Origin of the sequence: Undibacterium sp. TJN25 (assembly GCF_049339885.1) — a bacterium.
In the GTDB taxonomy this organism is placed as follows: domain Bacteria; phylum Pseudomonadota; class Gammaproteobacteria; order Burkholderiales; family Burkholderiaceae_D; genus Undibacterium.
In genome coordinates, this window is sequence record NZ_JBMPPM010000006.1 from 167,466 (window position 1) to 225,136 (window position 57,671).

Genomic DNA, 57,671 nt, shown 5'->3' on the forward strand with positions numbered 1-57,671 from the left:
AAGAAGCCGTCTTCCACCTTTGTCGTCATCGACGAAGTGGAAATGGAAAACTGGGGCGTGGGCCTGGAAAACGTGCTCATGCTGCGAGAGCGGGAAGCCCGCGAAGCAGCAGGGGGTGGCAAATGAAGCTCGTCTTTGCAGGCGACCCCATGTGCTCGTGGTGCTACGGCTTTGGCAAGGAGCTGACTGCACTCAGCAAGCGCCATCCGGAACTGCAGCTGGAGATCATGCTGGGCGGCGTGCGTGCAGGCGCTACCGACATCCTCGACGATGCCGGCAAGCAGTTCAGGCTGCAGCACTGGGCGCGGGTCGAAGAAAGCAGCGGGCTGCCGTTTAACCGCCAGGCCTTCCAGGCACGCCAGAACTTCATCTACGACACCGAACCCATCTGCCGCGCCGTGGTGGCTGCGCGTATGCTGGCGCCGCAGGCGGACCTGCTGGTGGTCTTCCGGGCGCTGCAGCACGCGTTCTATGTAGACGGGCTGGACACCACCAGCGGCAAGGTTCTTTCGCAAGTTGCCGCCCAGGCATTGAGCGGGCTGGGGCATGCCGTCAGCGCCGAACAATTCCATGAAAAATGGAAATCCCCGGAAGTGATTGCGGCCACGCTGGCCGACTTCCGCAACGTGCGCGCGCTGGGCATCAGCAGCTTCCCCGCGCTGCTGCTGCAAGACGGCGATGACTATGCGATGATCAGCCCCGGCTATACGCATGTTGACCAGCTGGACGCCAAGCTCGCGGCGGCGCTCAAGCAACTGCAGGCGGCGTAGCAGATATTCAGCGTGGCGTACGATGTCGCAGGGGCCGGCAACACTCCGGTTTTGCCAGCCCCGCGATTTTTCCTTCTGCATTGCCTTGTCTGACCCTTATCTATTCCTTCGCTATTTCTTCGCTATTCCTTCGCTGATCCTTGATCGATATGCCGCCAAGGATCTTTGCAAGGTTTACAAAAGACCCGCTTCCCTGGCCAGATACCTGGTCAGCTCGCCGGCCGGCAGTTCCTTGCACAGACGGGCCGCCTGGCCCGACCACAGCGAACTGAAGTCGCCCGATCCCTGTTTTTCAACTACGCCTTTTAAAGGCAGCAGCGCGCCGCCGGCAAGCGGAAATTGCGGCGCCATTGGCGAGATCGGCCCGGCTTCCCTGATGATGCGGTTGATGATGCCGCGCGCCGGGCGCCCGGTGAACAGGTTGGTCAGCGTAGTCTGGTTGTCCCTGGTATTTCTGAGTGCCTGCCGGTAGGGGGCGGAAATCCGTGCCTCGGGAGTGAATAGGTAAGCCGTGCCCAGCTGCACTGCGGAAGCGCCGAGCGCGAAGGCCGCGCGTATCCCGCGTGCATCCGAGATGCCGCCGGAAGCGATGACAGGCACCTTCACTGCATCGGCGATTTGCGGCACGAGCGCGATGGTTCCCACCTGCGAATAAATATCGTCCGACAGGAAAATGCCCCGGTGGCCGCCAGCCTCGAAGCCTTGCGCAATAATGGCGTCGCAGCCGCGCTCTTCCAGCCACAGCGCTTCATCGACGGAGGTGGCGGAAGACAGCACCTTGGCCCCGGTTGCCTTGACGCGCGCCAGCAAGGCGGCAGAGGGCAGGCCGAAGTGGAAGCTGACGACCTCCGGCTTGAACTCTTCGACGATCTCGCAGCTCGCTTCGTCAAACGGGTTACGCGATGAGCTGGGGATAGGCCCGCTGGGGTCGATGCCGAATTCAACGTAATAGGCTTCCAGTTTTTTTCGCCAGGCCATTTCCTTCGCTTCATCAAACACCGCATTGGTATGGCAAAAGAAATTCAGGTTGAGCGGCTTGCCGGTTTTGCTGCGGATGCCGGTGATTTCGTCGCGGATCTGTTGCGCGTTCAGGCTCGCGCACGCCAGCGAACCCAGCCCGCCTGCATCGGACACCGCCGCTGCCATGTCGCCGAAAGCGGAGCCGGCCATCGGTGCCTGGATGATGGGGAGTTCAATGCCGAGCAGGGAAGTAATACGGTGATCGCTTGTCATGGTTATTCCTTTAGCGTTTGTCACCGTCATTGCTGCGGTGAACAGGTAGGTGAATAAATGGCCGAAGCAGGCCTCAGTGATCCTTGTTCTTTTCCAGCAGGCCGCGCAAGGCAGTGAATGCCGGGGTTTCATATCCGTCCCGCCTCACGAGCAGCGTATCGATGGCGGCAATCGGCAACTGGCACAGCGCAGGCGGTTTGCCCACCAGTTCAAGCACGCTCCTGGGCACGACGCTGATGCAGGCGCCTGATGCAACGCAGGCCAGCTTGGCGTGGTAGGAGCCGACTTCCTGTATGTCCAGGGTATCTGCGCCCTTTCCTTGCACTCCCGCAAACCAGTCTTCCGCGACGGTGCGGTAGGTGCATCCTTGCTGGAAGGCCGCCAGCGACCGGACTGTGACATCTTCCGGCTTGCGCACGGGCGGGTGGCCCGCCGGCAGTAGCAACAGCAGTTCCTCATGAAATACAGGGAGGCTGCGCAGGCCCAGCTCCCGCAGGCTGTCCGGGCTGTCAAACTCCGCACCAGGGGGCAGCGCCAGAAGTGCGCAATCGATGGAGCGGTTTATTACCGCCTCCATCAATTGCCTGGAGGGCGCGGTAGACAAACGCAATTTGACCTTGGGCCACGTTCGGTGATATTCCGCCAGCACATCCGGCAAACGGCTCGCGGCGGTGCTTTCCATGGAGCCCAGCCGCAACATGCCGGCAGGCTCTGTCGGATGTAGCACCTGGCGCGCTTCTTCGGCGAGGGCCAACAGGCTTTTGGCATACGACAGGAATTGTTCTCCCTGCGACGTCAGCCGCATGCGCTTGTTGTCGCGCAAAAAAAGCGCCACGCCCAGTTCTTCTTCCAGTTGCTGGATGCGGGTCGTGACATTCGATTGCGCACGCCCCAGCCGCTGCGCAGCGCGCGTGATGCTGAGCTCCGCCGCGACAGCGCAAAAGATATCCAGATTGAGATGATCCACGTATGTTCCCGTGTTGATTGTAGGATGCTACCCATAGCGACTATGGAGGCCTGGCGGCAGATTCGGGGTATAAGAGAAATGGTATTTCCAAACAAGATTTAAATCAATTTAAAAATCTTGAAATGAGAATGATTTTTGCACAATTCACTTTATACATGGTGTAATTAATTTCTTGCTGCGAACCATAGAGTAGCTAACTGCAAGTACAAATGACCGATAATTTGCACTTGCGATTCAGGGCAGGGGTGAAGCGCCTTTGCTTGCAGATGTGGATTGAATGTCAGCTTGAATAGCGGACGGCGGAGCAGTTCGATATAAATGAATTGGCTCGTTAAAAACTATTCTGCCTGCAGAGGAGGATGGATTTGCGGAATAGCTTTTTTTTGCGGAACAAAGACAAAAAGGCCCTCAAGATGAGAGCCTAATATGTTTGGTGCTAATTGTGGTGCCGAGAGCCGGAATCGAACCGGCACGCTGTCTCCAGCGCGGGATTTTGAGTCCCGTGCGTCTACCTATTCCGCCATCTCGGCAACGCAGACCGCGATTATGACTTAAACCAAATCATTTTGCAAGCCTGCACGCCGGTTGTTTGCGGGTGCATGTCGGTCTATCATTCAGTCTTATCATTTTTATCGCAGGCCCTGAGCCCCTGGTCCTTAGCACCGGCCCGCACCCCACATGAAAAAAACAAAAATAAAAGAACTGGTACTCGGCAAGGCACTGGATCCGATGAAAAGCGACACGCGCCATTCGATGGCGCTGGTGGCTTTCCTCGCCTGGGTAGGGCTGGGAGCGGACGGCCTGTCTTCCTCCGCCTACGGGCCGGAAGAGACCTTCCGCGCGCTGGGCGCGCATGCGCATCTCGGCCTGTATATGGCGCTGGCGACGGCGGTGACGGTGTTCATCATTGCGCTGGCCTATAACCAGGTGATCGAGCTGTTCCCCACCGGCGGCGGCGGCTATCGCGTGGCGACCAAGCTGGTCGGCCCGCACATGGGCCTGATCTCCGGCTGCGCGCTGATCCTCGATTATGTGCTGACGATTTCGATCTCGGTGGCGTCCGGGGTGGATGCGATTGCGTCGTTCCTGCCGCTGGCCTTCCAGGACTATAAATTATGGGCAGAGGCTTTTTTCATCGGTGTGCTGATCATCCTTAACCTGCGCGGCTTGAAGGAAGCGATCAAGATCCTGCTGCCCATTTTCCTCGGCTTTGTCTTCACCCATTTTATCCTCATCGCTTACGGTATTTTTGCGCATGCGTCGCATTTGCCGGAGCTGATTCCCGCGACCATGGCGGAAACCGCCGAGCTCGCAAAAAGCGTAGGCTGGACCGGCGTGGCGGCGATGCTGCTGCTGGCATATTCCCAGGGCGGCGGCACCTATACCGGGCTGGAGGCCGTGTCCAACAACGTCAACATCCTGGCCGAACCGCGCGTGCGCACCGGCAAGGTGACCATGTTCTACATGGCCTTGTCGCTGGCCTTTACGGCGGGCGGCATCATCCTGCTATACCTGCTGTGGAATGCGCAGCCGGTCGCGGGCGAAACCTTGAACGCCTCCACCTTCAAGAGCATCATCGCCCACATGGGCCTGGGCGGCCCGCTTATCAATAACAGCCTGCTGGTGATTGTGCTGGCCTTTGAGGCCGGCCTGCTGTTCGTGGCCGCCAATACCGGCTTCCTGGGCGGGCCTGCGGTGCTGTCGAACATGGCCGGCGATTCCTGGGTGCCGCATAAATTTCGCTACCTGTCCACACGGCTGGTGACGCAGAACGGCATCCTGGTGCTGGGCATTGCCGCGCTGGCGATCCTGTTCTGGACACACGGCAGCGTGACGTTGCTGGTGGTGCTGTATTCGATCTCGGTGTTCCTGACCTTTGCGATCTCGCTGTTCGGCCTGTGCCTGTACTGGTGGCGCAAGCGCAGGAAACTGCAGCACTGGCGCCGCCGTTTCCTGCTGTCGCTGACCGGGTTTGTAATCTGCTCCGGCATCCTGGCGATCCTGCTGGCGGAGCGTTTTGCCGATGGCGGCTGGGCCACCATCGCCATCATCGCCGTCATTGCCGGCGCCTGCATGTACGTGCGCAAGCACTATCGCGATACCAAGAAGGCGATCCGCTCGGTCGATGCCGTCTTCGCCAGCCAGCCCATGGGCCACCATAGCGGTCCCTTGCTGCCGGACCCGGCCAACCAGACCGCAGTCTTCATCGTTGGCAATTCGCGCGGCGGCGGCCTGCATGCGCTGCTGTGGGTGCTGCGCATGTTTCCCGACCACTTCAAGAATTTTATCTTCATCAACGCCCGCACCGTCGATTCGCATGCCTACGGCGGCGAAGGCGTTTTGGAGCAGATGCGCTCCGAGGCCGATGCCACGCTGAAGTATTTTGTCGATTTCTGCCACAGCCACAACATGGCGTCGGCCTCCTATGTCAGTTTCGGCACGGATGTCGTCAATGAAGTGACCGAGCTATGCGAAGAGGTTAGCGACGATTACCCAAATGCGATCTTCTTCACCAGCAAACTGATCTTCGAAACAGATAACTGGTTCACCCGCCTGCTGCACAACCAGGCCGCGCTGGCGATACAGCGGCGGCTGCACTTTGAGGGTTTGCAGATGGTGATTTTGCCGATGAAGGTGTAGCGGAAAATCATTGCCGTCCGCTGTCCGCTGCGTGAAGTCTCTTCGTAATATCGTAGGGTGTGGTAGCGCAGCGTATCGCACCGGGTAAAACTTCGAAAAGTGGGTGCCTGTAGCCTGCTGCCATCGTAGGCAATGGCGGACCGGTGGGATGGTGCGATACGCTGCGCTGCGCTATCACACCCTACCAATCAGGAGTTGCGCTTCAAGAGCGGTAGTGCCCACTCTTGCGCATCAGCTCCGTGATCTTTTCCTGCGCCTGTTCCAGCGCGGCGGCCGGCGTGATGGTTCCTGCTACTGCGTCGTGCAGCAGGCTTCCCAAAATCTGTTCGTCGATGAGCGGCCATTCGGGGATGATGGGGCGCCAGTTGGGGTTGGCGTATTCCAGCTGCTTGTTGAGGATGGCGTATTCGGGGTAGATGATCTGCAGTTCCACGTCGCGCATGGTGCTGATGCGCATGGGGATGCCGCCTTTGCGGGCGATGGCCTTGTCTTGCTGGCGCGAGGTCAGCCAGCCCAGCAACTGCATTGCCCTGGCCGCCGATGGCGCGTTCTTCGGCATGGCCAGTGAGAAGCCGCCGGTTTCGGCGGAATAGACGCTGCCCTTGGGGTGCAGTGCGTAGGCGACCTTGTCCTGCACCAGCGATTTGACGCTGTCGTTGGCCAGCGCGAAGATGTTGGTGGAGTCCAGGTACATGGCTGCATCGCCGGAGATGAAGGCGTTGCACATGTCCGAGTAGCTGTTGTTCAGGATGCCGCCTTTGCTGGTCGCGTGGATGGCTCTCAGCACTTCTATCGCCTTGATGCCGGCGGGGCTGTGCACCTTGCAGCGCCAGCGCGCGTCGAAGGCTTCGCCGCCGTAGGCGTTGAAGTGCAGCAGCCAGGCGTGCGAGATATGGTGGCCGCGCTGGCCGCGGCTGCACAGCGGCTGCATGCCGGGTTCTTTCTGTTTCAGCGTGTGCAGCAGCGGCAGCAGCTCGTCGTAGCTGGCGGGGGGCTTCAGGCCGTGCTGCTGGAAGATGTCCGTGCGGTAGGCCAGGATGCTGGTTTCCGATCCCACCGGCAGCGCAAACAGGTGGGCCGACGGGCCATCCAGGTAGCCGCGCGGGCCGCCCACCTTGCCGGCCACTGTCAGGTAGGCGGGCACGATGTCTTCCACATCTTCCAGGTTCAGGCGGCCTGCCAGCTGTTCCTTGTCCAGGTCTGCCAGCATGTTCCTGGACACGTATTCCGTCTTCCAGGCAGCCAGCATGACGACCAGGTCGTACTTGCCTTTGGCTTTCTGTAATTCCTTCAGCTGCGCGTCCCGCATGTCCAGATAGGGCATGACATCCACTTCTATGCGCACGCCGGTGCTGTCCGAATATTTTTTCAGCTGGTTTTTCAGCAGCTCGAAGTAGGGTAGTTCCGGGAACATCAGCCGCAGGGCAGGGGCGGGCGCAGTGGCTGGTTTTGGCAAGGCGGCCAGCGCGGCCGCAGGCATTGCCAGAGCGGCCAGCGTGGAGTGCAGCAGCCGGCGGCGGCGCGGGGAGGCGGGAGGGCGATTGCTGGACATGCGGTTTCCGTCGCCCGGCTAGGCTGCGGCGGTCTCAAACTGCGGCAGCAGTTCTTCTATCGCGGAAGCCGGCAGCGCAGTAGAGCGCAGCCAGCCCTGGTACATATCGCAACCTATGATGCCCAGCGACGTCAGCTGCTCATCCGTTTCCACCCCTTCGGCGATCACCTGCATGCCGAAATCGTGGCCCAGCGTGGAGATGGCCTTGACGATGGCCTGGTCCTTGCTGTTGTTGGTGTGGCCCTTGACGAAGCGCTGGTCGATCTTGATCCTCTGCACGGGGAAGTCGCGCAGGTAGGTCAGCGATGCATAACCTGTGCCGAAATCGTCGATGCTGATGCCTACGCCGTACGCATGCAGCTGCTCCAGGCAGGTCTTGGCGACATCGGTATCCTGCATGATCATGGTTTCGGTGACTTCGATCTCCAGCCGGTGCGGGTCGATGCCTGCCTCATTGATGGTATTGATGACGAAATCGACAAAGCCGGCCTGGAAGAACTGCAGGCTCGATACGTTGACGCCGACGACAAAATCTTCCGGCAAATTCCATTTGGCGATGGTCTTGCAGACATCGATCAGCACCTGGTTGCCGATCTGGATAATCAGGCCCGATTCTTCCGCAACCTTGATGAAGTCCTTGGCGGCGATCATGCCGCGCTTGCCGTGCTTCCAGCGCAACAGCGTTTCCACGCCGCACAGCTTGTGCGTGCTGACACGGAATTGCGGCTGGTAGTAGGGCACCAGCTGGCCGTCTGCCATTGCCACACGCAGCTCGCGTTCCAGGCTGGTCTGTTTTTCCAGTGCTTCGGCGATGTCGGTGGAAAAGATCGTATATTTATTCTTGCCCTTTTCCTTGCTGTGGTACATCGCGATATCGGCCTGCTTCATCAGCGCATCGGCATTGGGTTCGCCGCTGTCGGCTATCGCCACGCCTATGCTGGTGGTCAGGTAATAAGTGTGCTGGCCCAGCTGCATCGGCGCGCAGACCAGCGACAGGATGCGGTCGGCGATGGCGCGTATATCCTTGTCGCTGTCCAGCTCATCCACCAGGATCACGAATTCATCGCCGCCCAGGCGGGCAATGAAATCACGCGTCTTCACGGCGCTGCGCAGGCGCTGTGCGATCTCTATCAATACCTGGTCGCCGACATCGTGGCCGACCGAATCGTTGATGAACTTGAAGCGGTCCAGGTCCAGGAACAGCAAGGCCAGCTTGCTGCGTTGCGCGCGTGAACCGCTGAGCGCCAGTTCGGTGGCGATGCGCAGGCTCGCGCGGTTGGACAGACCGGTCAGCGCATCCTGGTAGGCCAGCTGCTTGATCTTGTTTTCGGACAGGTATTTTTCAGTAACGTCCATGGCGATCACGCGCAGCGTGAAACCGTTTTCGGTGCCGCTGGAGTCGATGATCAGGTTCAGCCAGCGCGGTGTTCCGGTACTGATCTGGACGATCAGGTGGGTATGCAGCGATGTTTCAAAGGCTGCCGCAACGATGTCGCTGAAGATGATGGCGTCCTCGGCTTCCATATTGGCCAGCATCTGCGACAGATATTCTATTTTTTTAGACGGCAGCAGGCCGAACAGTTCCAGGATGTTGCCGGTCTGCGCACTGATCTGGTGGCTGGGCGTCAGCTGGAAGCTGCCCATCTTGGCCAGGCGCTGGGTTTCCAGCAGGGATTCTTCGCTATGGTGCAGCGCCTTGGTCATATCCTTGGCCAGCCGGTGCGCGATCTTGCCTGTCCTCACCGTGACGTACACAAAGCCGGTGGCAAAGGCCGTCAGCAGCAAGCCGATGAACAGGATGAACCAGATGGCGTCCGTCTCCGCCAGGCCTTCATTGCTCAATACCTCGTAACGTACCGACCATTTTTGGCCGGGCACCGTCAGCGGCAGCTCGAAGCTGTTGATCTGCGTGGTCAGGCTTTCCCTGGCGGCCGCTTGCTTGCCGGGCAGCGTCAATGCCACGGGCCGCCCTTGCAGGTCGCTGCCGGACAGCTGGATCTGCTTCAGCTGCAGGTTGGAACCGCTGAACATGCCCGGCATCAGCCTGTCGATGGAGATGACGGTCGTGAAGGCGCCGCTGAAGGCAATCCTGCGCTGCGCTTCGGAACGTATCGGCAAGCCGGTTTCATACACCGGCATGGACATGACGATATTATTCCCCGGCAGCAGCGGATGCGATTCGGTTAGCACAAAGGAGGTGGGTACGCCGCCGTCAATCAGCCTGCGCGTACCTTCGGGGAACATTTTTTTCAGGTTCAAGCCGTGCGCGCTTTGCAGCTTCTGCCGCGGCTCCAGGTACAGCGCAACCAGCGAATCCTCGCCCGGCACCTTGTCGAGGATATGGAAGCCGGGATAGCCGCGCACATCCACCGAGGTATCGATCCGCACCTGCGATTCAAACTGCGCCACGTCGTGCGGCGAGACTTTTTTGGAAAACAGCTTGGCCACCAGCCACGGCTGGTTCTCTATCTTTGCAAACGAGTGGAAGGTGTAGCGGTCGAACGATGGCGAGATATGGTACAGGCTGGCAAATGATTCCAGCCGCGACACTTCATGCTCCAACTCGTTCTGCAGGCTGCCATGGTGCTGGAACACACTTTCCTGCAGGCGCCGCTGTACGTTTTCCTTGGTCACCTGCAAGGACAGCCAGGACAGGCAGGCCGTCACCGACAGGCAGATGATCGCCGTCAGCAAGGCAGCCGGGATGGCCTTGACGCTAAAAAAGCTCAGGTTGCGCGGTGGCGTCATGACTGGCCCTGCTGCGCTTGCGCTGGTTGCGCTGGTTGCGCCGGATTTGCGTGGCGGGTGTCCGCAGCCCTGCTTGTGCGGGCCTGCACCGTGCGCAGGTACAAAAACAGGCCCAGGCCTACCAGCGCGATGCTGCAGCTATTGGCCATCCAGAATCCCGATGCACCTTTCAACAGCGGCGGGCTGATATGCCATGGATCGAAACCCAGGGTGTAGCCGCCGCACAGGCCCACGCCCCACAGCGCCACCGCATAGATGATCGTCGGCACCACGGCAATCTTGTAGGCGCGCAGCACGAAGGCGGTGGTCACTTGTATCGCATCGAAAAACTGGTAGAACGAGATGAACAAAAACAGCGGCAGCGCTGCCGCGATGATGATTTCATTGGACGTATATGCATGCAGGATCAGCTGGCGCGCAAACCAGATCGCAATGCCCACCGGCACCGCCAGCGATGCCGCCAGCGCGATGCCCGCATTGCCTATCATCGTGGCCGCATGGGGTTTGCCGGCGCCTATGGCCTGCGCCACCAGCGTGCCGGTAGCCCCGGCAATGGACAGCGGCAGCATGTACAGGATGGTGCCCAGGTTGGCCGTCAGCTGGTGGCCGGAGACGGCAATTTCTCCCAGCCGGGCAATGAACAGCGCCATGAAGGCGAAGGCGGTGACTTCAATCAGGTAGCTCAGGCCCATGGGAATGCCGAGCTTCAGCAGCGATGCCTGCGCAGGCCAGTGGGGCCTGACGAAACCGGTGCCGAACAGGCCGAAGATGCGGTAGAACTTGACCTGGCGCAGCATCAGCCAGCTGGTCAGCAGCATCAGCCACGCGAGCACCGCGGTCGCCAGCGCGCAGCCTGGGCCGCCCATCGCCGGGATGCCCAGTCCGCCAAAGATGAACAGCTTGTTCAGCGGGAACTTCAGCATCAGCGCGGCGACTTGTATCGCCATCACCATCTTGGGCCGGCCTACGGCATTGTTCAGTGCGCCGTAGATGCGGAAGCCCATCGTCGCCGGCAATGCCAGCGCCAGTATCTGCAGGTACATCGCGGCCTTGCGGTTCATCTCGGGCGAGGCCTGGGCGATGGATAGCAGGCTATGCGGGAACAGCAGCACCAGGCAGCCTATGCAGGACAGGAAAAAGCCCAGCCACACGCCCTGTTTCACTTCCACGCCTATCTGTTTGTACTGCTGCGCGCCGAACAGCTGGCCCACTGCCGGGGAGATGGCCTGCAACACGCCGTTCAGGCCGACGAAGATGCTGACGTAGATGGAGATGCCGATGGACAGCGCCGCCAGGTCGGTGGCGGAGAAACGGGATGTCATCGCGGTGTCGATGACGCCGTTGCCGACCACGGCCAGCTGGCCTATCAGCATGGGCCAGGCCAGCGCGCCGATGCGCCGCATGTGCACGCCCAGGCCGGACCGGTGGATATCGGCTTGTTCTATCGCCTGTTCCGCCGCCTGCTTCATGGCTGCTTGCGCATATACAGCGAGAAGATCTCATCCCGGTCGTAAGGGCGGCGGCCTTGCCAGATGCGTTCCCACTGGCCGCGGAAATTGACGTCTTCCGGCAGCATTTCCTTCATGTTCTTTTCTTTCTGGCTGCGGCTGTCCTGCAGCAGCAGCAGGTCGCAGTGCGGATCGGAAAAGCCGGAGAACCGCAATTTGCCGAAGTAGGCCAGCAGCGCGCGCTGCGCCGGGTCCACGTTGCTGTCGATGCAGTTGTAGGATTTGTGCACGCTCTGGTCCAGCTGCTCCGCAATCTCATCGGCCATGCGCGCATAGGTGATGCGGTGGTTGATCAGCGGCAGGCACAGCGTCATCAGCAGCAGCCAGCACTGGATCACGCCGCCGGTGGACAACACCACCGCGCGCCACAGTACCGAAGGCTGGCGCGAGATGCGCCAGTACACCAGACGGAACCATGCAATGCTGACGGCCAGTGCCAGCATGAAAGTAAACAGGTTGAATTCAGGCACGTAGCCCGGCGCCCAGCTTAATACCTTCCTGGAGATCGACACCGGCCAGCCGCTTTGCATGGCTATCCATGCAAACCAGATGATGCCGGCAAAGCCCGTCATCACCATGACGGCAAACCAGTCCACCGCATTGATGGCGCTGCGTTTCATTGTCGGCAGGCCGAATGCCGCCAGCATCGCCAGCGGCGGCAGGATAGGCAGCAGGATGCTTTGTTCAGGATAATGGTTCAGGAAAGCCAGCAGGGTCACGCAGACGACATATGTCACCGGCAGCGAGATATGCAGCGCTTTTTCCTGCTTGCGCCAGGCATATACAGCCCATGCGGCGAACGGCCATGCCGGCCACGCGAACCAGATGCCGTAACGGAAGAAGTAGACAACGCTGGCCACATCGGGCAGGTCGATCTGGCGCGTGTTCCACTGCATCCATGCGGCAAAAGGGGAGCTGCTGAAAGGGTGGATGATATTGATCGCCAGCACCCATGCGCCGGTGACAACCAGCATCACCGGCAGCGACACCAGTAGCAACAGGCGGTGGAACTGCTGCTTGCGGTAAAAAGACAGAGCGCACAGCCCGAGCAGCAGCGCCAGCGACAGCACCCAGCCGCGCGTCAGCGACATCAGGCCCAGCGTCGCGCCCAGCCGCAGCGCATACATCAGCGTAGGGCCGTCGAGCAGGCGCACGCACAGGTACAGTGAATAGGCGACGAGGGAAATATGCAGCGATTCGGCTGTGGTTTCGTGGCTGGGCAGCAGCAGGCCCAGGCAGCCGAGGTAGATCAGCAGTGCGCCGTCGGCCAGTGTGCGGCCGAAATCCCTGGGCTCCGGCTGTCCGCCGAAGGCCAGCTTCAGCGGCTGCGCTTCCGCGCGGCGGCCCAGCAGATAAGTGGAATACCAGACCGACACCGAACCCAGCAGGAAGAACACCGCGGTGGAAAGCCGTGCTGCTGCGGCGTCGCCCATCAGCCAGCCGAACAGCTTGATGCAGATGGCGCCCAGCCAGAACGCCAGCGGGCCTTCCTGCGGCGCCGGCAGGCCGACGATATGTGGCCACAGCCAGTCTTGCAGGCCGCCATGCGCCATCGTCCACATGACGCCGAAGCTGGCAGCATCGTCGCCTTTCCATGGGTCGCGCCCGATCAGGCCGGGCAGGATATAGAGCAGACACAACGCAAAAATGACTCCACGCGGGAGTGCAATGGTCGCAGCAGCAGGAAGACGGACTGGCTTCATATATCTCGGTTACAGGGCCTGAAGGATGGGGGTTGTTGTCGGTAGGCTATAGCAGCGCCGACAGTTAAACAGGAATTACTGGGATTGCAAGGATTGCTGCCTGGAAATTTCAGGCACATGCAAAAAAGGCAGCCTTAGCTGCCTTTTTCCAACAAAACAGGTGCCGTGGCTGATTAGCCTGCAACCGAAGTTTTGGAGCCGACAGTGCCGAACTTCTTACGGAACTTGTCAACGCGGCCAGCGGTGTCGACGATTTTGTGTTTGCCGGTGTAGAAAGGATGGGATTCCGCAGAAACCTCGATCTTTACCAGTGGATATTCTTTGCCTTCGAATTCCATCTTTTCACGTGTCTGGATAGTAGAACGTGTGACGAATTTGAAATCGTTGGATACGTCGTGAAACAGAACTTCACGATAGTTTGGGTGGATGCCGTCTCTCATGCTTGCCTCAAAAAGTTTTGGTAGCCAATCATCACTTCGGCGGTCGACTTGCCTCTTGACCCGATTGTTGATCACTTGCCGGTTTAAAAATGCGCGTGGCTTGATGCCAGCCGGCGATTATACAATGAAATCATGTGCTTGCGCCATCCTGGCAATGGCCGGATGCAACGGGCTTGCAACAAAACATCTCAAAAATACGCCCAAAATACGTCAAAATATTGCATGCCTGATCACCAAATAATAAAAAGGATTCAATAATGGCAATTCCGCTCCGTTTTGAAATGAGCACATTACTGCATGTCGTGGAGGTGGGCGGCATCATTGCGTTTGCGCTGTCCGGCTTTATTGAGGCACGCATGAAGAAAATGGATGCGGTGGGCGTGTTCACCGTCGCTTTCATCACTGCCTTCGGCGGCGGCACGCTGCGCGACTTGCTGCTGGACCGGCGCCCGCTATTCTGGGTGGAGCACCAGGAATATCCTGTGCTGGTATTCGTATTGGCACTGGGCGCAACGCCGTTTTTACGTCACCTGCGCTCCAGCGGCACCGAGCGCGCGATCATCTATGCGGATGCGCTGGGCCTGGGGCTGTTCAGCGTCGGCGGGGCATCGCTGGCACTGGAATCGTCCATGCCCATTTTCGTCTGCGCGATGATGGGCGTGATTACCGGCATCTTCGGCGGCGTGCTGCGCGACGTGCTCTGCAATGAAATCCCGCTGGTGTTCCGGCGCGGACAGTTGTATGCGACCTGCTCGTTTGCCGGCTGCTGGGTGTATCTGATCCTGAACCTGCTGAAAGTCAGCGAGACCTTTGCCGTCGTGATGGCGATTCTGTTCACATTTACCCTGCGCATGCTGGCGGTCAGGTTTGACTGGAAGCTGCCGGGTTGAGCCATCGCGGCCACACAAAGCTTGTGGCGTTGATGGAATGTAAAAATTGTTTTTATATCATGACAAGGTGCTGTATATTTTAATATCATGCAACACTCTGTTTTGGAACACATTCGTACTTTCCGGAGAAATAACGTCCATGAAAACTGTTTTTGCCGCTTTGCTTCTCGCCGCCGCCATCGCCCCGGTCCACGCGTCCGAGGATGAAGCGCCGGGACCAGCCCGGGCCATTGCTATCGCCGACAGAGCCGCGCCTGCTCCGGTCCGGGGGGTGTTTGAAATGGATATCAAAGCAGTAGGGCATAACCAGGGCCGCATCTACCTCAACTCCGAAGAAGACTACCGCAGCAAGGACAATCTCTCCATCCGCATGCTGCCCGGCGTGGAAGCGGAACTGAAGCGTACGCTCGCGGTGGAGGACCTGGATGCGACCTTGAAAGGCCGCCATATACGCGTTGGCGGCTGGGTGCGGAAGGTCAAGATTTGGTTTATGGAGAATGGTGTGAAGACCGACAAGTTCTACTACCAGACCCACGTCGTCGTGCGCGATGCGGACCAGATTTGGTTCATACGCTAGACGCAAGTCCGTCATCATGTAGTCTGGAGGGGGGGCGTAACGCAATCCGGGCTGGCGCTATCTGCAGCTTGAGCGGTTTATCTGAAAAATAAAAAGGGCCCGCGGTTCGCACCGCGGGCCCTTTGTCCGGCAGGCTAAATGGGGATTTAGCCGCCGCGGCGCATCATTTCAAAGAACTCTGCATTGTTCTTGGTCGCCTTCATCTTGTCGAGGATGAACTCCATCGCTTCGATATCGTCCATGTTGTACAGCAGCTTGCGCAGGATCCAGATTTTTTGCAGCTGGTCCGGCTTGATCAGCAACTCTTCACGGCGGGTGCCGGATTTGTTCAGGTTGATCGCAGGGTAGGTGCGTTTTTCGGCCAGGCGGCGTTCCAGATGGACTTCCATGTTGCCGGTACCTTTGAATTCTTCAAAGATCACGTCATCCATGCGGCTGCCGGTTTCGATCAGTGCGGTCGCGATGATGGTCAGCGAGCCGCCTTCTTCAATATTACGCGCCGCGCCGAAGAAGCGTTTCGGGCGTTGCAGCGCATTGGCGTCCACACCGCCGGTCAGCACCTTGCCGGAGGCAGGGATGACGGTATTGTAGGCACGCGCCAGACGGGTAATGGAATCCAGCAGGATGACCACGTCTTTTTTCATTTCGACCAGGCGCTTGGCTTTTTCCAGCACCATTTCGGCAACCTGCACGTGGCGGGTGGCGGGTTCGTCAAACGTCGAGGCGACGACTTCGCCGCGCACCGAACGCTGCATCTCGGTCACTTCTTCCGGACGTTCATCGATCAGCAAGACGATCAGCGTGATGTCCGGGTGATTGGTGGTGATGGCATGTGCAATATGCTGCAGCATCACGGATTTACCGGATTTGGGCGACGCTACCAGCAGGCCGCGCTGGCCCTTGCCGATAGGGGCGATCAGATCGATGATGCGGCCTGTCGTGTTTTCTTCACCGCGCATGTCACGCTCAAGCGCCAATGGCTTGTTCGGATGCAGCGGCGTCAGGTTTTCAAACAGGATGCGGTGTTTCGATGCCTCTGGGGACTCCCCATTGACCTTATCAACTTTCACCAGGGCGAAATAGCGCTCGCCGTCTTTCGGTGTGCGGACTTCGCCTTCGATGGAATCGCCGGTATGCAGGTTGAAGCGGCGGATCTGCGACGGAGAGATATAGATATCGTCCGTGGAGGCCATATAGCTGGCGTCCGGGGAGCGCAGGAAACCGAAACCGTCGGGCAAGACCTCTAGGGCGCCGTCGCCGAAGATCTGTTCACCGGATTTTGCGCGCTTCTTCAGGATCGCGAACATCAGTTCCTGTTTGCGCATCCTTGCTGCATTGTCGATGTCCAGTCCGATAGCCATTTCTAGCAAGGCTGAGACGTGTAACGCCTTTAATTCTGATAAGTGCATGTATGGGTGTCCCGAGATGGGATAGATAGGTGGGGGAGTGAACTACGAGGTGTAGATTATTATAGTCTCTGGTTAACTGACCAGAAAGAGTATTTTAAACGTTCTAACAACTTAATGAATAACTGGGTTCCAACTGGGTTCGCGTCAACTATTGCAAGCCGGCCGTGCGGCAACGGTGCAGGTGCGCGCCACTATTGTACTAAAGTACCGCAATAAATGCACAAAATTTAATTTGTGCATTTATTCAAGCGGATTTTAACTTATTTTGAATCAGATGTTGCTGTCGATAAACGAAGTCAGCTGGCCTTTTGCCAGTGCGCCGACTTTCTGTGCCGCTGCAACGCCGTTCTTGAACAGGATCAGAGTCGGGATGCCGCGGATGCCGAATTTGCCCGGCACGCCCTGATTTGCATCCACATCCATTTTAGCGATAGTGATCTTGCCTTGATATTCCTTGGCGACTTCTTCCAGGATGGGGGCGATCATCTTGCAAGGGCCGCACCATTCCGCCCAAAAGTCTACCAGGACAGGTTTGTCTGATTTCAATACGTCTGCTTCAAATGAAGCATCGCTTACGTGTTTGATGTTTTCGCTCATGGAATCCTCGTTGAGAGGGAAAATTAAGGGGTAAAACGCCACAGCGATGCAGGCACGGTAAAAATTCGTGCTGCATCCCGGACTTCCGGTCTGACGTCAACCACGTGGAGGCATTTGGCGCAAATTCAATAGCCCGGGGGGTATTGAACTGCTGCGTTCCGCTGGCTTGCCGCGACTGAAAGCACCGAATGGCAGGCTATGGGGATAAATAATAACCGATTTCCCGTTAAAGTGTGGAAAGCACGATAATTCCGCGCCCCTTCGCATAAAATGATCGTCCTTCCGGTGATTTCCGGTAAATAAAGAAGCAATGCGCCATAGCCCTGACCTGATTCCCGCCTCCCGTTTTTTCTGGCAGCACGCTGCGCGCAAGTTCGTGCAGGCGGCCAGACGCCACCAGTGGATGGCGGCGGCAGGGCGCGATTATTCGGCGATCCGGGTCATTGTTCCCACCTTTGAGCATGCGCAGCTGTTCCAGCAGGCGCTGACGCGGGAGCTGGCGGGCGACAAGAATGCTGACGATGCAGTCAACTATATCCCGCCGCGCATCAATACCGTGTTTGCCTGGCTGGAAATGCAGCAGCCGGACGCCGGCATGCCGCGTGCCACTGCACCCAGCGAGCGGCTGATGGGGCTGTATGCCGAGCTGCGCCAGCATGCATGGCTGAAGAAACTGTTCACCGCCAGGCGCAATACCGACCTGCTGCCGCTGGCGCAAACGCTGCTGACCCTGTCGGATGAGTTGACGCTGGCGCTGCTGCCCGCCGTGCAGGCCGGCAAGGAAGACATACAGCAGCGCTGGCACACGGCGCTGGCGCAGATGCCGCCGCCCACCCAAAAGCTGCTGTCCGAAGAGGCGCAGCTGGTGTGGACGATATGGCAAAGCCAGCTGGATGGCCGCGATGCCACGGTACAGCGCTTCCAGCAACTGATGCAGATTGCGCAGCATGCCAGCGAACACATGGTGTGGATCAGCCCCACCGCGCCGGATGCAATGGAAGACGCCTTCCTGTCTGCCTATGCACGCAAGAAGGATATAGTGCCGCTGCTGCTGGACTGGCGCGACGATGCGCTGGCCCAGCCGTACGCGCCGGCCTGGCCCAGCATGATAGAGAGCGTGCCCAACCGCCAGCCGCAGTTTGCGCTGGACGTGGCGGATACTTCGCATATCCGGCTGTGCGAAACCGGCTCGCTGGAAGACGAGGCGCAGCAGGGCGCGCAAACCATCATCGATTGGCTGCAGGCCGGCAAGCAGGATATTGCGGTCATCGCGCAAGACCGCGTGGTGTCGCGCCGCATCCGCGCGCTGCTGGAACGGGCACAAGTCCATGTCGCCGACGAAACCGGCTGGAAGCTGTCCACCACGCGTGCCGCCGCTGCCATCGCGGCCTGGTTTGAAGTCATCGCCACGCGCGCCGACACCATGGCTCTGCTGGATTTGCTGAAGTCGCCGTATGTGTCGCCGCAAATATTGTCGGCACACGATGCCGATGCCCATGCAGAAGCGATCGCTGAGCCGGACAAGGCCGACCTAGTCATGCATGTAGAGCTGGCGCTGCGCAGGGCCAATGTGCTGAGCGGCTGGGATGCGATCCTGTCCAGCCTCAACAGCCTGCCGCAGGAGCGCCAGTGGGTAGCTGCACTGTCGCGCCAGGCGGCCGCGTTCACCGCACGCCGCAGCCTGCCGGAGTGGAGCGCCGCCACCCTGCAGATGCTGGAGATGCTGAACATGCAGGCCAGCATGCAGGCAGACAATGCCGGTGCGCAGATCATCAAGCTGCTGCAATCGTTGAGCAGTGATTGCCAGCAGATGGAGGCGCCTTTCTCTTTTGCAGAATGGCGCGCCTTCATCAACCTGCAACTGGAAAGCGCCCCCTTCATCACCGGCAGGCCGGACAAGCGGGTCATGATGCTGCCGCTGAACGGCGCGCGCCTGCGCAGCTTCGATGCGGTGCTGCTGGTGGGCGCCGATGCCGCGCATCTGCCTTCGCAGCCGCAGGAAGTCTTGTTCTTTACCAATGCCGTGCGCAGGGAATGCGGTCTGGTCACGCGCGAGGCAAGGCAGCGCCAGCAGCTGCGTGATTTCGCCGAACTGCTGCTTTCCAATCCCGAAGTGGTGCTGTCCTGGCAGGGCCACCTGGACGGCGAGCACAATCCGGTCAGCCCCTGGCTGGCGCAGCTGAACCTGACCTTGCAGCGCAGCGGCCAGGATCCGCTGGCGCGGCACAGCGCCGTCATACCCCAGCAGGCGCTGCAAGCCGCTGCGCCGGTGCAACCAAGGCCTAGCGCACCGCAACTGGCGCCGGCGACGCTGTCGGCCAGTGGCTATGGCAGCCTGGTCGCTTGCCCCTATCAATTCTTTGCCGGGCGCATGCTGGGGCTGGCGGCGATCGATACGCTATCCGACATGCCGGAGAAAAAAGACTACGGCGACTGGCTGCATGCGATCCTGAAAAAGTACCACGATGCCTTGCTGGAGCATCCGTTGCCGCCCGAAGACAGGGAAGCAAGGGAACAACTGCTGCGCGATATCTCAAAAATCCAGTTCGACCGCATCCTGCAGCAGAGCCCGGCCGCACTGGGCTACAGCGTACGTTGGGATAAGGTGATTCCGTCCTATGTCGCCTGGGCCGCCGAGCGCGAGCAGGGCGGCTGGCATTTTGAAATGGGCGAAGCCTGGCGCGAGCGCACGCTGAACTGGCAGGACGGCCCGGCGAGTGCTTCGGTGATGCTGCGCGGACGCATAGACCGGCTGGACAAAAACGATATGGGCGAATATGCGGTGCTGGATTACAAGACCAAGACCCAGACTGCATTGAGCAAGCGGCTGAAAGACGGTGAAGACCACCAGTTGCCGTTTTACGGCCTGCTCGCCGATGTGCCGGTGACCACCGCCAGCTATGTGGCGCTGGAGATTGACAGGGGCAAGACCGGCGCAGCCGAGGCAAAAGACTTTACCGAATGGGCGGAAGCATTGGAAACGGCAGTCATCGGCAATATGCAGGCCATCCACAGGGCTGCACCGCTGCCGGCGCAGGGCACGGAATCCGTGTGCCAGTATTGCGACATGCGCGGCCTGTGCCGCAAGGGAGCCTGGTAATGTCGGCCCAGGCATACGAGATCAATGGTGCGGCGGCCGACCCGGCCGGCTTTACGGCGGCTGCCTGCGACCCGCAGCATTCTGTCGTCGTTGAAGCCTGCGCCGGCAGCGGCAAGACCTGGCTGCTGGTTGCCCGCATGCTGCGGCTGCTGCTGGCCGGGGCAGAGCCGGCCGAACTGCTGGCCATCACCTTCACCCGCAAGGCGGCGCAGGAAATGCGCGAGCGCCTGGTGCAGCTGCTGCAGGAGCTGGCACTGGCCGACCAGCAGGCTGCTGCTGTCCTGCTGACTGAACGCGGCATCAGGCCGCAAGAACTGGCGGCCGTATTGCCGCTGGCGCGGCGCCTGTACGACAAGGTGCTGTCCAGCCCGCAATCGCTGGCAATGGATACCTTCCATAGCTGGTTCGGCCGTCTGATCCAGCTGGCGCCGCTCGCCTCCGGCGTGCCGCACGGCTTCAGCCTGGTGGAAGCCACCGGAGAATTGCAGCGCGAAGCCTATGGGCAGCTGATGCAGTCGCTGAAAGATCCCGACAACGCGCCGCTGAAAGAGGCGCTGCTCTATCTGTACCGCGAAGTCGGCGACTTCAATGCGCAAAAAATGATGAACGCCTTCCTCGACAAGCGCGCGGAATGGTGGGCTTCCAATGAGAACGAGTTCGACGGACAGCCGCTGGACTGGCTGCGCGACATGTGCGGCCTGGATGCCGAGCGCGATGCCAGGCTGGGCCTATGGGACGACAGCAGCCTGCGCGCGCGCATCGAGATGCTGGCACGCATCCTCGGTGAGGGTTCAGCCGCCAACCAGGGCAATGCCGTGAAGATGGAGCAGGCGCTGACGGATGGCGCCAGCCTGGAAAATTTCGACAAGCTGTGCGGCGGTTTCTTCACCGGCACCGGCGGCCCGCGCTCGCACAATACCAAGACCAAGGCGCTGACGGCGTCCATTGCCAAGCACATCGGTCCCGACAGCGCCACCGCGTTCGAGGATGAATGCACGGCGCTGGGCGACATGCTGAAGCTACTGGAGCGACGCAGCAGCGAGAAGTTCGTCGTCAGCATCAATGAAGCACTGTTCACTGTCGGCACGGCCTATCTTGAATGCTACCAGGCGCTGAAGTCGGACCAGCGGGTATTCGATTTTGCGGACCTGGAATGGCAGGCCTATCGCCTGCTCAGCAATGAAGAATATGCCGCCTATTTGCACAGCCGGCTGGATGCGCGCTACAAGCATATCCTGCTGGATGAATTCCAGGATACCAATCCGCTGCAATGGAGCATCGTGCAGGCCTGGCTGGATGCCTACGGCGACGATGCGGCGCGTCCCAGTGTTTTCATCGTCGGCGACCCCAAGCAGTCTATCTACCGCTTCCGGCGTGCCGAGCCGCGCGTATTTACCTCTGCCCGCGCGATGCTGGCCAGCCGCGGCGCCTACGTGCTGCGCACCAACCAGACGCGCCGCAATGCCAGGGCCGTGGTAGAGGTGCTGAACCGCAGCATGCAGGACAATCCCATCTATGCGCCGCAAACCACGGCATCGTCCGTCGACGGCGATGTATGGCGCCTGCCGCTGATCACTGAGGTGAGCGGAGATGGAGGGGACGAGGAAGGAGAGGGCAGCAGCGCGCGCTTCCCCTTGCGCAATCCGCTGACCACGCCGCTGGAAGAGGCGGAAGACGCGCGCCGCCTGGACGAGGGCCGGCAGGTCGCCAAAGCCTTGCTGCAGGCCAAGCGGGGCATGGCAGGTGCGCATTTGCCATGGTCTGAGGTGATGCTGCTGGTACGCCGCCGCACGCACTTGTCCGCGTATGAGCGGGCCTTGCGCGAAGCCGGCATACCTTTCGTGTCCAGCCGGCGCGGCGGCTTGCTGGAGGCGCTGGAAGTGGCCGACCTGATCGCCTTGCTCACTTTCCTGATCACTCCGGGCGATAACCGCGCGCTCGCGCATGTACTGAAGTCGCCCATTATCGATGCCGCCGATGCAGACCTGATCGCGCTGGCGCAAAGGAGCGAAGCCAACTGGTGGAAGCGCCTGCAGGCCAGTGTGGACGAGGGCGCACAGGAGGGCGCCAACACGGTGCTGCAGCGCGCTGTCGGTCTGTTGCGTGCGTGGATGCAAGCGGCGCACGAGCTTCCTGTACATGACTTGCTGGACCGCATACTGCACCAGGGCAATCTGCCGGCGCGTTATGCGCAGCATGCATCGCCGGCAGACCGCAGCCAGGTGATCGGCAACATCAGCGCCTTTACCGAACTGGCGCTGAACATGGACGCTGGCCGTTACCCCAGCCTGCCCAAGTTCATCGCCGCGCTCGGCGCCTTCCAGCAGGGCGGCGAAGCCGATGCGCCGGACGAGTCCACGGTGGACGGCGCCGCTGACGCGGTGCGCATCCTCACCATCCACAGCGCCAAGGGGCTGGAAGCGTCGGTTGTCGTCATGCTGGATGCCAACAACAGCGATGCCGCCAAGGACCAGGTCGGCATACTATGCCAGTGGCCTCTGGAAGCCGGCGAGCGCAAGCATTTCTCCGTCTTCGGCCGCAAGGACCAGCGCGGCGCGGCGCGCGACGCGTTGTTCGACCAGGAAGAACAGCAGGCCGCGCAGGAAAACTGGAACCTCTTGTATGTTGCCGCGACCCGCGCCAAGCAGTTGCTGATCGTTAGCGGCATCGCCAATAAAAAGGCGGAGGACGGCATGAGCGCCGGCAGCTGGTACCAGCGGCTTGGCATGGTGCCCGCGATGACGGTAGGCGACGCCGCGCCCGTGCAGGAAGATGCGCGTCACGGCAGCTTTGAGCTGCCCATCTTCAACCCGCCCAATCTGGCGCTGCCGGAAGCAGAGGCCGTCGAAGCATCGTCGGAAGAGCAGCAGGAAGGCATTGCGCTGCATGCCTTGATGGAACGCCTGACCCACCAGCCTAAAACCTGGCCGCTGGCGCTGCCGGAGGCCGACGCCATCGCCGGCTGGCTGCCCTGCGCCACCGGCCTGGCCGTCACGATCCGCAGGCAGGCCCATGCCATACTGAACCATCCTGAGCTGGAGCGCTACTTCAACCCCAAGCATTACGTCCATGCGCGCAACGAAATGGATATCCTGTTTGAGCAGCAACTGCTGCGGCTGGACAGGGTCGTGGTCTTTGAGGAAGAAGTCTGGATACTGGACTACAAGCGCCGCCTGCTGGACATGGAGCGCGCCGATTACCGGCAGCAACTGGCGCTGTACGCGCGCGCGCTGGCGGAAATTTTTGACGGCAAGCGCATACGGGGGGCATTAGTGCTGAGTGATGGACAGCTGGTGGAAATGTTGTAGAATTTTTAGCGGTAGCTGCCCCCGGAAAAAAAAATGATAAGCCTGTCACAAAACTGAGACGGCAGATGCGGTTTTACTGCGATGCTTAATCCGCCAGGCCACCCGATCTACGCTGACGAAGCCGTCGCCAAGGAATCCCATGTCCAGAAGCTCCTCACTCAACGCCGACAACATCTACGAACCCTTCTCCGCTGGAGAGGTGCCGTGGGAAGAATACACGCAGGGAAAATTTTCCAGCCGCTTCAGGCGTCTGGGCAAGTTCGGCGGCGGCTCCCATGTAGGCGTCGCCATGGAAGAACTGGCCCCGGGAAAACGCTCCTGCCCCAGCCATTACCACATGCTGGAAGAAGAGCATCTATATATCCTGGAGGGGGAGCTGACCTTGCAGCTGGGAGACAAATCCCACCTCATGGCCGCCGGCAGCTACTGCTGTTTTCCGGCAGGGCAAAAAGCCGGCCATTCGCTGTATAACCACGGCACTGCCATCTGCCGCTATCTCATCCTTGGCGAGAATAATCCGAACGAAGTGGTCGTCTATCCAGACTCCAACCGCGTCGGCGTCAGGCTGACCGGGGAAGGCTACGACAAAGCGGCTGTCATGGAATATTGGGCAGGTGAACCGGATGCCGCGCCGGAGAAATGAAACAATAGTAAAAATTTGCTACGGCGGCAGGATAAGCAGTGTGCATGCCGTAGTATCCAATCCAATACATCGCCAGCCAATAAGTATTGACTGGTGTCGGTTTGCACCACTATAGTGACGAGATGATCTCCGAATTTGAATTACTTGCTGAAAAAGTCGCCTCCCTGGCAGAACTGGCGCATTCGCTGCGCCGTGAGAACGCCGATTTGCGACGCGATGCTGCTGCGCTGACGGCGGATAACCGGGATATGCAGCAGCGTATGCAGCAGGCGCACGAGCGCGTGGCTGCCTTGCTGGCGCAATTGCCCGGCGAAGAAAATGCCGATAAGGAAGCCGCATGATACAACTCGACGTCAATATCATGGGACAGTCTTACAAGCTGGCCTGCAAGGAAGGCGAAGACCGTGCACTGCTGCAGGCCGTCGCCTACCTGGACGGCAAAATGAGCACGATCCGCGACGCTGCCAAGGTCAAGGGCACCGACAGGATCGCCGTCATGGCGGCGCTGGGCGTGGTGACCGAACTGCTGGCGACCAAATCGCCGGAAGGACCGTTTTCAGGTCTGTCGATTGCGGATGTGAAACTCAAGATCGATGCGATGCACGGCGTGATGGACCAGGCGCTGACGCCGCAAGAAAACCTGTTTTAACAATCCCTTGCACATAAATCCGGCGCTGTTGCGCCGCTTTTCCGCTGTCCGGGCAGGCACCCAGGCGGCGGTTTTGGCTTTACAGGGACGTGCCTTATGTGTTCCGTCCTCTACGCATTGTTCCCTATGGAATGGATAGCGATTATTACTTAAATTAATCAAAAAAAGTATTGGACACAAACGCGGTTAGGAGTACACTTCAATTCCCTGCCTTGTTCGCCAGTGCCATATATTCCTTGAACCATTTATGTGCATAGGCCGTAGAATATTGTTCGATGGGCGTGAGCGTCGCTAGTCCGATGAACCCGAAATTGAACTGACTGTGGCCAACTTGAACCGCCTGGTTCAGGATGCCGGCATAGCGGCATTGGTGGGGACTTATTCCAGAAAGCGGTTGCGCAAGCAACCGCTTTTTTTTATGCCGCGGCTATCTGCCCCTGTCCGCCATCCCTTGTTTCTCTGCCGTGTCACGCCGCTATCAACAAGGGTGGGAAATAATGCGACAATATAAAAATCTCTCACCACTGCCTATACCATCATGTCCTACTGGTTGATGAAATCCGAGCCCGACGAAATCAGCATAGACGACGCCCTGGCGACTCCGAACCTGCCGTGGTTCGGTGTGCGCAACTACCAGGCCCGCAACTTCATGCGTGATGGGATGCAGGTCGGCGACGGCGTGCTGTTCTACCATTCCAGCTGCCCCGAACCCGGCATTGCCGGCGTAGCCGAAGTCGTTAGCACTGCCTATCCGGACGATACGCAGTTCGACCCCAAGAGCAAATACTACGACCCCAAGGCCACGCAGGAAAATCCGCGCTGGATGATGGTGGACGTGAGGGCGCTGCGCAAGACGCGGCTGCTGAGCCTGCAGGAGCTGCGCACGGTGGATGCGCTGGCGGACATGGTGGTATTGAAAAAAGGCAGCCGCCTGTCGATTACGCCGGTGACGGCGGCGGAATGGAAGACGGTGATGAAGCTGCTGGACAAAAAGTGACTATGCGGGACAGGCAATCCAGCGAAAACGCTAGCCTGGATGGAGCGTAGCGCAATCCGGGGAAGCACCGATGGTCGGCGGAGCACATGCCGGCTTGTATGATAAAGATGTGCGTTGCTAAACCAGGGGCCGAAGTGCTGCGGTTGCCTGTGATTCTTTCAAAAACAGAACATCAATATGTGTTCGCCTGCAACCTGTCCTCGTGCCGTGGGCTGGGCCACAAGCCGGCAGGCCGGTTCAGCATGATCACCACCATCGACAGGCCCAGCAACAATTGGCGCAACACTTCCACTTCGATCAGGACCTTCCCGAATATCTGCTGCTGTAGTGGCTCGACAACGTAGCGCAATAGCTCCGGTAGCGTCGCCAGGATCACTGCGCCAAGGATGACGCCGGGTATGTGTCCCATGCCGCCCAGGACGACCATCGACAGTACGGCGATGGACTCTGTCAGGGAAAAGGATTCCGGCGAGATGAAGCCCTGAAATGCGGCAAACATCGAACCTGCGACGCCACCGAAAGACGCTCCCATCGAAAAGGCGAGTAATTTAATATCGCGGGTATTGATGCCCATTGCCTTGGCTGCGGTTTCATCCTCGCGCAACGCGACGAAAGCACGGCCCAGACGCGAGTGCTGCAGGCGGACGGTGACGAAAATGATGCCTGTGCACAGTGCCAGGAACAGAAAATAATAGGCGTTCACCGACGGCATGGCAAAACTGCCGATGTACAGGATAGCCTTAGCCCCCGGCTCACCGTGCAGCGACACGCCGAAGATGCGGATAGGGTCGATCATATTGATGCCTCGCGGGCCATCGGTAATATTGATGGGCGAGGTCAGGTTGATGATGAGAATCCGAATGATTTCGCCAAAGCCCAGAGTGACGATCGCCAGATAGTCGCCGCGCAGCTTGAGCGTAGGCGTGCCCAGCAGCGCACCGGATATGCCGGCGAACGCCGCTGCGAAGGGGATGATGAACCACACGGACAAATGGATGCCGTTTTCGGCGATTTCAGGGCCGAGCGCCCAGAGAAGTGCCTGGCCGATCACCGGATAGGCATTGACGAGGGATTCCAGAAGGACCGCAAACTGCGACGACGAGAGCAAGGCCGTCAGATAGGCCCCCAATGCGTAAAACGCAATATAGCCCAGGTCGAGCAGGCCGGCGAAGCCGACCACGATGTTCAGGCCCAGTGCCAGCATCACGTACAGCAGCGCCAAGTCCATCATGCGCACCCAGAAATTGCCGAACTGAGCGGCAAAAAAAGGGAACAGCACCGCAACGATGCCAAGCACTATCAGGCTGGCCCAGGTTCTGCGCGGATTTGCTTTGGTGTCGAAATAGGGGGCCATATTTCTTTCCAGGCAAGACGAAACCGATGTCTGCCGGTATTACCTGCAGTTGCCGGCAAAGGCCGAATTTATTTTACTGGCTTATTTTACTGATACAGCTCCCGCAGCACATTCTTCTGTACCTTGCCCATCGTATTGCGTGGCAATTCCTCTGCAAAATGCACGCGCTTCGGCACCTTGAAATTGGCAATGCCGGCCTTCAGCGTGGCAATCACACCGGCTTCCGACAATTGCACGCCGGGCTTCAGCACGATGACGGCGGTGACTGCTTCACCAAACTCCGCATGCGGCACGCCGATGACGGCTGATTCGACGACGCCGGGCATTTCATCAATGAAGGATTCGATTTCTTTCGGATACACATTGTAGCCGCCGGTGATGATCAGGTCCTTGCTGCGGCCGACGATGCTCAGGTAGCCATCCGTATCAAAACGGCCGACATCGCCGGTGCGGAAATAGCCGTCGGCAGTAAATTCTTCGGCGGTTTTTTCGGGCATGCGCCAGTAGCCCTTGAATACATTCGGCCCCTTGACCTGGATGTCGCCGATTTCATCGGCGGCGCAGGCGGCGTTATCTGCCTTGACCACGCGCACATCCACGCCCGGCAGCGGCAGGCCGACGGTGCCGCCCTTGCGTTTGCCGGTATAGGGATTGGATACCTGCATCGTGGTTTCGCTCATGCCGTAGCGTTCCAGTATCGTGTGGCCGGTGCGGCGCGTAAACTCGCTGAAGGTATCCAGCAGCAGCGGCGCCGAACCGGAAACGAACAGCCGCATGCCGGCGCAGGCATCCTGGTCCAGGCCCGGTTCCTGCAGCAGGCGTACGTAATAGGTCGGCACTCCCATGAATACGGTCGTGCGCGGCAGGTAGCGCATCACCTGAGCGGCATCGAACTTGGGCAGGAAAATCATCTTGCTGCCGTTCAGCAGCGCACCGTGCGAGGCGACGAACAGGCCATGCACGTGGAACAATGGCAGCGTATGCAGCAGCACGTCGTTTTTCTGCCAGTGCCAGGCTTCCTTCAGTACCAGTGCATTGGAGGACAGGTTGTCATGCGTCAGCATCGCACCCTTGCTGCGGCCCGTGGTGCCGGACGTGTACAGAATGGCGGCCATGTCTTCCGGCTCCTTGTGCACGGTGCGGAAGGTGTCGGCATAGGCCATTGCGCGGTTCAGCAGCGAACCGCTGTTGCGCCCTTCCAGCGGCGCATCCAGTGTGTACACATGCTTGGTGCCGGCCTTGAATGCAATCTGCGCTACCCAGCCAAAATTTTGCGGCGAGCAGACCACCACTTCCGGCTCTGCATCTTCGATGAAATAGCTGATTTCGGAGGCGCGGTAGGCCGTGTTCAGCGGCAGGTATACATAGCCGGCGCGTATCGTCGCCAGATACAGGATCAGCGCCTCGGGCGATTTTTCCACCTGTACGGCGACCCGGGCATCCGGCTGCAGGCCCAGGCCGGCCAGCAGGTTGGCCATCTTGGCGCTGGCCCGTTCTACGTCGTCCCAGCTATAGTAGCGGCCGTCATGGGTTTCCATGCAGCAGGAGGATTTGTCTTCGGGGAAGTGGGAGGCAAACAGGGCGTACAGGTTGGCGTTCATTATTGTCCGGTAAATTGGGGCGGCGTTTTTTGCAGGAAGCTGCTGACGCCTTCCTTGTAGTCTTGCGACTGCAGGAAGGCAAAAGCCTCTGCCAGCTCTTGTTCGCTCAGCGGTTCTGCCGCAACGCTAAGTCTCTGGATCAGTTTCTTGTTCATGCGCGCGGCCAGCGGTGCGCCTCTGGCGATGCGCTGCGCGCTTTGCCGGGCTTCTTCGGGCACGTCGCCGGCAATCCGGTGCAGCAGGCCCTTGGCGTGCGCTTCCGCTGCATCGAATACCCGTCCCTCCAGCAGTATTTCCAGCGTTGCCGCCTTGCCGACCAGGTCCAGCAGACCCTGCAGCTCGCCCGGCGCCAGTGGAAAGCCAAGCCGGTTGATGGGGATGCCGAAGCGGGAAGAAGGAGATGCGATGCGGATATCGCAGGCGCAGGCAATTTCCAGCCCGCCGCCCACGCACACGCCTTCAATGGCGGCAACGGTCGGGTGCAGGCAGGTGCTGATGGCATGCAGGGCCCGGGCAATGGTTTCGGTGTGGTAGCGCATGCCGTCGGCCATGTTACTGCGCACGGTGGCAAACTCTGCGATGTCCGCGCCGGCAGCAAAATTGCCGCCTTCGCCACGGATGACAATGCAGCGCAGCGCCGTGTCGGCGGACAGCGCATCGAAAGTGCTGCGCAGGCTTTGCCACATGGCGACGTCCAGTGCGTTCAGCTTGCCCGGATTGGACAACGTAACGGTGGCGACGGCGCCATTTTTTTCGCAGCGTATTTCAGACATGCCGGTATCCTGTTCAGGCTTTCGCGGCGGATTTCCTGCCGGCATACTGGTAGGCGCCCACCAGCAGGATGGCGCCGCCGATGATCATCGGTATCGAATACATCTGGCCGGCGGAAATCGTGATGCCGGCGAATGTCACTTCAAAATCGGGCACACGGAAATATTCGGTGAAGAAGCGCGCGCAGCCGTACAGCATGACGAACAGCGCGCCTACCGCCAGCCTGGGGCGCGGTTTGCGCGCATACAGCCACAGGATGACAAATAGCAGTATGCCATCCACCAGCATCTGGTATAGCGGCGACGGGTGCACCAGGTGGTCGGTGATGCCCGGCCACTGCATGGCCCACGGCAGGTCCGGCGAGGCAATGCGACCCGGCAGCTCATGGTTGATGAAATTGCCCAGGCGGCCGGCGGCATAACCCAGCGGCACCATGGGAGCGATGAAGTCATAGACGTCGGCCAGGTTGCGTTTGGCCTTGCGCGCCCACAGCGACATGGCGATCAGCACGCCGATAAAGCCGCCATGGAAGGACATGCCGCCTTTCCACACGGCGAAGATCTCTGCCGGATGCAAAAAATAAAAGCTGGGATTGTAGAACAATACTTCGCCCAGGCGTCCGCCGATGATGACGCCCAGCACGCCGTAAAACAGCATGTCGTCGATATCCTCGTTTTTCCATCCTTTGGCGGCAATATGGGGCTGCTTGATCCTGACCCTGCCCAGTACGACAAACTGGATGAAAGCAACCAGGTACATCAGGCCGTACCAGTGCACCTGCAGCGGGCCGATGGAGAAGGCAACCGGATCGGGATTGGGATGTATCAGCATTCGGGATTCTTTCTCAGCAAGTTCAAAAACGCCTGCAGCACCGGCGAGGGATTATCCCGGCGCCAGGCCACGCCTATCTCCACCGTGCCGCTGCCGGCGGTTAGTGTAGCGCCGCCTGCGGCTGAAGGCGCTTTCAGCGCATGGTAGACAACGCCGGGGCGCTTTAAATTCGACACAGATTGTGGCACAAGAGCGATGCCCATGCCAGCCGAGACGAGGCCGACGATGGTCTGCATCTGTATCGCCTCCTGCCCGATCAGCGGCGTCAGGCCCTCATCGCGGAAGCGGCCCAGTATCACGTCATGCAGGGCAGGTGCGATTTTACGCGGAAAGATGATCAGCGGCAGATCTTTATAGCTGGCCAGCGCATCCGGTTTCTTGCGCGCTGCGGCCGCTTCCGGCACGGCCAGCATCAGCGGTTCTGCCAGCACTTTGCGGTAGTCCAGCAACGGCAGCAGCCGGTCCGGCAGCGGCGGGATCAGCAGGCCGGCATCGATCTGGCCTTTTTCCAGCGCATCCAGCTGCACATCGCTGGTGGCTTCGCGCAATTCTATCTGCACGTCGCCGTAAGCAGCGCGGAACTCCCGCAGGTAGGGCGGCAGCACGCTATAGTCGGCAATCGACACGAAGGCCAGCGACAGGTGGCCACTGGCGCCGGCGGCGGCGCGCTGCACCAGTTGCGGCAAGCCCAGCGCCTGCTGCACCAGGCGCTGGGCCTCCGGCAGCAGTGCCAGCCCGGCCGGCGTCAGCGCGATGCTGCGGGTGTTGCGCACGAACAGCGGCGTACCCAGTGCATTTTCCAGCGCCTGTATGGTTTGCGATAGCGGCGGCTGCGTCATGTGTAATCTGGCGGCGGCGCGGCCGAAATGCATCTCGTCGGCGACGGCGATGAAATAGCGCAGCTGGCGTAGTTCTATATGCATGGGCTTATGTTTGATTAATATGAAATTCGACCTAATAATGCATGAATCATATATTTGACAGATGGCATTTGGCAAGTGACACTAGCCGGCATACAGATACCGATGCGAAAGCCCTTGAGTAATCCGGGTTTTTGTCCAAAATAACAATGCACCCTGAGGAGAGACCCAGCATGTCATTCAATCGCCGCTCAAAAAACATCACGCAAGGCGTGGCCCGCAGCCCTAACCGTTCCATGTATTACGCCATGGGTTACGAAAAGGAAGATTTCGACAAGCCGATGATAGGCATTGCCAACGGGCACTCGACGATTACGCCGTGCAACTCCGGCTTGCAAAAGCTGGCCGACATTGCGATTGCGACGATCAAGGAAAATGGCGCCAATCCGCAGGTATTCGGTACACCGACCATTTCGGACGGCATGTCCATGGGCACAGAGGGCATGAAATATTCGCTGATCTCGCGCGAAGTGATTGCAGACTGTATTGAAACGGCCGTCAATGGCCAGTGGATGGACGGCTGCGTCGTGATCGGCGGCTGCGACAAGAACATGCCGGGCGGCATGATTGCGATGGCCCGCACTAACGTGCCCAGCATCTACGTCTACGGCGGCACGATCAAGCCGGGTAAATGGAAGGGCAAGGACCTGACCATCGTTTCCTCGTTTGAAGCCGTGGGCGAATTCACCGCCGGCCGCATGTCGCAGGAAGATTTTGAAGGCGTGGAACGCAACGCCTGCCCATCCTCCGGTTCTTGCGGCGGCATGTACACGGCCAATACCATGTCTTCTTCGTTCGAGGCGCTGGGCATGTCGCTGCTGTATTCGTCCACGATGGCCAATCCCGATGATGAAAAAACCGGTTCCGCGGCCGAATCCGCCAGGGTGCTGGTGGAAGCCGTCAAAAAGGACATCAAGCCGCGCGACATCATTACCCGCAAATCGATAGAAAACGCAGTCGCTGTGCTAATGGCAACCGGCGGTTCCACCAATGCCGTGCTGCACTTCCTGGCGATTGCCCACGCGGCGGAAGTGGAATGGACGATAGACGATTTCGAGCGCATGCGCCTGAAAGTGCCTGTCATCTGCGACCTGAAACCTTCCGGCAAATACGTGGCGACCGATCTGCACAAGGCGGGCGGTATTCCGCAGGTAATGAAGGTGTTGCTCAACGCCGGCCTGCTGCACGGCGATTGCCTGACCATCACCGGCAAGACCATGGCGGAAGAACTGGCGCACGTGCCGGATGTGCCGCGCGCCGACCAGGATGTCATCCATACGGTGGAGCAGGCTTTGTACAAGCAGGGCCACCTGGCCATCTTGAAAGGCAACCTGTCGCCCGAAGGCTGCGTCGCCAAGATTACCGGCCTGAAAAATCCTGTGATCACCGGCCCGGCCCGCGTGTTTGAGGATGAAGGCAGCGCCATGGAAGCGATCCTGAGCGACAAGATCAATGCCGGCGACGTCATCGTCATGCGTTACCTGGGACCCAAAGGCGGACCCGGCATGCCGGAGATGCTGGCGCCGACCTCGGCCATCATCGGCAAGGGCCTGGGTGAATCGGTAGGCCTGATTACCGACGGCCGTTTCTCCGGCGGTACCTGGGGCATGGTGGTCGGTCACATATCGCCTGAAGCCTTTGTCGGAGGCACCATTGCGCTGATACAGGAAGGCGATTCGGTCACCATCGACGCGCTGCAACAGCTGATCCAGCTGAACGTGGCGGAAGAAGAGATTGCCCGCAGGCGCGCCAACTGGAAACAGCCGGCGCCTCGCTACACCCGCGGTGTATTGGCTAAGTTTGCTGCGCTGGCAGCACCGGCCAGCAAGGGCGCGGTAACCGGCTAGGCGGCAGGGCTGGATATCAGCAAACAATAAGCAAAAAGCCGGAGCGATCCGGCTTTTTATTGTCTGCTTGCTGCCTACTGATCGTCACTTATTGTCTACGTGGGTGACGCCTATGGTGCCGGCGGCAGCGATGGGCGCGGCATTGACCGCAGGCATCAACGGCGCGGCTTGCTCTTGTCGAAGCTGCGTTTGACCCTTTCTTTCTTCATCTTCTCAAAGTGCATATGGTCTTTGCGCTTGTCCAGACCCAGCATGCGTTCAAAGAACTCAAACCACAGAAAAGCAAAGAAGGCCAGGCCGACGATCCACCACCACGATAGATTGACCAGTGGGCCTACTTCCAGATACTTCAGCAGCGTCAGCAATGCGACGGCAATAATCATCCACATGGGAATCTCCTTTTTCTAGAACGCATTTTACCAATATGAGCGAGTGCGAACGAGTCTATTTGGGATGCAGTGCGAGGCGTGTCGCGACGCAAAGGGTGGCTCCCTTTGCTAGCGTCCTAGGCGGGCCCGCACGCAGCAATGCGCCCAAATGGGCCGTTCCCGAAGGGCAAACGCATCTCACTCCTATTGGTGAAATGAGTTCTAGCATACGAGCAATTGCCTGTCCTGGTCAATCTCTACAATGTATTGGCTATCAGGCAAGTCAACCCACGTCACTTATGCGGCGTTGAATCAATATTCCGGCGTATTTCACTCCATACCGGCAATGTTGAAATGCATACGCGGAAAACGGGTAGAATTAACATATTGATTGCCTTGATTGCTGAGAAAAAGCAGCTTTATTGAGGCAATGAATCAAAGCATCTTAACCTCTGGAGAGAGCAATGAAATATTCAGTATTGATTGGCGCCGCAGTTGCCATCCTGGCTTCCGGTTCGGCAATGGCCAACCTGGAACTGGCAAAGTCTAAAAACTGCATGGCATGCCACGCAGTCGCCAACAAGGTCGTCGGCCCCGCCTATAAAGACGTTGCCAAGAAATATGCCGGCGATAAAACAGCTGAAGACAAGCTGGTGCAAAAAGTCATGAAGGGCGGCAGTGGCGTATGGGGTGCCGTTCCTATGCCGGCCAATCCGCAAGTCACCGAAGCGGAAGCCCGCACCTTGGTCAAGTGGGTGCTGTCGCAGAAATAATCCGGCTGGCGCAGGAATTTGTTGACGCCGCCTTTATTGATGCTGTCATATAGCCGTATAGAAAAAATGCTCGCAAGATATTGCGGGCATTTTTTTTGCGCTCTGTTTGCTTACAGCTATTTGCCGGCAGCCTCTGCTGCAGGCGGTGATGCTGTGATACGGCCCAGCGGTATGACGAAGTCATAATCGCTGCCGCTCATGCTGGATTGCGCACGTCGGGTATGGGGGCCGCAGACTGCCTTTTCTGGTGAAGGCCCTCCACAAATCCACGCCTCTCCCCCTGCCGTTGAAAAATCTATGTTTTGAACGGGCATGTGGTGTGACAGCAGTTCCGCCATCGGATGCCTGACGTCGTCGCCTTGCGTGTCCGCTACCTTGTCTGAATGGTAGTTCCCTACCAGCAGCAAAAATGTAGATGCGGGGTACTGATGAAATCTGGTTTCGGCATTTGCCGCCATCAACAGGTCGCGCTGGCCCTGCCAGTAAGGCTCATTGCTGGAGAGAGCGACGGGATATTGACTGTCATTCATGTCCATTGCGAACACTGAAATTTTAGCTCCGGTGCGCCGCATGACACGTATTGCTTCAATCAGTTCCAGCATCGCCTCGTCACTTCTGCCGTCTTGCATCTTCCTGTTCCAGAATTTGCCGGCGATCAGTTGCTGCCGGTCTTCCGGTTTTCCTTCAGAGGCCAAGTAGGCGAGCAGGGCGGGTTGCTCCTCGGCGGCCATCTCCAGTCCTACCAATACCGGCCGGCGCGCTTTCAACAAGCTGCAGGCAAGGCCGGCAACGAACTCCGGTATCTCTTTGGTGCCGTGCGTTTCACCCACGACGATTATGGGCGCCGTAAGCTTGGATATATCCAGCCTGGTTTGCAGTGTGCAACTCGGACCGGGGGACGTTTCGGCGGCATACGCCAATGTCCCAGAAAAAAATGCCGCGGATATTGCCACCCCAGACAAGAATGCCCTGAAGTTAAATATTATTACCATGCAGGACTGTCTCCTGTGTTTAGACGCTGTTACAGCGGTGCGCAGATGGCCATACTACTCGTAGACTTGGGCAGCGCCCAGCGCTGTCGTCGCGCCTGGACGGTTTAATTTCGCAACAGCTTCATACCAGCTTCATAGTTGCGCCCATAAAAAAACGCTGCAGGCCGGGGCCGTACAGCGTTTCTGTTACCAGCCTGTATCAACAGGCTGGCTTTGCATCAATTACTTAACAACGGAGATCAGTTCACGTTTGCCGGCTTTGTATGTGTACAAAGTCAGTGTGCCGTCCTTGATGTCGCCTTTGTCATCAAATGCGATGTCGCCGGTTACGCCTTTATGATGGATCTTCGCCAGGAAAGGCAGGTATTTTGCTGGTTCAGCAGATTTAGCCTGCACCATTGCGTCTACCATCGTCATCACAGCATCGTAAACATACGGTGCGTAGATTTGCACTTCGATGCCGAATTTTTTCTTGTAAGCTGCTTTGAAGTCATCATTGGCTTTTTTCTGTGCATCCAGAACGCCGCCTGCTTCAGCGCAGACTACCTGGCCTTCGCCGATAGCGTCGCCAGCCAGTTTAGCCAAGTCGGCTGTACAGATACCGTCGCCGCCCATGAACTTGGCAGTGATGCCCAGTGCTTTCATCTGACGCAGCATAGGACCAGCAACTGCATCCATACCGCCGAAGAAGATCACGTCTGGGTTTTTCGCCTTGATGCCGGTCAGGATCGCGCTGAAGTCAGTAGACTTGTCAGTGGTGTGTTCTGTAGACACGACATCCGCGCCTTTGGATTTGGCACCTTTGATGAACTCAGCAGCTACGCCTTCGCCGTATGCTGTCTTATCATCGATGACGGCAATTTTCTTGGCTTTGTTGATCTGGACAGCGTAACGGCCCAGTGTGCCGCCCAATTGGCCGTCATTGGCAACAACGCGGAAAGCGCCTTTGAAGCCTTGTTGAGTGTACTTAGGGTTAGTCGCAGATGGAGAAATCTGTGGGATGCCTGCATCGTTGTAGATCTTGGATGCTGGGATCGTTGTACCGGAGTTCAAGTGACCGATCACGCCGTTTACTTTCGCGTCGACCAGTTTCTGTGCTACGGTTGTGCCTTGTTTTGGATCCGCGCCGTCATCTTCAGCCAGCAGTTCGAATTTGACTTTTTTACCGCCGATGGTGACGCCTTTGGCGTTCAGTTCTTCGATCGCCATTTTGGCGCCGTTTTCATTGTCTTTGCCCAAGTGAGCGATGGCGCCGGAGATTGGGCCAACGTGACCGATTTTTACAACTTGTTCCTGAGCTGCCGCAGTACCAGCAAAAGCGAATGCAATCGCGCCAGCCAGTGGAATCATTTTAATTTTGAACGACATGAACATACTCCCTAAGGTTTAAAAAGTAAGACAAATTACTGCAAAACCGACTCATTCAGATTTCTGAATAGCCAGAAGGTACAACAGAAAAAATGTTTCGCATAGCTATTTTGTGTGGTTTTTTTGGAACTTCAACGTTTTTTATATGCCCCAATATCGCGCACTTGACAAGGTCGACCGCAAGCTTTTGAACTTGCTGCAAAAGAACAATCAGACCCCGACCAGAACCCTGGCGGACAAACTCCACATCTCCCAGCCAACCTGCCTCCGGCGCATCCGCGAACTGCGCGACGCAGGCGTCATCAGCGCCGATGTGGCGATGGTCGATCCCTTCGCGCTGGGCTACGGCATGCTGGCCTTTCTGGAGGTGTCGCTGATCAACCAGTCCGACGAATTCATGCACGCATTTGAGGCAGGCATGAACAAGGAAGCTGAAGTGATGCAGTGTTATTTTGTGTCCGGCGAGTATGATTATTTCCTGGTGGTGCATGTGATCGACATGGATGCCTATTACCAGTTTGTGCGGCGCGTCATCTCCGGGTCCGGCAACGCACGTCATTTTCACTCCCGTTTTCCGATGAAGCGCGCCAAGTTTTCTACCCGCATTGCCTTTGATGAGAAGGCAGCCGAACTGCCGGTGCGCGTGGGTAAGTAGGCGGTATGCTGCTTTAACGCGCTGGCCGCCGTGTCCGATGACAGTTTTTGACATCAAGGGCTGGCGCGGGTTTGCGGGCATAAATGGGCTGCGAGGGGCGTGGATGCTATGGTTTAAACGATATACGTAGTTTCCCTTAGCTGCCAAGGCAGGGGCATTACGTAAAAAGGCCGTGCTGCTTTTTACTTGCAGCACGGCCCACTTTTTTTGTTTCAGCGCGATTTAATGTTTTACAGCAGCATTACTTTGCTGCCGCTGTTGCCGGCGCGCGTGGTCCGGCGTTCTTCACATATTTGTCAAACCAGTTCAGCATTTCATAGACGAGCTGTTCGTTCGATTCCGCCGCGGCATACCAGTGTGGCTCATGCGGCAGCATCACGAGGCGGGTAGTGCCGCCGTTGCCGCGGATGGCTTCATACAGCTTGTTGGCCTGCAGCGGTGTCGTGCCGGGGTTGGCATCGTCGGCGCCGTGCACGATCAGCAGCGGCGTCTTGACCTTGTCGGCATAGAAGAAAGGCGACACCTTCTGGTACACGTCAGGCGCTTCCCAGACTGAACGGCGTTCGCTCTGGAAGCCGAACGGCGTCAACGTCTTGTTGTAGGAGCCGCTGGTGGCCACGCCGGCGCGGAACAGGTCGGAGTGGATGACCAGGTTGGCCGTCATCAGCGCGCCGTGGCTGTGACCGGTGACGCCGATGCGTTCCGGATCTGCCACGCCCAGCCGCACTGCTTCATCCACCGCTGCCTTCGCATCGGCGACTAGCTGATCCATATAGTTGTCATAGGCTTTCTTCGGATCGCCCACGACCGGAAAGGAGGCATTGTCGATGATCGCGTAGCCTGCCAGCAGCAGCAAACGGTAGTTGCGCAGCCGCGTGAAGGTTGCCTGCGAGCCGCTGATCTGGCCGGCCTTGGAGGCATCCGCGTAATCGAGCGGATAGGCATACAGGATCGTTGGAACACGGGTGCCTTCCTTGTAGCCAGGCGGCGTGTACAGCGTGAACGACAGGTCCAGGCCGTCGGCGCGTTTGTATTTGACCAGGCGCTTCTTGATCTGGCGCACAGCGGGCGTCGGATCGGGGATGTGCGTGACGGCGACCGTGCTGGAGGCAACGCCTGCTTCACCCGCTGCGGCCTCCATTGTGCTGCCCAAAGTGCGCAGGAAGGCATTCGGCGTATCGTCCGCAGTCTGGTGCCAGGTCAGGAATTTTGTTGAATCCGGGCCGGTGAAGGCGACAAAACGCTCGTAGGCCGTCTTGCTGCTGCGGAACAGCCGTTCCGATTTTTTGGTCTTGAGGTTGAACTTGTCCAGGAAAGGCCGGTCGCCATCCGTGGAAGCACCATTGCCGCTCAGGAAGATGGAGTCGCCGTCCTGGCGCAGCACAATGGCGCCGTTAGGCAATCTTTGCCTTACCGGGTTGCCGGGATTCGCATATTTTTCGTCCGTCGACAAATCCCATAACAGGCTGGGCTGTTGTTTAGGGTCATCCAGGTTAATGACGAAACTGCGCAGCCAGTGCCGGTTGTTGTCATATTCTGTCAGCAGCGCAACGCCCGGCTGTTCGCCGTAGGCCAGGCCTGCAAAACGCTGTTCGGTACGGGTGACTTCCAGCGGGGCAGCGGTAAACGGCGCCTTTTGCAGCATGAGCTTGTCGCGCGCCGGTACTTTGACATCCCAGTCGCCGCCATCCAGTGCCTCTGCCCAGAGCAGTGTGGCGGCATCGGTGGAGCGCCACGAAAAGTCACGCGGGCCGAGCGGCGCGCCATGGATAGGCACACGATCCGCCAGCGGCAGCGAGGCGATGTGGTGGTTGACGATGGCAGCCGGTTTGGACACATCCCACACATCCACTTCATGCGGGAAGCGGTCATAGGTCGTCACATAGGAGTAGGGCTTGTGAATGGTCGCAACCAGCAGATGCCGTCCGTCCGGCGCCGGGTCCACTTGTGCATACCGGCCCGGCTTGCCGAGGGGCGTGATGGCGCCCGTGGCGGCATTGACCAGTGCAAGCTGTGCGTTTGCGTAATAGTCAAACAGGTCTTCATCATGCTGGCTGTTGAGCGTATCGCGGTTTTCGTAAGTGCTGCTCTGGCCTTTGCTTCCATCCGTTTGCTGGATGCTGGGGCCGGCGGGAATAACAGGCTCGGCAGGCGGCGGGCCCATGCGCTTGGGCACCAGCTTGACCAGCAGTGTCTTCTGGTCCGGCATCCATTGCAGTTCATCTTCAAACATCGGGTTCAGCTGCGCACCGGCGATACGGCGCACTGCGCCGGTGGCGGCATCGCCCAGCCATAGCTCCACCGAATCGGCGGCCACATTTTCAAAGGCAAAGCGCTTGCCGTCTGCACTCCATGCCGGTGCACCGGGGCAGGCGCCTTCAGGCAGCTTGATGTTGCGCTGTGCGCCATCGGGAATGCTGACCAGCGCAAAGCTCCTGGCGCACGGCGTAATGCCATAGCCGCCCGGTGTGTCGTGCTTGCTGTGGTTCTTTGGCTCTACCCGTACGCCGGCCAGGCGCAGGAAAGGCGTGGCCACGCGCGAGATCGACGGATAGTCCTGCATGGATACCAGCAGCATCTTGTCCCGCGTGGGGCTGATGGAAGGCGTGGGCGGCGACGGTGCGCGCATCACATCCAGTATATATTGAGGTGGTTGGCTGTATCCTGAGGCGGCAGTGGATGCGGCTGCTGCAGGCGCTGCCTGGGCGGAAGCCGGCGCAGTGCCGATGACCAAGGCCGCCGCCGATGTCACAGACAGCGCCAGTGCGCCAAGCCTGAAGCGGTTCAAAGTGGTGTGAGCTGACAAGTCCTACCCTCCTGTTGTGCATCTGTATGTTGAGTTCATCCGCGCGTTGCGCGGATGTTTTTCCGTGATGGGAAACCTGATGCAGGATATCGTCCCGGCAGGCAGGAGCATTCATATCAGGCAAAAAGTCGTGCCACATGTTGTCACAGAAAAATTGTCAAGGCAATATTAAGATGATGCCGCGCCTGGACTTCAAACAGCGGCGTTGATCATTTAGACCCCGGCAAAAAATATGCAGGGTGCAATAGGCTTCATCCATTGCACCTTTTTTTTCGCATAAAAAAAGCCGCCATTGGCTGGCGGCTTGTGCCTGTAAAACCTGCTGCTCAGTGCGGCCGGTTAAGCCGGCTGCAATATCCTGCCCGGGCTGGCCGTATTCATTCCTGTGAATGCAAAATCCACATCCGGCTGCAGGCCCGAGACGATATCGGCAATCGCGCGGCCGGAGCCTGCGCCCATCGTCCAGCCCAGCGTACCGTGGCCGGTGTTCAGGTACAGGTTGCTGATCTTGCTCTTGCCGATATAGGGTACGTTGGAAGGCGTCAGCGGGCGCAAGCCGGTCCAATAGGTCGGGTTGTCGTAGTCGCAGGCGTGGGGGAACAGTTCACGCGTGCGGCGGGTGATGGCTTGGCAGCGGGTGGTGTTGAGTTCCCTGGTATAGCCGTTCAGTTCGCAGGTGCCGGCCACCCGCAGGCGGTCGCCCAGACGGGAGACCACCAGCTTGTAGCCGTCGTCGGTCAGCGAGACCGTCGGCGCTGCATCCGGGTCGGTGATGCGGTAAGTCGCCGAATAGCCTTTGCCGGGATAGATCATCAGGTTCACGCCCAGCGGTTTCAGCAGCGGCACCGAGAAACTGCCCATCGCCATCACATAGGCATCGGCGTGCAAGACCTTGTGGCGGCCTTCGGCATCGATGATTTCCACGCCGGTGATTTTGGCGGCGCTGCCGGTCCCTTCGGTCAGCAGGCGGGTGACGGTGGTGCTGAAGCGGAAATCCACGCCTGCTTCTGCCGCCTTTGTTGCCAGGCCGCTGGTGAACTTGTAGATGTCTCCCGACTCATCGCTGGCGGTGAAATCGCCGCCGACGATCTTGTCGCGGATGCCGGCCAGCGCCGGTTCTATGCGGACCACTTCGTCGGCATCGATGGAGTCGCGCTGGCAGCCGAGGTCGCGCATCAGCTTGGCGGCGGGCAGGGATTCCTGAAAGTCTTTTCTATCGGTATAAAAATGCAGGATGCCCTGGGTCAGGCAATCGTAGTCTATGCCGGTGTCGGCGCGTACCGCCTGCAAGGTCTGGCGGCTGTATTCGGAGATGGCGACAATCTGGCGGATGTTGTAGGCAGTCCTGGCCGGCGTGCATTCACGCAGGAAGCTCAGGCCCCATACCCATTGCAGCAGCTCAGGGCGCAGGCGAAACAGCAGCGGCGCGTCTTCCTTGCCCAGCCATTTCAGCACCTTCATCGGCGCTGCGGGATTGGCCCAGGGTTCTGCATGCGAGACGGAGATCTGGCAGCCGTTGGCAAAACTGGTTTCTTGCGCGGCGCCGGGCTGGCGCTCCAGCACGGTGACGTCATGGCCGGCTTTTTTCAGGAACCACGCGGAAGATGTGCCGATGATGCCGGCGCCTAAGACGATCACTTTCATGGGAGTCTCCTATTTATCGATAGAGAGATTGTAGAAATTTATCGAAATCTCGTGTGATCAATAAGGCGGTTGAATATTTTATTATTGCAAGCAAGCGGGATCAAAACGTTTAAAAAACAAAGCTTTTTGTGCAAAAGCTTTTATTTTGACATTTTCGCTTTTGAAATTTCCTGCATGACCGCACGTGTGACGACTTCTTCCATCGTTTTGTGCAGCCCGGCGCGGATGTCTGTGGCCAGATGTTCGACGGCGGTTTGCAGCACGTCAGCCAGGCTGTCGCGCACGCGGTGTTCCAGCACAAAATCCACGCGGGCCAGCACCTGTTTCAACACGCCTTCGCGGATGGACTGTTCAAGCCGCTGCCATTCTTCTTCGCTGATGACGGTTGCTGCTGCCGGATTCACGGCAAGTGAGGCACCGGGTGCATCGGACACGCCGGGAGCATCGGGCATGCGCGTTGCAATCGGTGGTTGCGGCGTTGGCGTGGCTATAGGTGCGACAGGTGCAGTAGGTGCAGTAGGTGCAACAGGAACGGGGACGGCGGCGGGCGCAGCCACAAGCTCGTTGACGACAGGCTTGTCCTGCGGGCCGATGATGTCGGTCAGCACCGGGATGTTGGCGTCCATGGGGTTGCTCATGACAGTTTCGCCACAGAATGAGTCAGTGCATAACCGCGCTGCTGGTAGAACTTGTAGCGCTCGCGGCCGGACAGCGTGTCCTGCTCGCTGGTGGAGACCAGTTCTATCATCCGTTCAAAACGGGCAAAGCTGCCGGGCGTCTGGCTGGTCAGGTTGATCAGCAGTTCATGGTGCGGGAACTCCGCATCGTCGCTGGCGCTCAGCACCACTGGGGTTTGTGTCGCCAATGGATCGCCGGCCATCACATGCGGCAGGAAATCCTGCTCGGAAAACGTCCACAGCGCCTGGTTCAGCCTTTCCAGTTGTGCCCTGTCGCTGTCGAACACGACGATGCGGCATTTGGCCGCCCTGGCCTTGCGGATCAACCGGCACGCGTACGCGATCTTGTCGGGGACATTGCTGTGGAAATCTATTCGCGTCATGTGATTCTGGATAAGTGGCTACTTAGTGGCTAATGGCTAAAGGCTAAAAACCGATGGCTGATGGCTAAAAACGGAAAGTAGCTTCGCCGTTTTGCTGCGCGGGCGCCGGCTTGCTGGCATCGTTGGCGGTATCCTTGGCCTTGGCAGGCGGCGGAGGAGGAGGCGCCGCTGCTTCAGGCGCCGGATAGCGGTAGTCCTTCGGCAACCTGTTGGTCGTCGGGTATCCCGCATCGGTCAGCGACGTGCGCCAGTCGGCGCTTTGGTAGCCCGATATTTTTTTGGAACCGACCGTCATCGCCGGCAGCAAGGCGCCGCCACTGACCTGTTTCAGCCTGGCGACATCTTCATTGGTCTTGACGGTTTTTTCTGCAAAGGGGATGCCATTACTCTTCAGCATGGACCTGGCTTCATCGCAGGGCGCGCAGCCCGCAGTGGAATAAAACGCCACCGGATTTTTGGACGCCGGCCCGGCCAGATCCGCCGGAAAATTATTGACTGGCGAATCGCCGCCGGTAATCGACTTGACTTCCACCCGCTTGATGCTGGGTGGAGGCGGCACGTCGCTATACGTGACCTTGCCGTCGGGGCCTACCGATTTATACAATTGGGCCGACGCATTCAGCGCCAGCAGGCCGGTGGACAACAACAGCAGGCCGGACAATACTTTTTTCATCTTCATGGCTTCCTTTTACTGTACGTGTACAGAGGTTTTCAGGCTGTCATCCCGTTGTGGCGTAACAATGCATCGATAGATGGTTCGCGTCCTCGGAAAGCCTTGAACGATTCCAGCGCGGGGCGGGAGCCGCCCACTTCCAGTACTTCCGACTGGAATTTCTTGCCGGACGCGCGCGACAGCGTGCTGCCTCCGCCGGCGCCGGCTTCTTCAAACGCGCCGTAGGCATCCGCAGACAGGACTTCTGCCCACTTGTAGCTATAGTAACCCGCCGCATAGCCGCCGGAAAAGATATGTCCAAAGGAATGCTGGAAGCGGTTGAAGGCCGGCGGGTTGAAAACCGACACCTGCTCCCTGACGGTATCCAGGATATCCTGCGCGCTTTGCGTGCCGGAAGCGTCGAAATCGTCATGCAAATGCATGTCGAACAGCGAAAACTCCACCTGGCGCAGTGTCTGCATGCCGGACTGAAAGTTTTTTGCCGCGATCATCTTGTCGAACAGCGCGCGCGGCAGCGGCGCGCCGGTGTCCGCATGCGCCGTCATGTGCTGCAGCACGTCCCATTCCCAGCAAAAGTTTTCCATGAACTGCGAAGGCAGCTCCACCGCATCCCATTCCACGCCGGAGATGCCAGATACCGACAACTCTTCCACCTGCGTCAGCATGTGGTGCAGGCCGTGGCCGAATTCATGGAACAGCGTGATCACTTCGTCGTGCGTGAATAGCGCAGGCTTGCTCTGGCCGTTGACGACCGCAGGTTCGCTGAAGTTGCAGGTCAGGTAGGCCACCGGTGTCTGTACGCCGCCAGCGGTGCGGCGGCGTCCGCGTGCATCGTCCATCCACGCGCCGCCGCGCTTGCCGCTGCGCGCATACAAATCCAGGTAGAACTGGCCGACCAACTGGCCGTCTTTTTCTATGCGGTAGAACTTGACGTCCTTGTGCCAGGTGCTGGCCACGTCGTCCTTGATCTCTACCGCGAACAGCGTTTCAATCACACGGAACAGGCCAGCCACGACTTTCTGCTCAGGGAAATACTGCTTCACTTCCTGTTCGGAAAACGCATAGCGCTGTTCGCGCAGCTTTTCGGAGGCATAGGTGGTGTCCCAGGACTGCAGGTCGGCAACGCCCAGGTGGTCGCGCGCAAACTCGCGCAACTCGGCCAGGTCTTTTTCTGCGAAAGGGCGGGCGCGGTGGGCCAGGTCTTCGAGGAAGGCGCTGACCTGGGCCGGCGACTCCGCCATCTTGGCCACCAGTGATACCTCGGCGAAATTGCGGTAGCCCAGCAGTTGCGCTTCTTCCTTGCGCAGTTGCAGCAGCTCGGCGATGATCGCCGTGTTGTCCCACTCCGGCTTGGTCCCCAGTTCAGAGGCCTTGGTGGCATTGGCGCGGTAAATGGCTTCGCGTAGCGAGCGGTTGTCTGCGTATTGCAGCACCGGGAAGTAGGACGGGAAGTGCAGCGTGAATTTGTAGCCGGGTTTGCCGTCTTTTTCGGCGGCGGTTTTGGCCGCCTGCAGCACGTCGTCCGGCAGGCCTTTCAGTTCGTCGGCGTTTTCAATGAACAGGCCGTAGTCGTTGGTCGCATCCAGCACGTTCTCGGAAAACTTGGTGGACAGGGCCGCCTGCTTTTCCTGGATTTCCGCGTAGCGCTGTTTTTTGTCGTCCGCCAGTTCGGCGCCGCCCAGGCGGAAATCGCGCACTGCATGGTCGATGATGGTTTTGCGCGCCTGCGGCAGGCCGGCATAGCCGGCATCCGCCTGCAAGGCCTTGTACTTGTCGAATAAGGCCAGGTTCTGGCCCAGTGCAGTCCAGAATTCGGTGATCCTGGGTTGATTTTCGTTGTAGGCCGCGCGCAAGGCCGGCGTATCGACCACCGCATTCATGTGGCTGACAATACCCCAGGCGCGGCCCAGCTTTTCGGTCGCGTTTTCCAGGGGCTCTACAAAATTCCCCCAGCTGACGGTTTCGCCCGGCTGTTCCAGCCTGGCAACGACGGCCCGGTTTTCTTCCAGCAGCGCTTCCACCGCGGGTGTCACATGTTCAGGCTGGATCGCGTCAAAACGGGGCAGGTCGCTAAAGTCGAGCAGGGGATTGTGTTCCATTATCGGGTTCTTTCGGCAGCTTCAATTGTATTTACCAGCAACATCGTAATGGTCATCGGACCGACGCCGCCAGGGACGGGGGTAATATATCCCGCCACTTCCTTGGCATTGGCGTAATCGACGTCGCCGCATAGTTTGCCTTCGTCATCGCGGTTCATGCCCACGTCAATGACGACGGCTCCGGGTTTGACCATGTCGGCAGTCACAATGTTCCGCTTGCCGGTGGCCACGACCAGGATATCGGCATTGCGCGTATGGTAGCCAAGATCACGTGTCTTGGAATTACAGATGGTGACGGTGGCGCCGGCTTGCAAGAGCAGCATAGCCTGCGGTTTGCCGACGATGTTCGATGCCCCGACGACAACGGCATTGGCGCCCCGCACAGGGTAATCGATGGATTCCAGCATCTTCATCACGCCATAGGGCGTGCAGGGGCGGAACAGCGGATGGCCTGTCATCAGCAGGCCGGCGTTGCTGACGTGGAAACCATCCACGTCTTTTTCTGCAGCAATCGCTTCAATGACCTTGTTGGCATCGATATGCGCAGGCAAAGGCAGTTGGACCAGGATGCCGTGGATTTTTGGGTCGCTGTTCAGGGCCTGTATGCGGGCCAGCAATGCGGCTTCGCTGAGGTCGCTGTCGTATTTTTCCAATACCGAGTGGAAGCCGCAATCCTCGCAAGCCTTGACCTTGTTGCGCACATAGACCTGCGATGCAGGGCTGTCGCCGACCAGGATCACGGCCAGGCCGGGCTGCCTGCCTTGCGCTGTCAGCGCGGCGGCGCGCTGTGTCACTTCGGCGCGGATTTGTTGGGAGAGCTGGGTTCCGTTGATGATTTGGGCGGTCATGATAGGCGTCGGTGGCAGAGGGATTAAACCGGAATTATAAATTACGGCGGCATCTATCCGCTAACATCCGCTCACGGAGTGTGGATGCAGCATAGCTCAGGCTACGAAACAGGCTGGCAAATAGGCTATCGGATTGCCTGTCAGGCAGTCTATAAAACAGGCCGGCGGTGTAGCGTTTGCCTGGTCCGCGCCGGCAAGATATTTGTAAGCAGATATTACAGCTTGCACTTGCCGCACAACTGTTGCCAGCTTGCGGCCGGCCGTATATTTCCGCAAGGAATTATTGAGTTTTGTTGCCACATGGATTCAGATTGAGTGGCCGATATTGCGCTGCAAAAGAGGCAATAGGCAGACTGTATAGGGCATGAGGCGAGATACTGTTTTTTTACCCTGCATCGCAGCAAAATATCACATTATGAAATCATATATCGCTATTTGAAAAGTAAAAAACTCCTGTTAGAATGCTTGCGCAAACAATACCCAAGCCGTAATTTGTCGATACGCCAAGCGTGTTTACTGAACATGCACCAATAGGAGACTCAAGATGTCACCCCAGATTGACCAAGTCCTGACGCAAGCCGTCAATGATCCCGATGTAATCGAAACCCAGGAATGGCTGGATGCGCTTGAATCCGTCATCGAAAGCGAAGGCCCTGAGCGCGCCCATTACCTGATGGAGCGCATGGTTGATCTGGCCCGCCGCCGCGGAGCGCACATCCCGTTTTCCAGCAACACTGCCTATGTCAACACGATCCCCGCCGATGTCGGCGAACACTGCCCCGGCAATCTGGAAATAGAAGAGCGCCTGCGTTCGTGGATGCGCTGGAATGCGATGGCGATGGTCGTCAAGGCCAACCGCCTGGACGGTGACCTGGGCGGCCACCTGTCCAGCTTTGCATCGCTGGCGAACATGCTGGGCATAGGCTTTAACCATTTCTGGCACGCGCCGAGCGAAAACCACGGCGGCGACCTGCTGTATATCCAGGGCCACTCATCCCCCGGCATCTACGCGCGCGCCTTCCTCGAAGGCCGCCTGTCCGAAGACCAGCTGCTGCACTTCCGCCGCGAAGTGGACGGCAAGGGCCTGTCTTCCTACCCGCATCCTAAGCTGATGCCTGATTTCTGGCAGTTCCCGACGGTATCGATGGGCCTGGGCCCGCTGATGGCCATCTACCAGGCGCGTTTCCTCAAGTATCTGCATGCACGCAGCATCGCCGACACGGCCAACCGCAAGGTTTGGGCATTCTGCGGCGACGGCGAGATGGACGAGCCGGAATCCATGGGCGCAATCGGCATGGCCGGCCGCGAGAAGCTGGATAACCTGGTTATTGTCGTCAACTGCAACCTGCAGCGCCTGGATGGCCCGGTACGCGGCAACGGCAAGATCATCCAGGAACTGGAATCCGATTTCCGTGGCGCCGGCTGGAACGTCGTCAAGGTCATCTGGGGCAGCGGCTGGGACGAGCTGTTGGCCAAGGACAAGGAAGGCATCCTGCAAAAAGTGATGATGGAAACCGTCGACGGCGAATACCAGAACTACAAAGCCAAGGATGGCGCCTATGTGCGCGCCAACTTCTTCGGCAAGCATCCGAAGCTGCTGGAAATGGTCAGCAAGATGTCCGACGACGACATCTGGCGCCTGACCCGCGGCGGCCACGATCCGCACAAGATCTATGCAGCATTCAAGGTGGCGCAGGAGCACAAAGGGCAGCCTACGGTCCTGCTGGTCAAGAGTATCAAGGGCTACGGTTTTGGCAAGTCCGGCGAAGCGCGCAACACTGCGCACAACACCAAGAAGCTGGACGACGAAGCGATCAAGGCCATGCGCGACCGCTTCCAGCTGCCTATCGCCGACGACAAGCTGGCGGATATCCCTTTCTTCAAGCCTGCCGACGACACGCCGGAAATGCAATACCTGCACGAGCGCCGCAAGGCCCTGGGCGGCTACCTGCCACAGCGCCGCCAGAAAGCCGACGAAGTGCTGGTCGTGCCTGAGCTGTCCGCCTTCCAGGCGATGCTGGAGCCGACTGCGGAAGGCCGCGAGATTTCCACTACCGCATCCTATGTGCGTATCCTGACCACGCTGCTGCGCGACGCCAGCCTGGGCCCGCGCGTCGTGCCTATCATGGTCGATGAATCGCGCACTTTCGGTATGGAAGGCCTGTTCCGCCAGATCGGTATTTTCAGCCAGGTCGGCCAGTTGTACGAACCGGTCGATAAAGACCAGGTCATGTACTACCGTGAAGACAAGGCCGGCCAGATCCTGCAAGAGGGCATCAATGAAGCGGGCGGCATGAGTTCGTGGATTGCCGCGGCAACGTCGTACTCGACGAATAACCGCGTGATGATCCCGTTCTACACCTATTACTCGATGTTCGGCCTGCAGCGTATCGGCGATCTGGCATGGGCGGCGGGCGACATGCGCGCACGCGGCTTCCTGCTCGGCGGCACCGCCGGCCGCACCACGCTGAACGGCGAGGGCTTGCAGCATGAAGACGGCCATAGCCATGTGCTGGCGTCCACCATCCCGAACTGCGTGCCTTATGATCCTACCTTCGCGCATGAAGTGGCCGTCATCATGCACGACGGCCTGCGCCGCATGGTCACCAATCAGGAAGACGTGTTCTACTACCTGACGCTGATGAATGAGAACTACAGCCACCCAGGCCTGAAACCAGGCCAGGAAGAGGGCATCATCAAAGGCCTGTACCTGTTGCAGCAAGGCGAGCAGGGCACCAAGCACCGCGTGCAACTGATGGGTTCCGGCACTATCCTGCGCGAAGTGATGTTCGCGCAGGAACTGCTGAAAAACGACTGGGGCATCGGCGCCGACGTCTGGTCCGCACCATCGTTTACGCTGCTGGCGCGCGATGGCCAGGATATCGAACGCTGGAACATGCTGCATCCGTCCGACACACCGCGTGAAGCCTATGTGACGCAATGCCTGAAAGGCAGCACCGGCCCTATCGTCGTCTCCACCGACTACATGCGCACGTTTGCCGAACAGATCCGCGCCTTTGTACCGAAGGGCCGCAGCTACAAGGTGCTCGGCACGGACGGTTTCGGCCGCTCCGACAGCCGCGCCAAGTTGCGCGAGTTCTTCGAGGTGAACCGTTATTTCGTCGTGATCGCTGCGCTGAAATCGCTGGCGGATGAAGGCGTACTGTCAGCCTCCGTTGTGGCGCAGGCCATTGCCAAATACGGTATCGATACCAACAAACCAAATCCGGTGACTGTTTAATTTGACCTTACCACCCCCTTCCTTGCCGGGAGCGGGGCGGGCGCAGAATTCATCGCAGCGAACGCGCGGCGATAAAGAATTAGGCCCGCAACATATCCCGGCAGGCAGGGAGAGAATGGAGCTAAAGCTATGAGTACAATTGAAGTCAAAGTGCCGGACATCGGCGATTTCAAGGAAGTGGAAATTATTGAATTGATGGTCAAGGTGGGCGACACGATCAAGGTCGACCAGTCGCTGATCACCGTGGAATCGGACAAGGCCAGCATGGAGATTCCGTCCAGCCAGGCCGGCGTCGTCACGGAAATCAAGGTCAAGGTCGGCGACAAGGTCGCTGAAGGCTCGCTGCTGCTGATCGTGGAAGGCTCCGGCGCAGCCGCCGCGCCTGCCCCCGTCGCTGCTGCTGCCCCTGCTGTAGCCGCCGCGCCAGCGCCTGCACCGGTTGCTGCAGCCCCCGCTGCTGCAGCTCCTGCCGCTGCACCTGCAGCTGTGGCAAGTGCCGCACCTACTGCACCTGCCGCACCTGCCGCCAATGGCAAATCGCATGCATCGCCTTCCATCCGCAAGTTTGCGCGTGAATTGGGCGTGGATCTGAGCCGTGTCAGCGGTTCCGGCAACAAGGGCCGCGTGACGCAGGAAGACGTGCAGAATTTCGTCAAGGGCATCATGTCCGGAGCGAAAGCAGCACCGGCCGCCGCAAGCTCCAAAGGCGGCAGCGGTGCAGGCCTGGATCTGCTGCCATGGCCTTCGCTGGATTTCAGCAAGTTCGGCGCCACCGAGCTGCTGCCCCTGTCCCGCATCAAAAAGCTCAGCGGCCCCAATCTGCATCGCAACTGGGTCATGATCCCGCACGTGACGCAGTTTGAAGAAGCCGATATCACCGAGCTGGAAGAATTCCGCAAATCCTCCAACGAGGCGATGGCCAAGTCCGGCGTCAAGCTGACCATGCTGGCTTTCGTCATCAAGGCCAGCGTTGCTGCCCTGAAGAAATTCCCGGCCTTCAATTCCTCGCTGGATGCGAATGGCGAGAACTTGATTGTAAAGCAGTATTACAATGTTGGTTTCGCTGCGGATACGCCAAACGGCCTCGTCGTTCCTGTCATTAAGGACGCCGATAAAAAAGGCTTGTCGCAGATTGCCCAGGAAATGGGTGAATTGTCGGCACAGGCCCGCGATGGCAAGTTGAAACCTGCGGACATGCAGGGTGCGACTTTCACGATCTCATCGCTGGGTGGTATTGGCGGCACCGCGTTTACACCCATTATTAACGCACCAGAAGTCGCCATCCTCGGTTTGTCCAAGTCGGCTATCAAGCCGGTATGGGATGGCAAGCAATTCCTGCCTCGCCTGATGTTGCCTTTGTCCTTGTCGTACGACCACCGCGTCATAGACGGCGCGATGGCTGCCCGGTTTACTACCTACCTGGCAGACGTGATGGCGGACCTGCGCAAGACCATGCTGTAACAAACAACGGGCGAGGAGTTTGCAGGCTTCTTCGCCCTGTTTTTTGTTAAGGAGGCAAACATGACTACATGCGTCGTCGTCAGAAAAGAAAACGAAATCGCTATTGCTGCCGATTCCCTGGTGACCTTCGGAGATACCCGGCTGTCCCACGGCTACGAGCAGAACAACAAGATTATCCAGGTCGGCGAATCGTATATCGCCCTGGCCGGCTCTGCCGCCCATTTTCCTGTGATGCGCAAGTTGCTGGCGACCATGGAGCAGGAATGCCATCTGCGGACGCGGGAAGAGGTGTTTGAAACTTTTTCCCGTATCCATGCAGTGCTGAAGGACAAGTTTTTTCTGAACCACAAGGAAGATGACGATGATCCGTACGAGTCTTCGCAAATCACCGCTTTGGTGGCGAACCCCTACGGTATTTTCGGCGTGTATTCCTATCGCGAGGTATTTGCCTTTGACCGCTTCTGGGGCATAGGCAGCGGACGTAATTTTGCGCTCGGTGCGATGTATGCAGTGTACGACAAGTCCACCAGCGCAAAAGAAATTGCAGAGACGGGGATACTGGCGGGTGCAGAGTTTGACAAGAGCACTGCAGGCCCTATCAATTTAATACATTTTTCAACAAAACAACTAGGAGACGAGTTGTAAATCTACTGCGCAATTCTATTTTGAACCTGGGATGCTCATCGTACTGAAGTACTGAAGTACGACTCCGCGTCCCAGGCGCAAACTAGAGCTGCTTGCTACGATTTCCAACTCGCTCCGGCGACAACTTCCACCAGGAAAATACGGAGCTGAATATGGGCATGATCGAAGTCAAGGTACCTGATATTGGTGATTTCAAGGAAGTGGAAGTGATTGAGCTGCTGGTCAAGGTCGGCGATACGATCAAGGTGGACCAATCCTTGATCACCGTGGAGTCCGACAAGGCCAGCATGGAGATTCCATCCAGCCATGCGGGCGTCATCAAGGAATTGAAGATCAAGGTCGGCGACAAGGTGGCCGAAGGCTCGCTGCTACTGGTCGTGGAAGCGGCTGAAGGCGCCGCAACTGCTGCCCCTGTCGCTGCGCCTGTACCGGCTGCAACTGTGGCTCCCGCTCCGGTAGCGGCGCCTGCACCTACTGTTGCGGCGCCTGCTGCTTCATCCGGTCCGGTGGAAGTCAAGGTACCCGATATCGGCGACTTCAAGGAAGTGGAAGTGATTGAGCTGCTGGTCAAGGTCGGCGACACCATCAAGGTGGACCAATCGATGATCACCGTAGAGTCCGACAAGGCCAGTATGGAAATTCCATCCAGCCACGCCGGCGTCATCAAGGAATTGAAAGTCAAAGTAGGCGACAAAGTGGCCGAAGGCTCCTTGCTCGCTATCGTCGAAGCTACCGGCGGCGGCGCTGCCGCATCTGCCCCCACTGCTGCAGCGCCGGCTGCGTCAGCCTCCGCCCCTGCAGCCCCGTCCGCCCCTGCGCCGGTCGCGTCCAGCTATGCCGGCAAGGTCGATGTGGAGTGCGACATAATGGTGCTGGGTTCCGGCCCCGGCGGCTATTCGGCTGCTTTCCGTGCTGCCGACCTGGGCCTGAATACCGTGCTGGTAGAGAAATTTGCTGCCTTGGGCGGCGTCTGCTTGAACGTAGGCTGCATCCCGTCCAAGGCGCTGCTGCACGTGTCTGCCGTGATCGATGAAGCCGCGGCGATGTCATCGCATGGCGTGACGTTTGCCAAGCCTGAAATCGATGTCGATAAACTGCGTGCTTACAAGGACAAGGTCATCGGCAAGATGAGCAACGGCATTGCCGGCATGGCCAAAGCGCGCAAAGTCAGTGTGGTGCAGGGCGTAGGCCAGTTCGTCAGCCCCAACCATATTGAAGTCACCGCTGCCGACGGCAGCAAGAAAACGGTGCAGTTCAAACAGGCGATCATCGCTGCCGGTTCTTCCGTTGTGAACCTGCCTTTTGTTCCGCAAGACCCGCGCATTGTGGATTCCACCGGCGCGCTGGAATTGCGCCAGGTGCCCAAGCGCATGCTGGTCATCGGCGGCGGCATCATCGGCCTGGAAATGGCGACCGTGTATTCCACGCTGGGCGCGCGCATTGATGTCGTTGAAATGATGGACGGCCTGATGCAGGGCGCAGACCGCGACATGGTCAAGGTCTGGCAAAAATTTAATGAAAAGCGCTTCGACAAGATCATGCTGAAGACCAAGACGGTCGCCGTGGAAGCGCTGCCGGAAGGCATCAAGGTCACGTTTGAAGCCGCAGATGCCTCAGTAATGGCGCCGGAACCGCAGCTTTACGACATGGTGCTGGTCGCCGTAGGCCGCAGCCCCAACGGTAAGAAGATTGCCGCCGACAAAGCGGGCGTCAGCGTGACCGACCGCGGCTTCATCAATGTCGATTCGCAGATGCGTACCAACGTGCCGCACATCTTCGCCATCGGCGATCTGGTCGGCCAGCCCATGCTCGCGCACAAAGCGGTGCATGAAGCACATGTTGCCGCCGAAGCTGCCAGCGGCCTGAAATCGCATTTCGATGCAACGGTGATTCCATCCGTTGCCTACACCGATCCGGAAGTGGCATGGGTAGGCATGACGGAAGACGAAGCCAAGGCCAAGGGCATCAAACTGGAAAAAGGCCACTTCCCGTGGGCGGCTTCAGGCCGTGCCGTGGCCAACGGCCGCGACGAAGGTTTCACCAAGCTGCTGTTCGATGCCGAAACGCATCGCATCGTCGGCGCCGGCATTGTCGGTACCCATGCGGGCGACATGATAGGCGAACTGGCGCTGGCGATAGAAATGGGCGCGGATGCGGTGGATATCGGCAAGACCATTCATCCTCACCCTACGCTGGGTGAATCCATAGGCATGGCCGCTGAAGTGTTCGAAGGCGTCTGTACCGACTTGCCGCCTATGCGCAAAAAATAAGCCTGCTGTTCCGGGCAATGCAAAAAACCTCGCAACCGTAAGGCTGCGAGGTTTTTTTATGCCCGTAGCGACAAATAAGCTGCCGAAAATCAGCCGGATAACTTCGCTGCCAGCAAATCCACCTGTTCTATCACTGGCGCCTGCGACAGCAACTCCGGCGCTTTTGCCATCAATGCCGCAGCAATCGGGCCGGACAGGTGCGCGGTGCGCCCCTCTTCGCTGGCAAATGCATCGAATATGCCGAAAGTGGAAGGCCCCATGCGTAGCGCGAACCACACTACCGTGCCTGCTTCCTGGTTGGCCAGCGGCAATGCGCTTGCCAAGAAACTTGCCACTTCTGCTTCCTTGCCTGCTTTTGCTTCCAGCCTTACCAGTAATCCGTATTTGACCATGATGAATCTCCTTGTGGGTTGAACAACGCCACGATAATAAGCCTCAATGCATTTTGGCCTAAGTGGCAAGAACGACAGTTATGCTATGATTCCTGCCATGAAGATCTATGTCCTCGTACTTGACGAAGTATTCGACACCGGCCTGTCCACCTTGCTGGACACCTTTAGTATCGCCAATGAACTGGCCGGCATGGGCAGCGATCCCTCCTGCAAATTTGATGTGCAGCTGGTGGCTGTGCGCAAGCGCGTGCGCACCAGCCACGGCCTTACGGTTCCCGCCATGGCCGCCGCGGGCCTGCCCCGCCCGGACGTGGTGCTGGTGCCCGCCATGGGGGCAAAAATGCCTGACCAGGTGCGGGCGGCCTTGCAGCGCAAGGAAGTGGCGGACTTCGGCCAGGTATTGCAGCACTGGGCCGATGAAGGCGCGCTGCTGGCCGCTGCCTGCACCGGCACCTTCGTGCTGGCGCAGGCAGGTTTGCTGGCTGGCTATGCGGCCACCACATCATGGTGGCTGGCGCCCCTGTTCCGCGAGCTGTTTCCTGCCGTGAAGCTGGATGATGCACACATGCTGGTCAATTCCGGCAACCGCGTTACTGCCGGCGCGGCGCTGGGACACCTGGACCTGGCCTTGTGGCTGGTGCGCAGCGTCAGCCCCGCACTGGCCGCGATGACCGCGCGCTACCTCGTCATAGAGCCGCGCCCCTCGCAAGCTGCCTTCGTCATCCCGGATCATCTGGCCCATGCCGACCCTGTCGTCGAACGTTTTGAACAATGGGCGCGCGGCAAGCTGGCACAAGGCTTTTCATTGAGCGAAGCCGCCAGTGCCACCGGCGCCAGCGAACGCACGCTGGCGCGCCGCCTGCACGCAGTGCTGGGCAAGACGCCACTGTCCTACTTCCAGGATCTGCGCGTGGAAAAGGCCGTGCACCTGCTGCAAACCAGCACCGCCAGCATCGACCAGATTGCCGAGCAGGTCGGATATGCCGACGGCGTCACGCTGCGCACTTTACTGCGTAAAAAGATAGGCCGTGGAGTGCGGGAGTTGCGGTCGCGGCAGTAGACGGGTTTGCGCTTTCGGTGGCGTACGGCCTAAGCCGCAACAGCTGCTTTGCTAACCAGCAGCACCAGGTCTGTCGTCGCAAATGGCGCATTGGCAGGGCTTGGCAATAGCTCCGCATATTCCACTGAAAACCCATGCGACTTCGCCAGTGCCGTTACCTCTTCCGGAGTGCGGTACACCATGAGCACGCGGTCCCCGCTGCTTGATGATTCATGGCGCGATACGCTTTCCGTACCAGTAATTGTGGCCAGCAGAAAGAAGGCGTTGTCAGCGAGCACCTGCGACAGCGATGCAAAGAACTGCTGTGCATCCGCCTCCGGCAAATAGCTCAGGCCGAAAGCAAACACCGCTCCCTGAAACCCCGTCCCGAAATCCTCCAGCTTGCGGCAATCGCCGACATGGAATTCAACGCCTGGAACGCGGCGCTTCGCTTCGGCAATCATGTTCGGCGCCAGATCAATGCCGACGATGGAAATGTCCGGGCGTACCCGTTGCAGGTAGGCCGCCACATTACCCGGCCCGCAGGCAATGTCGATGACGGAGCAGGATGGCGGAAGACGTTCTGCCAGCATGGCGTAAAAGCGGTCGTATTGCGTCAAACCGAAATACTTGCTCGCATAGAGATCCGCAAGCTTGTTGAAGGTGTTAACCGACTCCAGGTTGGCATCGTGTATCGACATGGGAGGGTTCTGCATTAGGGGAGCTGGAAATCAATAGTATGCACGCGCTGGAACTTTCGCCGCAAGCTTATCCTGGTGGAAGTTGAATGATGTTTTCCGCGCTTTCGGCGCACTGTGAGGCTATTGACATTCGCGGCCGCAGCTTCTTTCTCGATCTGACTTGCTTCACTATAGAGATGCTGCTGGTCAGCCAAGCTGATTATTAAAGATGTTGATTGCAAATGATTTTTCCTGAGAGGGAGGTAGTGCCAAAATTTTCTTATAAATCGCTTCCGCAAAGCCCGGATCCCGGCGCTGCATCTCAGCAAACAAAAATGTGAAGAGCAACGTATAGGCCTGTTGCTGAGACGAGAATGTGTCGTTTTTTTCCTGTAATACCTGCAAAGCGGCCACAAGATCATGGCGTTCTTGCACGGTCCCGTTTTCGACGTTATCAGCCATCACCCACTCCTTCAGTAATATATGTAGTGTCTTAAAGCGGCAGACATCGACAGAATCTGCAATTAGTCCAATTTTTCAAAAATCTCTATAAGCCAGTCTATGAATAGCCGTAGCCTTTGGCTGATATGCCGATTTTGCGGAAAGACGACCTGATAGGGATAAGGTGCAGGACGCCAATTTTCCAGAATAGGAATGAGCTGTCCAGACGCGATATACGAACGGACTTTAAATGAAAAACTGTGAATAATGCCGATGCCTGCTAAGCCGGCGGCCAGATGGGCATTTCCTTCATTCACGCCAAAAAAAGAATTCGGTTCAATCTGGACCATGGTTGCGCCGTCGCCAAATGTTGCCGGCACGATCTTGCCGGTGCGGGCAGACACAAAGCCGACAAGTTGATGATGTGAACCTAGCTCCGCAGGATTCTTTGGAATACCGTGGCGCGCCAGATATTCAGGTGATGCGCATGTAGTCCATGATGCCATGCCCAATGGCCGTGCAACAAGAGAGTCGTCAAGAACAGGACCGCCCCGGATAGCGCAATCGACATTTTCGATGATGATATGAGTTGGGCTATCTGTGACGCTGAGGTCTATGTAAATGTCCGGGTATCGCTCATGAAATTTGGGAAGGGCAGGAATGATAAAACTACTTGCGATAGATGCGCTTGTATCGACTTTGATCTTCCCCATCGGGCGAGCATTATCGGTGCCAAACGTACTGTTGATCTCGTCCAGAGCGCGCACGAGATGCACTGTGCGGTCATAGTAAGCTGCACCGTCTGCGGTAACGGTAACCTTGCGTGTCGTGCGCTGTAATAATTTGACACGTAATTGCGCCTCAAGTCCATGGACCAGTTTGCTTGCGGTTGCTAATGGGATGTCGAGAGTATCTGCAGCCTTTGTAAAGCTCCCCGTTTCGACCACACGGGTGAAAATGCGTATAGCATGCAAACTATCCAAAGTAACTCCCAAATGGATTAACGGTGCAGTAGGTCGACCCATTTCTTCCGAGCATTCAACTGGATCAACCTGAAAATGCATGCAATTCCAAGCCGCTAAGCTAGCTTGAGCTGACGATGATAGCACGCACTCGGCGCACCACTTAAAGACGACTACATCGTCAGCGTAATAGCGAGGC

Annotated in this window: 47 protein-coding genes, 1 tRNA gene and 1 other RNA gene (1 of these 49 only partly in view); 20 read left to right on the top strand and 29 right to left on the bottom strand. The window is 58.6% G+C overall.

The window, feature by feature from the left end; all coding sequences use genetic code 11:
- Both ACO0LO_RS16400 and ACO0LO_RS16405 read left to right on the top strand, forming a co-directional pair.
- A protein-coding gene (locus tag ACO0LO_RS16400; RefSeq protein WP_422965357.1) for a tautomerase family protein crosses the window boundary here: on the top strand, positions 1 to 126 show its 3' portion. The gene continues 102 nt to the left of window position 1, outside the view; the window shows 126 of its 228 coding nt (coding positions 103-228); its start codon lies beyond the left edge, outside the window; its stop codon occupies positions 124 to 126.
- Complete coding sequence (locus tag ACO0LO_RS16405) at positions 123 to 770, top strand: DsbA family protein (RefSeq protein ID WP_422965359.1); 648 nt, start codon at positions 123 to 125, stop codon at positions 768 to 770. Before ACO0LO_RS16400 ends, ACO0LO_RS16405 begins: the two co-directional genes overlap by 4 nt.
- A 174-nt stretch (positions 771 to 944) precedes the next feature.
- Here the strand turns inward: ACO0LO_RS16405 and ACO0LO_RS16410 are convergent, their stop codons facing one another.
- From ACO0LO_RS16410 to ACO0LO_RS16420, 3 genes are all read right to left on the bottom strand, one after another.
- Positions 945 to 2,009, bottom strand: a complete 1,065-nt coding sequence (locus ACO0LO_RS16410) for an NAD(P)H-dependent flavin oxidoreductase (protein ID WP_422965886.1) — start codon at positions 2,007 to 2,009, stop codon at positions 945 to 947.
- Positions 2,010 to 2,076: 67 nt separating this feature from the next.
- Complete coding sequence (locus ACO0LO_RS16415) at positions 2,077 to 2,970, bottom strand: LysR family transcriptional regulator (RefSeq protein WP_422965361.1); 894 nt, start codon at positions 2,968 to 2,970, stop codon at positions 2,077 to 2,079.
- A 443-nt stretch (positions 2,971 to 3,413) separates the two neighbouring features.
- A tRNA-Leu gene (locus ACO0LO_RS16420) sits at positions 3,414 to 3,500 on the bottom strand.
- Positions 3,501 to 3,648: 148 nt separating this feature from the next.
- Here ACO0LO_RS16420 and ACO0LO_RS16425 point away from each other — a divergent pair.
- On the top strand, positions 3,649 to 5,610 hold the full coding sequence (locus ACO0LO_RS16425) for an APC family permease (RefSeq protein ID WP_422965363.1): 1,962 nt from the start codon (positions 3,649 to 3,651) through the stop codon (positions 5,608 to 5,610).
- A 202-nt stretch (positions 5,611 to 5,812) separates the two neighbouring features.
- Here the strand turns inward: ACO0LO_RS16425 and ACO0LO_RS16430 are convergent, their stop codons facing one another.
- The 5 genes from ACO0LO_RS16430 to ACO0LO_RS16450 form a co-directional block, all read right to left on the bottom strand.
- Positions 5,813 to 7,162 carry an extracellular solute-binding protein gene (locus tag ACO0LO_RS16430; protein ID WP_422965365.1) on the bottom strand — a complete coding sequence of 450 codons (1,350 nt, stop codon included), beginning with the start codon at positions 7,160 to 7,162 and terminating at the stop codon, positions 5,813 to 5,815.
- A gap of 18 nt (positions 7,163 to 7,180) precedes the next feature.
- Entirely contained in the window at positions 7,181 to 9,910 is a 2,730-nt protein-coding gene (locus ACO0LO_RS16435; RefSeq protein WP_422965367.1) for a bifunctional diguanylate cyclase/phosphodiesterase, read from the bottom strand.
- Entirely contained in the window at positions 9,907 to 11,313 is a 1,407-nt protein-coding gene (locus ACO0LO_RS16440; RefSeq protein WP_422965888.1) for an MATE family efflux transporter, read from the bottom strand. The genes ACO0LO_RS16435 and ACO0LO_RS16440 overlap by 4 nt, the downstream gene beginning before the upstream one ends.
- Before the next feature lie 62 nt (positions 11,314 to 11,375).
- Entirely contained in the window at positions 11,376 to 13,121 is a 1,746-nt protein-coding gene (locus ACO0LO_RS16445) for an ArnT family glycosyltransferase (RefSeq protein WP_422965369.1), read from the bottom strand.
- A 173-nt stretch (positions 13,122 to 13,294) separates the two neighbouring features.
- Positions 13,295 to 13,561: a type B 50S ribosomal protein L31 gene (locus ACO0LO_RS16450; RefSeq protein WP_394779542.1), complete on the bottom strand. Its 267-nt coding sequence runs from the start codon at positions 13,559 to 13,561 to the stop codon at positions 13,295 to 13,297.
- A gap of 257 nt (positions 13,562 to 13,818) precedes the next feature.
- On the opposite strand from ACO0LO_RS16450, the gene ACO0LO_RS16455 reads away from it, so the two are divergent.
- Entirely contained in the window at positions 13,819 to 14,451 is a 633-nt protein-coding gene (locus ACO0LO_RS16455; RefSeq protein ID WP_422965371.1) for a trimeric intracellular cation channel family protein, read from the top strand.
- A gap of 280 nt (positions 14,452 to 14,731) precedes the next feature.
- Positions 14,732 to 15,028 carry a hypothetical protein gene (locus ACO0LO_RS16460; protein ID WP_422965373.1) on the top strand — a complete coding sequence of 99 codons (297 nt, stop codon included), beginning with the start codon at positions 14,732 to 14,734 and terminating at the stop codon, positions 15,026 to 15,028.
- A gap of 146 nt (positions 15,029 to 15,174) precedes the next feature.
- Here the strand turns inward: ACO0LO_RS16460 and rho are convergent, their stop codons facing one another.
- Both rho and trxA read right to left on the bottom strand, forming a co-directional pair.
- Positions 15,175 to 16,437, bottom strand: coding sequence for a transcription termination factor Rho (rho, locus tag ACO0LO_RS16465; protein WP_394779539.1), 1,263 nt, complete (start codon positions 16,435 to 16,437; stop codon positions 15,175 to 15,177).
- A gap of 270 nt (positions 16,438 to 16,707) precedes the next feature.
- Entirely contained in the window at positions 16,708 to 17,034 is a 327-nt protein-coding gene (trxA, locus tag ACO0LO_RS16470; RefSeq protein ID WP_188566341.1) for a thioredoxin TrxA, read from the bottom strand.
- Between the two features lie 310 nt (positions 17,035 to 17,344).
- Here trxA and ACO0LO_RS16475 point away from each other — a divergent pair, with 310 nt between their 5' ends.
- The 7 genes from ACO0LO_RS16475 (at position 17,345) to ACO0LO_RS16505 (ending at position 25,731) form a co-directional block, all read left to right on the top strand.
- The gene (locus ACO0LO_RS16475) at positions 17,345 to 20,134 is read left to right on the top strand and encodes a PD-(D/E)XK nuclease family protein (protein WP_422965375.1); all 2,790 of its coding nucleotides are present in this window, start codon (positions 17,345 to 17,347) and stop codon (positions 20,132 to 20,134) included.
- Positions 20,134 to 23,442 carry a UvrD-helicase domain-containing protein gene (locus ACO0LO_RS16480; protein ID WP_422965376.1) on the top strand — a complete coding sequence of 1,103 codons (3,309 nt, stop codon included), beginning with the start codon at positions 20,134 to 20,136 and terminating at the stop codon, positions 23,440 to 23,442. The genes ACO0LO_RS16475 and ACO0LO_RS16480 overlap by 1 nt, the downstream gene beginning before the upstream one ends.
- A 139-nt stretch (positions 23,443 to 23,581) precedes the next feature.
- The gene (locus ACO0LO_RS16485) at positions 23,582 to 24,085 is read left to right on the top strand and encodes a cupin domain-containing protein (RefSeq protein ID WP_422965378.1); all 504 of its coding nucleotides are present in this window, start codon (positions 23,582 to 23,584) and stop codon (positions 24,083 to 24,085) included.
- 101 nt (positions 24,086 to 24,186) lie between these two features.
- The gene (locus ACO0LO_RS16490; RefSeq protein ID WP_422965380.1) at positions 24,187 to 24,426 is read left to right on the top strand and encodes a DUF904 domain-containing protein; all 240 of its coding nucleotides are present in this window, start codon (positions 24,187 to 24,189) and stop codon (positions 24,424 to 24,426) included.
- The gene (locus ACO0LO_RS16495; RefSeq protein WP_422965382.1) at positions 24,423 to 24,734 is read left to right on the top strand and encodes a cell division protein ZapA; all 312 of its coding nucleotides are present in this window, start codon (positions 24,423 to 24,425) and stop codon (positions 24,732 to 24,734) included. The genes ACO0LO_RS16490 and ACO0LO_RS16495 overlap by 4 nt, the downstream gene beginning before the upstream one ends.
- A gap of 201 nt (positions 24,735 to 24,935) precedes the next feature.
- Positions 24,936 to 25,115, top strand: a non-coding RNA gene (gene ssrS, locus ACO0LO_RS16500) — 6S RNA.
- Between the two features lie 157 nt (positions 25,116 to 25,272).
- Positions 25,273 to 25,731: an EVE domain-containing protein gene (locus tag ACO0LO_RS16505; protein ID WP_422965383.1), complete on the top strand. Its 459-nt coding sequence runs from the start codon at positions 25,273 to 25,275 to the stop codon at positions 25,729 to 25,731.
- Positions 25,732 to 25,903: 172 nt separating this feature from the next.
- On the opposite strand, the gene ACO0LO_RS16510 is transcribed toward ACO0LO_RS16505, so the two are convergent.
- The 5 genes from ACO0LO_RS16510 to ACO0LO_RS16530 form a co-directional block, all read right to left on the bottom strand.
- Positions 25,904 to 27,085, bottom strand: coding sequence for an ABC transporter permease subunit (locus ACO0LO_RS16510; protein ID WP_422965385.1), 1,182 nt, complete (start codon positions 27,083 to 27,085; stop codon positions 25,904 to 25,906).
- A gap of 86 nt (positions 27,086 to 27,171) precedes the next feature.
- Positions 27,172 to 28,686, bottom strand: coding sequence for a malonate--CoA ligase (locus ACO0LO_RS16515; protein WP_422965387.1), 1,515 nt, complete (start codon positions 28,684 to 28,686; stop codon positions 27,172 to 27,174).
- Positions 28,686 to 29,459, bottom strand: coding sequence for an enoyl-CoA hydratase/isomerase family protein (locus ACO0LO_RS16520; protein ID WP_422965389.1), 774 nt, complete (start codon positions 29,457 to 29,459; stop codon positions 28,686 to 28,688). Before ACO0LO_RS16520 ends, ACO0LO_RS16515 begins: the two co-directional genes overlap by 1 nt.
- Positions 29,460 to 29,472: 13 nt before the next feature.
- Positions 29,473 to 30,288: a prolipoprotein diacylglyceryl transferase gene (lgt, locus tag ACO0LO_RS16525; protein ID WP_422965391.1), complete on the bottom strand. Its 816-nt coding sequence runs from the start codon at positions 30,286 to 30,288 to the stop codon at positions 29,473 to 29,475.
- The gene (locus ACO0LO_RS16530) at positions 30,282 to 31,211 is read right to left on the bottom strand and encodes a LysR family transcriptional regulator (protein WP_422965393.1); all 930 of its coding nucleotides are present in this window, start codon (positions 31,209 to 31,211) and stop codon (positions 30,282 to 30,284) included. Before ACO0LO_RS16530 ends, lgt begins: the two co-directional genes overlap by 7 nt.
- 170 nt (positions 31,212 to 31,381) lie before the next feature.
- Between ACO0LO_RS16530 and ilvD the strand changes: the two genes are divergently transcribed.
- Positions 31,382 to 33,055 carry a dihydroxy-acid dehydratase gene (gene ilvD / locus ACO0LO_RS16535; protein ID WP_422965395.1) on the top strand — a complete coding sequence of 558 codons (1,674 nt, stop codon included), beginning with the start codon at positions 31,382 to 31,384 and terminating at the stop codon, positions 33,053 to 33,055.
- A 155-nt stretch (positions 33,056 to 33,210) separates the two neighbouring features.
- On the opposite strand, the gene ACO0LO_RS16540 is transcribed toward ilvD, so the two are convergent.
- Entirely contained in the window at positions 33,211 to 33,444 is a 234-nt protein-coding gene (locus ACO0LO_RS16540; protein ID WP_394779155.1) for a TIGR04438 family Trp-rich protein, read from the bottom strand.
- Positions 33,445 to 33,887: 443 nt separating this feature from the next.
- Here ACO0LO_RS16540 and ACO0LO_RS16545 point away from each other — a divergent pair, with 443 nt between their 5' ends.
- Positions 33,888 to 34,196: a c-type cytochrome gene (locus ACO0LO_RS16545; RefSeq protein ID WP_422965397.1), complete on the top strand. Its 309-nt coding sequence runs from the start codon at positions 33,888 to 33,890 to the stop codon at positions 34,194 to 34,196.
- A gap of 116 nt (positions 34,197 to 34,312) precedes the next feature.
- Here ACO0LO_RS16545 and ACO0LO_RS16550 read toward each other — a convergent pair whose 3' ends face one another.
- Both ACO0LO_RS16550 and ACO0LO_RS16555 read right to left on the bottom strand, forming a co-directional pair.
- Positions 34,313 to 34,927: a hypothetical protein gene (locus tag ACO0LO_RS16550; RefSeq protein WP_422965399.1), complete on the bottom strand. Its 615-nt coding sequence runs from the start codon at positions 34,925 to 34,927 to the stop codon at positions 34,313 to 34,315.
- 483 nt (positions 34,928 to 35,410) lie between these two features.
- Complete coding sequence (locus tag ACO0LO_RS16555; RefSeq protein ID WP_422965401.1) at positions 35,411 to 36,556, bottom strand: branched-chain amino acid ABC transporter substrate-binding protein; 1,146 nt, start codon at positions 36,554 to 36,556, stop codon at positions 35,411 to 35,413.
- A 145-nt stretch (positions 36,557 to 36,701) separates the two neighbouring features.
- On the opposite strand from ACO0LO_RS16555, the gene ACO0LO_RS16560 reads away from it, so the two are divergent.
- Positions 36,702 to 37,211, top strand: a complete 510-nt coding sequence (locus tag ACO0LO_RS16560) for an Lrp/AsnC family transcriptional regulator (RefSeq protein ID WP_422965403.1) — start codon at positions 36,702 to 36,704, stop codon at positions 37,209 to 37,211.
- Between the two features lie 241 nt (positions 37,212 to 37,452).
- Here ACO0LO_RS16560 and ACO0LO_RS16565 read toward each other — a convergent pair whose 3' ends face one another.
- The 7 genes from ACO0LO_RS16565 to folD all read right to left on the bottom strand — a co-directional run bounded on the left by ACO0LO_RS16565 (position 37,453) and on the right by folD (position 46,341).
- A complete protein-coding gene (locus tag ACO0LO_RS16565) occupies positions 37,453 to 40,017 on the bottom strand; it encodes a prolyl oligopeptidase family serine peptidase (protein WP_422965405.1) in 2,565 nt (854 codons plus the stop codon).
- A gap of 339 nt (positions 40,018 to 40,356) precedes the next feature.
- Complete coding sequence (locus ACO0LO_RS16570; protein ID WP_422965407.1) at positions 40,357 to 41,661, bottom strand: D-amino acid dehydrogenase; 1,305 nt, start codon at positions 41,659 to 41,661, stop codon at positions 40,357 to 40,359.
- Between the two features lie 140 nt (positions 41,662 to 41,801).
- The gene (locus ACO0LO_RS16575; protein WP_422965409.1) at positions 41,802 to 42,299 is read right to left on the bottom strand and encodes a hypothetical protein; all 498 of its coding nucleotides are present in this window, start codon (positions 42,297 to 42,299) and stop codon (positions 41,802 to 41,804) included.
- Complete coding sequence (locus tag ACO0LO_RS16580) at positions 42,296 to 42,721, bottom strand: DNA polymerase III subunit chi (protein ID WP_422965411.1); 426 nt, start codon at positions 42,719 to 42,721, stop codon at positions 42,296 to 42,298. Before ACO0LO_RS16580 ends, ACO0LO_RS16575 begins: the two co-directional genes overlap by 4 nt.
- 64 nt (positions 42,722 to 42,785) lie before the next feature.
- On the bottom strand, positions 42,786 to 43,400 hold the full coding sequence (locus ACO0LO_RS16585) for a glutaredoxin family protein (protein WP_422965413.1): 615 nt from the start codon (positions 43,398 to 43,400) through the stop codon (positions 42,786 to 42,788).
- Positions 43,401 to 43,432: 32 nt separating this feature from the next.
- Entirely contained in the window at positions 43,433 to 45,493 is a 2,061-nt protein-coding gene (locus ACO0LO_RS16590) for a M3 family metallopeptidase (protein ID WP_422965415.1), read from the bottom strand.
- Entirely contained in the window at positions 45,493 to 46,341 is an 849-nt protein-coding gene (gene folD, locus ACO0LO_RS16595) for a bifunctional methylenetetrahydrofolate dehydrogenase/methenyltetrahydrofolate cyclohydrolase FolD (RefSeq protein ID WP_422965417.1), read from the bottom strand. The genes ACO0LO_RS16590 and folD overlap by 1 nt, the downstream gene beginning before the upstream one ends.
- A 544-nt stretch (positions 46,342 to 46,885) precedes the next feature.
- Between folD and aceE the strand changes: the two genes are divergently transcribed.
- The 4 genes from aceE (at position 46,886) to lpdA (ending at position 53,958) form a co-directional block, all read left to right on the top strand.
- A complete protein-coding gene (aceE, locus tag ACO0LO_RS16600; protein WP_422965418.1) occupies positions 46,886 to 49,582 on the top strand; it encodes a pyruvate dehydrogenase (acetyl-transferring), homodimeric type in 2,697 nt (898 codons plus the stop codon).
- 129 nt (positions 49,583 to 49,711) lie between these two features.
- The gene (gene aceF, locus ACO0LO_RS16605) at positions 49,712 to 51,043 is read left to right on the top strand and encodes a dihydrolipoyllysine-residue acetyltransferase (protein ID WP_422965420.1); all 1,332 of its coding nucleotides are present in this window, start codon (positions 49,712 to 49,714) and stop codon (positions 51,041 to 51,043) included.
- 60 nt (positions 51,044 to 51,103) lie between these two features.
- Complete coding sequence (locus tag ACO0LO_RS16610) at positions 51,104 to 51,688, top strand: MFS transporter (protein WP_422965422.1); 585 nt, start codon at positions 51,104 to 51,106, stop codon at positions 51,686 to 51,688.
- A gap of 152 nt (positions 51,689 to 51,840) precedes the next feature.
- Positions 51,841 to 53,958, top strand: a complete 2,118-nt coding sequence (lpdA, locus tag ACO0LO_RS16615) for a dihydrolipoyl dehydrogenase (protein ID WP_422965890.1) — start codon at positions 51,841 to 51,843, stop codon at positions 53,956 to 53,958.
- Between the two features lie 89 nt (positions 53,959 to 54,047).
- On the opposite strand, the gene ACO0LO_RS16620 is transcribed toward lpdA, so the two are convergent.
- On the bottom strand, positions 54,048 to 54,350 hold the full coding sequence (locus tag ACO0LO_RS16620; protein WP_422965424.1) for a putative quinol monooxygenase: 303 nt from the start codon (positions 54,348 to 54,350) through the stop codon (positions 54,048 to 54,050).
- Positions 54,351 to 54,447: 97 nt separating this feature from the next.
- Between ACO0LO_RS16620 and ACO0LO_RS16625 the strand changes: the two genes are divergently transcribed.
- Positions 54,448 to 55,410, top strand: a complete 963-nt coding sequence (locus tag ACO0LO_RS16625; protein WP_422965426.1) for a GlxA family transcriptional regulator — start codon at positions 54,448 to 54,450, stop codon at positions 55,408 to 55,410.
- A 29-nt stretch (positions 55,411 to 55,439) separates the two neighbouring features.
- On the opposite strand, the gene ACO0LO_RS16630 is transcribed toward ACO0LO_RS16625, so the two are convergent.
- The 3 genes from ACO0LO_RS16630 to ACO0LO_RS16640 form a co-directional block, all read right to left on the bottom strand.
- A complete protein-coding gene (locus ACO0LO_RS16630) occupies positions 55,440 to 56,090 on the bottom strand; it encodes a class I SAM-dependent DNA methyltransferase (protein ID WP_422965428.1) in 651 nt (216 codons plus the stop codon).
- 186 nt (positions 56,091 to 56,276) lie between these two features.
- The gene (locus ACO0LO_RS16635) at positions 56,277 to 56,531 is read right to left on the bottom strand and encodes a hypothetical protein (protein WP_422965430.1); all 255 of its coding nucleotides are present in this window, start codon (positions 56,529 to 56,531) and stop codon (positions 56,277 to 56,279) included.
- 62 nt (positions 56,532 to 56,593) lie between these two features.
- The gene (locus tag ACO0LO_RS16640; RefSeq protein WP_422965432.1) at positions 56,594 to 57,574 is read right to left on the bottom strand and encodes a LysR substrate-binding domain-containing protein; all 981 of its coding nucleotides are present in this window, start codon (positions 57,572 to 57,574) and stop codon (positions 56,594 to 56,596) included.
- Positions 57,575 to 57,671: the final 97 nt, after the last annotated feature.

Coding starts and splice junctions, on each gene's coding strand:
- trxA (WP_188566341.1), bottom strand. CDS start 17,034: ATGAGCGAAAACATCAAACACGTAAGCGATGCTTCATTTGAAGCAGAC.
- ACO0LO_RS16575 (WP_422965409.1), bottom strand. CDS start 42,299: ATGAGCAACCCCATGGACGCCAACATCCCGGTGCTGACCGACATCATC.
- ACO0LO_RS16640 (WP_422965432.1), bottom strand. CDS start 57,574: ATGCATTTTCAGGTTGATCCAGTTGAATGCTCGGAAGAAATGGGTCGA.
- folD (WP_422965417.1), bottom strand. CDS start 46,341: ATGACCGCCCAAATCATCAACGGAACCCAGCTCTCCCAACAAATCCGC.
- rho (WP_394779539.1), bottom strand. CDS start 16,437: ATGCACTTATCAGAATTAAAGGCGTTACACGTCTCAGCCTTGCTAGAA.
- ACO0LO_RS16570 (WP_422965407.1), bottom strand. CDS start 41,661: ATGAAAGTGATCGTCTTAGGCGCCGGCATCATCGGCACATCTTCCGCG.
- ACO0LO_RS16435 (WP_422965367.1), bottom strand. CDS start 9,910: ATGACGCCACCGCGCAACCTGAGCTTTTTTAGCGTCAAGGCCATCCCG.
- ACO0LO_RS16590 (WP_422965415.1), bottom strand. CDS start 45,493: ATGGAACACAATCCCCTGCTCGACTTTAGCGACCTGCCCCGTTTTGAC.
- lpdA (WP_422965890.1), top strand. CDS start 51,841: ATGGGCATGATCGAAGTCAAGGTACCTGATATTGGTGATTTCAAGGAA.
- ACO0LO_RS16515 (WP_422965387.1), bottom strand. CDS start 28,686: ATGAACGCCAACCTGTACGCCCTGTTTGCCTCCCACTTCCCCGAAGAC.
- ACO0LO_RS16445 (WP_422965369.1), bottom strand. CDS start 13,121: ATGAAGCCAGTCCGTCTTCCTGCTGCTGCGACCATTGCACTCCCGCGT.
- ACO0LO_RS16475 (WP_422965375.1), top strand. CDS start 17,345: ATGCGCCATAGCCCTGACCTGATTCCCGCCTCCCGTTTTTTCTGGCAG.
- ACO0LO_RS16580 (WP_422965411.1), bottom strand. CDS start 42,721: ATGACGCGAATAGATTTCCACAGCAATGTCCCCGACAAGATCGCGTAC.
- ACO0LO_RS16520 (WP_422965389.1), bottom strand. CDS start 29,459: ATGTCTGAAATACGCTGCGAAAAAAATGGCGCCGTCGCCACCGTTACG.
- ACO0LO_RS16425 (WP_422965363.1), top strand. CDS start 3,649: ATGAAAAAAACAAAAATAAAAGAACTGGTACTCGGCAAGGCACTGGAT.
- ACO0LO_RS16540 (WP_394779155.1), bottom strand. CDS start 33,444: ATGTGGATGATTATTGCCGTCGCATTGCTGACGCTGCTGAAGTATCTG.
- ACO0LO_RS16505 (WP_422965383.1), top strand. CDS start 25,273: ATGTCCTACTGGTTGATGAAATCCGAGCCCGACGAAATCAGCATAGAC.
- ACO0LO_RS16625 (WP_422965426.1), top strand. CDS start 54,448: ATGAAGATCTATGTCCTCGTACTTGACGAAGTATTCGACACCGGCCTG.
- ACO0LO_RS16405 (WP_422965359.1), top strand. CDS start 123: ATGAAGCTCGTCTTTGCAGGCGACCCCATGTGCTCGTGGTGCTACGGC.
- aceE (WP_422965418.1), top strand. CDS start 46,886: ATGTCACCCCAGATTGACCAAGTCCTGACGCAAGCCGTCAATGATCCC.
- ACO0LO_RS16635 (WP_422965430.1), bottom strand. CDS start 56,531: ATGGCTGATAACGTCGAAAACGGGACCGTGCAAGAACGCCATGATCTT.
- ACO0LO_RS16610 (WP_422965422.1), top strand. CDS start 51,104: ATGACTACATGCGTCGTCGTCAGAAAAGAAAACGAAATCGCTATTGCT.
- ACO0LO_RS16560 (WP_422965403.1), top strand. CDS start 36,702: ATGCCCCAATATCGCGCACTTGACAAGGTCGACCGCAAGCTTTTGAAC.
- lgt (WP_422965391.1), bottom strand. CDS start 30,288: ATGCTGATACATCCCAATCCCGATCCGGTTGCCTTCTCCATCGGCCCG.
- ACO0LO_RS16550 (WP_422965399.1), bottom strand. CDS start 34,927: ATGGCCGCCGAGGAGCAACCCGCCCTGCTCGCCTACTTGGCCTCTGAA.
- ACO0LO_RS16630 (WP_422965428.1), bottom strand. CDS start 56,090: ATGTCGATACACGATGCCAACCTGGAGTCGGTTAACACCTTCAACAAG.
- ilvD (WP_422965395.1), top strand. CDS start 31,382: ATGTCATTCAATCGCCGCTCAAAAAACATCACGCAAGGCGTGGCCCGC.
- ACO0LO_RS16450 (WP_394779542.1), bottom strand. CDS start 13,561: ATGAGAGACGGCATCCACCCAAACTATCGTGAAGTTCTGTTTCACGAC.
- ACO0LO_RS16510 (WP_422965385.1), bottom strand. CDS start 27,085: ATGGCCCCCTATTTCGACACCAAAGCAAATCCGCGCAGAACCTGGGCC.
- ACO0LO_RS16530 (WP_422965393.1), bottom strand. CDS start 31,211: ATGCATATAGAACTACGCCAGCTGCGCTATTTCATCGCCGTCGCCGAC.
- aceF (WP_422965420.1), top strand. CDS start 49,712: ATGAGTACAATTGAAGTCAAAGTGCCGGACATCGGCGATTTCAAGGAA.
- ACO0LO_RS16440 (WP_422965888.1), bottom strand. CDS start 11,313: ATGCGGCGCATCGGCGCGCTGGCCTGGCCCATGCTGATAGGCCAGCTG.
- ACO0LO_RS16455 (WP_422965371.1), top strand. CDS start 13,819: ATGGCAATTCCGCTCCGTTTTGAAATGAGCACATTACTGCATGTCGTG.
- ACO0LO_RS16585 (WP_422965413.1), bottom strand. CDS start 43,400: ATGAAGATGAAAAAAGTATTGTCCGGCCTGCTGTTGTTGTCCACCGGC.
- ACO0LO_RS16620 (WP_422965424.1), bottom strand. CDS start 54,350: ATGGTCAAATACGGATTACTGGTAAGGCTGGAAGCAAAAGCAGGCAAG.
- ACO0LO_RS16460 (WP_422965373.1), top strand. CDS start 14,732: ATGGATATCAAAGCAGTAGGGCATAACCAGGGCCGCATCTACCTCAAC.
- ACO0LO_RS16545 (WP_422965397.1), top strand. CDS start 33,888: ATGAAATATTCAGTATTGATTGGCGCCGCAGTTGCCATCCTGGCTTCC.
- ACO0LO_RS16495 (WP_422965382.1), top strand. CDS start 24,423: ATGATACAACTCGACGTCAATATCATGGGACAGTCTTACAAGCTGGCC.
- ACO0LO_RS16485 (WP_422965378.1), top strand. CDS start 23,582: ATGTCCAGAAGCTCCTCACTCAACGCCGACAACATCTACGAACCCTTC.
- ACO0LO_RS16555 (WP_422965401.1), bottom strand. CDS start 36,556: ATGTCGTTCAAAATTAAAATGATTCCACTGGCTGGCGCGATTGCATTC.
- ACO0LO_RS16430 (WP_422965365.1), bottom strand. CDS start 7,162: ATGTCCAGCAATCGCCCTCCCGCCTCCCCGCGCCGCCGCCGGCTGCTG.
- ACO0LO_RS16480 (WP_422965376.1), top strand. CDS start 20,134: ATGTCGGCCCAGGCATACGAGATCAATGGTGCGGCGGCCGACCCGGCC.